This window comes from Lysobacter sp. Root983 (genome assembly GCF_001429345.1).
Lineage (GTDB): Bacteria > Pseudomonadota > Gammaproteobacteria > Xanthomonadales > Xanthomonadaceae > Lysobacter.
In genome coordinates, this window is record NZ_LMJO01000001.1 from 507,403 (window position 1) to 564,402 (window position 57,000).

Annotated in this window: 53 protein-coding genes (1 of these 53 only partly in view); 20 read left to right on the forward strand and 33 right to left on the reverse strand. The window is 64.5% G+C overall.

Annotated features, from left to right (window positions below):
• Nucleotides 1–72: 72 nt before the first annotated feature.
• The 3 genes from ASE43_RS21000 to ASE43_RS02270 form a co-directional block, all read right to left on the reverse strand.
• A complete protein-coding gene (locus ASE43_RS21000) occupies nucleotides 73–1,986 on the reverse strand; it encodes a zinc-binding alcohol dehydrogenase family protein (protein WP_082607048.1) in 1,914 nt (637 codons plus the stop codon).
• A 10-nt stretch (nucleotides 1,987–1,996) separates the two neighbouring features.
• Nucleotides 1,997–2,320: a hypothetical protein gene (locus ASE43_RS02265; RefSeq protein WP_157499621.1), complete on the reverse strand. Its 324-nt coding sequence runs from the start codon at nucleotides 2,318–2,320 to the stop codon at nucleotides 1,997–1,999.
• Between the two features lie 427 nt (nucleotides 2,321–2,747).
• On the reverse strand, nucleotides 2,748–3,395 hold the full coding sequence (locus tag ASE43_RS02270; protein WP_057159318.1) for a BON domain-containing protein: 648 nt from the start codon (nucleotides 3,393–3,395) through the stop codon (nucleotides 2,748–2,750).
• Between the two features lie 413 nt (nucleotides 3,396–3,808).
• Here ASE43_RS02270 and ASE43_RS02275 point away from each other — a divergent pair, with 413 nt between their 5' ends.
• The 4 genes from ASE43_RS02275 (at nucleotide 3,809) to ASE43_RS02290 (ending at nucleotide 8,846) form a co-directional block, all read left to right on the forward strand.
• A complete protein-coding gene (locus ASE43_RS02275) occupies nucleotides 3,809–5,791 on the forward strand; it encodes a PAS domain S-box protein (protein WP_057159319.1) in 1,983 nt (660 codons plus the stop codon).
• A 323-nt stretch (nucleotides 5,792–6,114) separates the two neighbouring features.
• On the forward strand, nucleotides 6,115–6,888 hold the full coding sequence (locus ASE43_RS02280; RefSeq protein ID WP_057159320.1) for a glucose 1-dehydrogenase: 774 nt from the start codon (nucleotides 6,115–6,117) through the stop codon (nucleotides 6,886–6,888).
• A 221-nt stretch (nucleotides 6,889–7,109) separates the two neighbouring features.
• Nucleotides 7,110–8,126, forward strand: coding sequence for a L,D-transpeptidase (locus tag ASE43_RS02285; RefSeq protein ID WP_200956199.1), 1,017 nt, complete (start codon nucleotides 7,110–7,112; stop codon nucleotides 8,124–8,126).
• An 18-nt stretch (nucleotides 8,127–8,144) separates the two neighbouring features.
• The gene (locus ASE43_RS02290) at nucleotides 8,145–8,846 is read left to right on the forward strand and encodes a murein L,D-transpeptidase catalytic domain family protein (protein WP_057159322.1); all 702 of its coding nucleotides are present in this window, start codon (nucleotides 8,145–8,147) and stop codon (nucleotides 8,844–8,846) included.
• A gap of 424 nt (nucleotides 8,847–9,270) precedes the next feature.
• Here the strand turns inward: ASE43_RS02290 and ASE43_RS22790 are convergent, their stop codons facing one another.
• From ASE43_RS22790 to ASE43_RS21005, 4 genes are all read right to left on the reverse strand, one after another.
• Complete coding sequence (locus tag ASE43_RS22790; RefSeq protein ID WP_255356340.1) at nucleotides 9,271–9,402, reverse strand: hypothetical protein; 132 nt, start codon at nucleotides 9,400–9,402, stop codon at nucleotides 9,271–9,273.
• 19 nt (nucleotides 9,403–9,421) lie between these two features.
• A complete protein-coding gene (locus ASE43_RS21500) occupies nucleotides 9,422–9,559 on the reverse strand; it encodes a hypothetical protein (protein ID WP_157499622.1) in 138 nt (45 codons plus the stop codon).
• A 78-nt stretch (nucleotides 9,560–9,637) separates the two neighbouring features.
• Nucleotides 9,638–11,092, reverse strand: coding sequence for an MBL fold metallo-hydrolase (locus ASE43_RS02295; protein WP_082607050.1), 1,455 nt, complete (start codon nucleotides 11,090–11,092; stop codon nucleotides 9,638–9,640).
• A gap of 44 nt (nucleotides 11,093–11,136) precedes the next feature.
• Nucleotides 11,137–11,970, reverse strand: coding sequence for a universal stress protein (locus ASE43_RS21005; RefSeq protein ID WP_162258741.1), 834 nt, complete (start codon nucleotides 11,968–11,970; stop codon nucleotides 11,137–11,139).
• A gap of 291 nt (nucleotides 11,971–12,261) precedes the next feature.
• Between ASE43_RS21005 and ASE43_RS02305 the strand changes: the two genes are divergently transcribed.
• Nucleotides 12,262–14,793, forward strand: a complete 2,532-nt coding sequence (locus tag ASE43_RS02305) for a cation-translocating P-type ATPase (RefSeq protein WP_057159324.1) — start codon at nucleotides 12,262–12,264, stop codon at nucleotides 14,791–14,793.
• A 4-nt stretch (nucleotides 14,794–14,797) separates the two neighbouring features.
• On the opposite strand, the gene ASE43_RS02310 is transcribed toward ASE43_RS02305, so the two are convergent.
• From ASE43_RS02310 to ASE43_RS02335, 6 genes are all read right to left on the reverse strand, one after another.
• Nucleotides 14,798–15,928 (reverse strand): hypothetical protein, encoded by a 1,131-nt coding sequence (locus ASE43_RS02310; RefSeq protein WP_162258742.1) that lies wholly within the window; start codon nucleotides 15,926–15,928, stop codon nucleotides 14,798–14,800.
• Entirely contained in the window at nucleotides 15,921–18,413 is a 2,493-nt protein-coding gene (locus ASE43_RS02315) for a xylulose 5-phosphate 3-epimerase (protein ID WP_082607053.1), read from the reverse strand. The genes ASE43_RS02310 and ASE43_RS02315 overlap by 8 nt, the downstream gene beginning before the upstream one ends.
• A complete protein-coding gene (locus ASE43_RS02320; RefSeq protein ID WP_057159326.1) occupies nucleotides 18,410–19,321 on the reverse strand; it encodes a ribose-phosphate diphosphokinase in 912 nt (303 codons plus the stop codon). Before ASE43_RS02320 ends, ASE43_RS02315 begins: the two co-directional genes overlap by 4 nt.
• Nucleotides 19,318–20,865 (reverse strand): thymidine phosphorylase family protein, encoded by a 1,548-nt coding sequence (locus tag ASE43_RS02325; protein ID WP_057159327.1) that lies wholly within the window; start codon nucleotides 20,863–20,865, stop codon nucleotides 19,318–19,320. Before ASE43_RS02325 ends, ASE43_RS02320 begins: the two co-directional genes overlap by 4 nt.
• 399 nt (nucleotides 20,866–21,264) lie before the next feature.
• The gene (locus ASE43_RS02330; protein WP_057159328.1) at nucleotides 21,265–22,944 is read right to left on the reverse strand and encodes an AarF/UbiB family protein; all 1,680 of its coding nucleotides are present in this window, start codon (nucleotides 22,942–22,944) and stop codon (nucleotides 21,265–21,267) included.
• 75 nt (nucleotides 22,945–23,019) lie between these two features.
• Entirely contained in the window at nucleotides 23,020–23,208 is a 189-nt protein-coding gene (locus tag ASE43_RS02335; RefSeq protein ID WP_057159329.1) for a universal stress protein, read from the reverse strand.
• A gap of 311 nt (nucleotides 23,209–23,519) precedes the next feature.
• Here ASE43_RS02335 and ASE43_RS02340 point away from each other — a divergent pair, with 311 nt between their 5' ends.
• The 3 genes from ASE43_RS02340 (at nucleotide 23,520) to ASE43_RS21510 (ending at nucleotide 26,627) form a co-directional block, all read left to right on the forward strand.
• On the forward strand, nucleotides 23,520–24,353 hold the full coding sequence (locus tag ASE43_RS02340) for a universal stress protein (protein WP_057159330.1): 834 nt from the start codon (nucleotides 23,520–23,522) through the stop codon (nucleotides 24,351–24,353).
• Between the two features lie 607 nt (nucleotides 24,354–24,960).
• Nucleotides 24,961–25,251 (forward strand): hypothetical protein, encoded by a 291-nt coding sequence (locus ASE43_RS21505; RefSeq protein ID WP_157499624.1) that lies wholly within the window; start codon nucleotides 24,961–24,963, stop codon nucleotides 25,249–25,251.
• A gap of 797 nt (nucleotides 25,252–26,048) precedes the next feature.
• Nucleotides 26,049–26,627: a hypothetical protein gene (locus ASE43_RS21510; RefSeq protein ID WP_157499625.1), complete on the forward strand. Its 579-nt coding sequence runs from the start codon at nucleotides 26,049–26,051 to the stop codon at nucleotides 26,625–26,627.
• Between the two features lie 425 nt (nucleotides 26,628–27,052).
• On the opposite strand, the gene ASE43_RS02345 is transcribed toward ASE43_RS21510, so the two are convergent.
• Nucleotides 27,053–28,753 carry a hypothetical protein gene (locus tag ASE43_RS02345; RefSeq protein ID WP_057159331.1) on the reverse strand — a complete coding sequence of 567 codons (1,701 nt, stop codon included), beginning with the start codon at nucleotides 28,751–28,753 and terminating at the stop codon, nucleotides 27,053–27,055.
• 20 nt (nucleotides 28,754–28,773) lie between these two features.
• Nucleotides 28,774–29,553, reverse strand: coding sequence for a hypothetical protein (locus tag ASE43_RS02350; protein WP_157499626.1), 780 nt, complete (start codon nucleotides 29,551–29,553; stop codon nucleotides 28,774–28,776).
• A gap of 338 nt (nucleotides 29,554–29,891) precedes the next feature.
• On the opposite strand from ASE43_RS02350, the gene ASE43_RS02355 reads away from it, so the two are divergent.
• Nucleotides 29,892–30,302, forward strand: coding sequence for an SRPBCC family protein (locus ASE43_RS02355; RefSeq protein ID WP_057159333.1), 411 nt, complete (start codon nucleotides 29,892–29,894; stop codon nucleotides 30,300–30,302).
• Between the two features lie 151 nt (nucleotides 30,303–30,453).
• Here ASE43_RS02355 and ASE43_RS02360 read toward each other — a convergent pair whose 3' ends face one another.
• Nucleotides 30,454–31,185 carry a hypothetical protein gene (locus ASE43_RS02360; RefSeq protein ID WP_157499627.1) on the reverse strand — a complete coding sequence of 244 codons (732 nt, stop codon included), beginning with the start codon at nucleotides 31,183–31,185 and terminating at the stop codon, nucleotides 30,454–30,456.
• A gap of 404 nt (nucleotides 31,186–31,589) precedes the next feature.
• On the opposite strand from ASE43_RS02360, the gene ASE43_RS02365 reads away from it, so the two are divergent.
• The 3 genes from ASE43_RS02365 to ASE43_RS02375 are packed head-to-tail and all read left to right on the forward strand — an operon-like array spanning nucleotide 31,590 to nucleotide 34,304.
• Nucleotides 31,590–32,162, forward strand: a complete 573-nt coding sequence (locus ASE43_RS02365; RefSeq protein WP_235568627.1) for a methyltransferase domain-containing protein — start codon at nucleotides 31,590–31,592, stop codon at nucleotides 32,160–32,162.
• Between the two features lie 49 nt (nucleotides 32,163–32,211).
• Complete coding sequence (locus ASE43_RS02370; protein WP_056174718.1) at nucleotides 32,212–32,886, forward strand: response regulator transcription factor; 675 nt, start codon at nucleotides 32,212–32,214, stop codon at nucleotides 32,884–32,886.
• The gene (locus tag ASE43_RS02375) at nucleotides 32,883–34,304 is read left to right on the forward strand and encodes a HAMP domain-containing sensor histidine kinase (protein WP_057159335.1); all 1,422 of its coding nucleotides are present in this window, start codon (nucleotides 32,883–32,885) and stop codon (nucleotides 34,302–34,304) included. Before ASE43_RS02370 ends, ASE43_RS02375 begins: the two co-directional genes overlap by 4 nt.
• Nucleotides 34,305–34,507: 203 nt before the next feature.
• Here the strand turns inward: ASE43_RS02375 and ASE43_RS02380 are convergent, their stop codons facing one another.
• The 4 genes from ASE43_RS02380 to ASE43_RS02395 form a co-directional block, all read right to left on the reverse strand.
• Nucleotides 34,508–35,644 carry a S41 family peptidase gene (locus tag ASE43_RS02380; protein WP_057159336.1) on the reverse strand — a complete coding sequence of 379 codons (1,137 nt, stop codon included), beginning with the start codon at nucleotides 35,642–35,644 and terminating at the stop codon, nucleotides 34,508–34,510.
• Between the two features lie 138 nt (nucleotides 35,645–35,782).
• Nucleotides 35,783–38,248, reverse strand: a complete 2,466-nt coding sequence (lnt, locus tag ASE43_RS02385) for an apolipoprotein N-acyltransferase (protein WP_057159337.1) — start codon at nucleotides 38,246–38,248, stop codon at nucleotides 35,783–35,785.
• Between the two features lie 24 nt (nucleotides 38,249–38,272).
• On the reverse strand, nucleotides 38,273–38,947 hold the full coding sequence (locus ASE43_RS02390; protein ID WP_200943942.1) for a hypothetical protein: 675 nt from the start codon (nucleotides 38,945–38,947) through the stop codon (nucleotides 38,273–38,275).
• A gap of 24 nt (nucleotides 38,948–38,971) precedes the next feature.
• Entirely contained in the window at nucleotides 38,972–40,060 is a 1,089-nt protein-coding gene (locus tag ASE43_RS02395; protein WP_056174730.1) for a hypothetical protein, read from the reverse strand.
• 360 nt (nucleotides 40,061–40,420) lie between these two features.
• Between ASE43_RS02395 and ASE43_RS02400 the strand changes: the two genes are divergently transcribed.
• Both ASE43_RS02400 and ASE43_RS02405 read left to right on the forward strand, forming a co-directional pair.
• Complete coding sequence (locus tag ASE43_RS02400; RefSeq protein ID WP_057159338.1) at nucleotides 40,421–40,975, forward strand: GNAT family N-acetyltransferase; 555 nt, start codon at nucleotides 40,421–40,423, stop codon at nucleotides 40,973–40,975.
• A gap of 9 nt (nucleotides 40,976–40,984) precedes the next feature.
• The gene (locus ASE43_RS02405) at nucleotides 40,985–41,227 is read left to right on the forward strand and encodes a DUF6868 family protein (RefSeq protein ID WP_057159339.1); all 243 of its coding nucleotides are present in this window, start codon (nucleotides 40,985–40,987) and stop codon (nucleotides 41,225–41,227) included.
• Nucleotides 41,228–41,323: 96 nt separating this feature from the next.
• On the opposite strand, the gene ASE43_RS02410 is transcribed toward ASE43_RS02405, so the two are convergent.
• The 7 genes from ASE43_RS02410 to cydP form a co-directional block, all read right to left on the reverse strand.
• Entirely contained in the window at nucleotides 41,324–41,680 is a 357-nt protein-coding gene (locus tag ASE43_RS02410) for a DUF4377 domain-containing protein (RefSeq protein ID WP_056174736.1), read from the reverse strand.
• 87 nt (nucleotides 41,681–41,767) lie between these two features.
• Nucleotides 41,768–42,232, reverse strand: coding sequence for a universal stress protein (locus ASE43_RS02415; RefSeq protein ID WP_082607054.1), 465 nt, complete (start codon nucleotides 42,230–42,232; stop codon nucleotides 41,768–41,770).
• A gap of 48 nt (nucleotides 42,233–42,280) precedes the next feature.
• Nucleotides 42,281–42,535: a cyd operon YbgE family protein gene (locus ASE43_RS02420; RefSeq protein WP_056174740.1), complete on the reverse strand. Its 255-nt coding sequence runs from the start codon at nucleotides 42,533–42,535 to the stop codon at nucleotides 42,281–42,283.
• A complete protein-coding gene (gene cydX / locus ASE43_RS21010) occupies nucleotides 42,535–42,660 on the reverse strand; it encodes a cytochrome bd-I oxidase subunit CydX (RefSeq protein WP_082576278.1) in 126 nt (41 codons plus the stop codon). Before cydX ends, ASE43_RS02420 begins: the two co-directional genes overlap by 1 nt.
• Nucleotides 42,660–43,793, reverse strand: a complete 1,134-nt coding sequence (cydB, locus tag ASE43_RS02425) for a cytochrome d ubiquinol oxidase subunit II (RefSeq protein WP_056174742.1) — start codon at nucleotides 43,791–43,793, stop codon at nucleotides 42,660–42,662. Before cydB ends, cydX begins: the two co-directional genes overlap by 1 nt.
• A complete protein-coding gene (locus tag ASE43_RS02430; protein ID WP_157499628.1) occupies nucleotides 43,790–45,373 on the reverse strand; it encodes a cytochrome ubiquinol oxidase subunit I in 1,584 nt (527 codons plus the stop codon). The genes cydB and ASE43_RS02430 overlap by 4 nt, the downstream gene beginning before the upstream one ends.
• 6 nt (nucleotides 45,374–45,379) lie before the next feature.
• On the reverse strand, nucleotides 45,380–45,634 hold the full coding sequence (gene cydP / locus ASE43_RS02435; protein ID WP_157499014.1) for a cytochrome oxidase putative small subunit CydP: 255 nt from the start codon (nucleotides 45,632–45,634) through the stop codon (nucleotides 45,380–45,382).
• A gap of 367 nt (nucleotides 45,635–46,001) precedes the next feature.
• On the opposite strand from cydP, the gene ASE43_RS02445 reads away from it, so the two are divergent.
• Together ASE43_RS02445 and ASE43_RS02450 are read left to right on the forward strand one after the other, a co-directional pair.
• Entirely contained in the window at nucleotides 46,002–46,835 is an 834-nt protein-coding gene (locus tag ASE43_RS02445) for a universal stress protein (RefSeq protein WP_057159343.1), read from the forward strand.
• Between the two features lies 1 nt (nucleotide 46,836).
• A complete protein-coding gene (locus ASE43_RS02450; protein WP_057159344.1) occupies nucleotides 46,837–47,259 on the forward strand; it encodes a hypothetical protein in 423 nt (140 codons plus the stop codon).
• A gap of 35 nt (nucleotides 47,260–47,294) precedes the next feature.
• Here the strand turns inward: ASE43_RS02450 and ASE43_RS02455 are convergent, their stop codons facing one another.
• Nucleotides 47,295–48,194, reverse strand: coding sequence for a hypothetical protein (locus ASE43_RS02455; protein ID WP_057159345.1), 900 nt, complete (start codon nucleotides 48,192–48,194; stop codon nucleotides 47,295–47,297).
• Between the two features lie 204 nt (nucleotides 48,195–48,398).
• Here ASE43_RS02455 and ASE43_RS02460 point away from each other — a divergent pair, with 204 nt between their 5' ends.
• The gene (locus tag ASE43_RS02460) at nucleotides 48,399–49,121 is read left to right on the forward strand and encodes a helix-turn-helix domain-containing protein (protein ID WP_056174757.1); all 723 of its coding nucleotides are present in this window, start codon (nucleotides 48,399–48,401) and stop codon (nucleotides 49,119–49,121) included.
• A gap of 13 nt (nucleotides 49,122–49,134) precedes the next feature.
• Here ASE43_RS02460 and ASE43_RS02465 read toward each other — a convergent pair whose 3' ends face one another.
• On the reverse strand, nucleotides 49,135–51,156 hold the full coding sequence (locus ASE43_RS02465; protein WP_057159347.1) for a PAS domain S-box protein: 2,022 nt from the start codon (nucleotides 51,154–51,156) through the stop codon (nucleotides 49,135–49,137).
• Nucleotides 51,153–51,839, reverse strand: coding sequence for a winged helix-turn-helix domain-containing protein (locus ASE43_RS02470; RefSeq protein WP_235568628.1), 687 nt, complete (start codon nucleotides 51,837–51,839; stop codon nucleotides 51,153–51,155). Before ASE43_RS02470 ends, ASE43_RS02465 begins: the two co-directional genes overlap by 4 nt.
• Nucleotides 51,840–52,065: 226 nt before the next feature.
• Here ASE43_RS02470 and adhP point away from each other — a divergent pair, with 226 nt between their 5' ends.
• Complete coding sequence (adhP, locus tag ASE43_RS02475; RefSeq protein WP_057159349.1) at nucleotides 52,066–53,103, forward strand: alcohol dehydrogenase AdhP; 1,038 nt, start codon at nucleotides 52,066–52,068, stop codon at nucleotides 53,101–53,103.
• Between the two features lie 19 nt (nucleotides 53,104–53,122).
• A complete protein-coding gene (locus ASE43_RS02480) occupies nucleotides 53,123–54,016 on the forward strand; it encodes a universal stress protein (protein WP_157499630.1) in 894 nt (297 codons plus the stop codon).
• Nucleotides 54,017–54,082: 66 nt separating this feature from the next.
• Here ASE43_RS02480 and ASE43_RS02485 read toward each other — a convergent pair whose 3' ends face one another.
• The 3 genes from ASE43_RS02485 to ASE43_RS02495 form a co-directional block, all read right to left on the reverse strand.
• Entirely contained in the window at nucleotides 54,083–54,958 is an 876-nt protein-coding gene (locus tag ASE43_RS02485) for a CPBP family intramembrane glutamic endopeptidase (RefSeq protein ID WP_235568629.1), read from the reverse strand.
• Between the two features lie 297 nt (nucleotides 54,959–55,255).
• A complete protein-coding gene (locus ASE43_RS02490) occupies nucleotides 55,256–56,059 on the reverse strand; it encodes an arginase family protein (protein ID WP_057159352.1) in 804 nt (267 codons plus the stop codon).
• 70 nt (nucleotides 56,060–56,129) lie between these two features.
• Nucleotides 56,130–56,546, reverse strand: coding sequence for a DUF4124 domain-containing protein (locus tag ASE43_RS02495; protein WP_157499631.1), 417 nt, complete (start codon nucleotides 56,544–56,546; stop codon nucleotides 56,130–56,132).
• 176 nt (nucleotides 56,547–56,722) lie between these two features.
• On the opposite strand from ASE43_RS02495, the gene ASE43_RS02500 reads away from it, so the two are divergent.
• Nucleotides 56,723–57,000: the 5' portion of a hypothetical protein gene (locus ASE43_RS02500; RefSeq protein WP_057159354.1), read on the forward strand. 223 nt of this gene lie beyond the right edge of the window; the window shows 278 of its 501 coding nt (coding positions 1–278); it begins with the start codon at nucleotides 56,723–56,725; its stop codon lies beyond the right edge, outside the window.

Genomic DNA, 57,000 nt, shown 5'->3' on the forward strand with positions numbered 1-57,000 from the left:
CGCATCCTATCCCACCATGCATCGCTGCGCGGCATGCTGCCTCGGGCCTCCATCGAATGACGGATGAGCAAGTCAGATCTTGCCTTCGCGTGCTGCCCTGAGCCGCGATAAGGCACGTTTGCTGAGGGCGCGCGCCGGAACACCGCCCCAGGTTTCTCCTGCAGCCACGCGCGAACCTGGTAATAGGACCGAGTGCGGCAAGATCGTCGCATCCGCGCCCACTTCGACATCACCCATCACGGTCGCGCCCTGTCCGATTGTCGCGCGAGCCCCGATCGAAACGGGTGCAATTGTTAAGTGACCGCCCCCGCCGAAATGTGCAAATAAATGAACAGCACCTCCGATGACCGTGTCATCGCCGATGCTTATTAGGCACGGATCGGAGATCAGCTCGGTGTTAATGAAGGCACGGCGCCCGATGCGCATTCCCATGGCACGCAGGAACCACGGCCCGAATGGCGTCAGCGTCACGAACGGCAGGAAGCTGTAACGGACGAGGTAGAACAACCCGTTGTGCACGCACCAAGGCAGTGAGGCGATGGTGAAGTAACCGCCACGATACGGGCCCATCCGTGTCGGCAGCAGGAAGTTGTAGATCGGAACCACGACTAGCAGGGTGAAGCCCGCGAGGAAGAATGCCAAGCCATAGCCGAAACCGAGCAAGATCCAGTGCCAGGCGCCGGAGAGTGGGACCATCCGGGCTTGCCAAGCATCGAGGAACCACAGCGCCATGGCGATGGCTAACCCCATCGCAGTCGCGGCCAGAGCGTACAGCGCGAGCACGGCGACGAGGTGCGCAGCGGGGCCGAAGCGACGGATCAAGCTGTCCATCAGCCGAAAGCGCGCTCGGGCCGGCCCGGCCGAGCACTCGGCGTCGCGCGTCTCATCCGGGTCGATCTGGCTATGTTCTTTCGAGGGCGCGCTCATGTCATCGCGCAATTGCGAACCAGTCAGCGCCTCGGGAACTTCAGAGTTCGACATCGTTGGCTCCAGGTCGGCAACGCATAGCACCGCCGCGCCTTCGACGCGGCTTTCGCGCAAATCCCGCATGGCCACGTTGGCGTGCTCAAGCGGATACGCCGTGGCGTGCACCGTGGGCGCATGCTCCTTCAGCACTTCGGAGAACTCGCGCGCGTCCTGGCGCGTGATATTCGCAACCGACAAGAGGCGACGCTCCTCCCACAGCAACCGGTAGGGAAACCCGGGGATGTCGGACATGTGGATGCCGCCGCAGACGACCGTGCCGCCCTTGCGAACGGCCTGGAGCGCCAGCGGCACGAGCGCCCCGTCGGATGCGAAAATGATCGCGGCATCGAGTGGCACGGGCGCGGGTTGCGTGGAGTCGCCGGCCCAGGTAACGCCCAGTGAGCGGGCGAACGACTGCGTCGTGGAATCACCTGGCCGCGTGAAGGCGTAAACGCGACGCCCCTGTTGCATCGCGATCTGTGCCACCAAGTGCCCCGCCGCGCCGAAACCGTACAGTCCGAGCGAATCGCACAGCCCGGCCAGCTTGAGACTGCGCCACCCGATGAGGCCCGCGCACAGCAGCGGTGCCGTGGTCACCGGATCGCAGTCAACAGGCAATGGCACGCAGTAAGCGATACGGGCAATGATGTGGCTCGCGAAACCGCCGGCGCGCGTGTAGCCGGTGAACTCCGGGTGATCACACAGGTTCTCGCGCCCCTCGCGGCAATAGCGGCACTGACCGCATGTGCCGCCCAACCACGGCACACCGGCACAGTCGCCCTCCTTGAAGCCCAAGCCGTCGGTGTCGGTACCGAGGGCTTCGACGATGCCGACGACCTCGTGCCCGGGAACCATGGGCGTATGCTCGTGCGGCAACTCGCCATCGACCACATGCAGGTCGGTGCGGCAGACGCCGCAGGCCAGCACGCGTAGTCTCAGCTCACCCGGCCCTGGTTCGACACGGTCAAACTCTTGCATAACAAGGGGTTTCCCAATCTCGGTGAGCACCATGGCACGCATGCGATTCCTTCTAGCGGCTCGTGGTTCGCCGAGCCGATGGCGCCATCAGCCAGCGAGCGAACCGGTCAGCTGCGGGCGAAGCGACGTGCTCGAGCGCGCCAGGCACCACGAACAGGTGTGCCGCGCCCTGGTGAGTAATCTCCGGGCAATCCGGCGCGCCGATTTTCTTGACATGCACGGTGTCAAGTTCGCAGCCAAGGGGATCGGCAACGACCTTGTCCATCGACATCGTGCCGCGCGGATTCGCGCCGATAACCGGATAGGTGCCGTGGAAGCGATCCGGGGCAAGCACCACCTGTGGCGCGGCTTCGAAGCGGCTTCTGAAAGGCAGCATGACTATGGCGGGATCCTGATCGAAGGCGTATCGGTCTCCAGACTCCCCCCTAGCCCCGACCGGCTCATTGACCTGCATCAATGGACACGCGCGCCTAGCGACGGATAGCCGGCCCCAGGCCCTCCCGGAGGCCTTAGCGCCGAGATAGTCTGCCGACCGCCGCTCCTCACCGCTATCCGCGGCCAGGCCCACCGGCTCGGGTGCAGTCCACGCGACGTCGACCAGCTATGCATTAAACAATCACGCATGTTAGGCCTCCGCGGAGAGGCCTCGAATGAACGCATGAGTCCTATGCGCTTCGCACGCAGACAGATTGATGAGGAGGGATTCGATGCGGTCGTCGTCGAGTCTGACTGGACGCCGGAACCGGGCACCCGACTGTCGAACTCGGCAGGCGGCGTGCACGATTCCGAAACCCCCTTCCACGTCAGGCAATACGCAGATGATCTTCCACCATGTGTACACCGGGGGTCGCCCAAGCGGCGCGCTCCACTGCCCTGCGTTCCTCCCAGTTGTCGACGCTGCCCGTGATGCTAACGCGACCGTTGCTGACTTCCACGTTTATGCGCGCCGCCTCGACATCGGCGTGCCGCTTGAGTGCAGAGGAAATTCGCTCTTTGATGTCGCCCGGAGTGACGATCGGATCGATCTTGATGTCGTTAATGACGCCTTTAACTCCGTTGAGGCGACGAACTGATGACTCGGCGGCGTGGCGCTGGTAGTTCCAATTCGCTTTACCGGTCAAAGTGATGAAGCCGTCCTGGACCCTCACCTGGATCGAGTCCTTCGACACAGGTGCGGACCACTGGAGGATGTTGAGCGCGCGTTGCGCGATCTCGTCGTCATTGGTCTTCTGGGCCATCGCAAGGCGGACCTGGATGTTCTGAGCTATGGCCTTGACACCCTTGACACGCCATGCGGCTCGCTCGACCGCGATCTTCTCCAGGTAGCTACGCACATGACCGTTGAGCGTCACGACGCCGTTCTCCGCCGCTACGCCGATGTCGGCTGAGTCGAAACTCGGATCAAAGTCGAGCTCATCGATAACGCTCTGCCGCAGTTCCTTGTCGTTCATAGTTCACCTCCATTGGGGGAATACCGCGGGAGGATTACGCGACAACACGGATGTTCGAGTATTGACCACGATCAACTAACTTGCTTGATAGCAAGATCGCAGCGAATGACATGATCTATGGCGACGCTCAAAAAAGGGCACTCATTTGAGGTAAAGAGGCGCAAAGCTCTATCTGAACAGGCTAGTTGCGCCCAAAAGATTGGTTCAACGGGATGGACCTTTCCGTGTCATCCGCACAACCAGTAGTTATTCGCTTGATGTAGCTGAACAGCGCGCCGCCCGGCAGTGCATTTTTTCCGTGGAGGATTCTTGTTGTATGTCCCACCCCAGCGGCGCATGATCAGACTCCAATCGAAGCCAATCTGCACGCAGAGATACGGGCTGAGTATTCCTCCGAAAAGGGGGTGGCTTTCATGGAAATATTCCCGCAACTGTTCGAGTCAGTTCCCGACGCGTTAATCATCGTTGACGACGAGGGACGTATCGTCATGGCGAACGGGAACGCCGAGCAATTGTTCGGCTACCCAAGGAATGGCATGAATGAGCTGTTCGTGGAGGACCTCATGCCAATGGGGGCACGCGAACGGCATCGCTTGCATCGCAGCGACTACATGAGGAATCCGCGCGTCCGCCCGATGGGCAGTGGCAACATGACGCTGGTCGGGCAGCGATGCGATGGCCAGCAATTCTCGGTGGAGATCGCATTGAGCGTGTTGATCGAGGATGACGGTCGGCGTTTCCTGGCGTCGGTGCGTGACATCTCCGAGACGCAACGCGCACGGCAGGCACTGTCGCGCGCTCGATACGACGCCGTGGTTGCCACCATCGGACAACTAGCCGTTGCCTCCGAGGGAGCCGACGTCATCGAGCGGCTGCCCGAAATACTGGCCGACGCGCTGGAAGTCCCGCACGTCGCTGTGGTTATGCTACGCAATGGAGATCCGCAGATCTCAGCGAGCACCCCGCACAGTGGCGCGGACGGCACCTCGCCCTGGAAGCACGTCCTTTCGGCCCCACTCCAGTCCGTACTCGGCTCCGCTATGCCGTTGATAGTGCAGCGGCAGGACGATACCGACACCCCTCCCGGCTGGCCAGATTGTGCCGCGAGCGGGGCCATAGTTCCGTTGCCAGATCGAGAACGTCCCATGGGCGCGTTGCTCGCACTCTCGCCGCAAGCCGGACGATTCGACCACGATGCGCTGCAACTTCTGCAGACCGTCGCGAGCCTGGTGGCTTCTATGATCCAGCGTAGACGAACCGAAGAACAGCTTGCGCATTCGCAGAGACTGGATGCGATCGGACAATTGACCGGCGGTATCGCACACGATTTCAACAACTTGCTGACCGTAATGTCGGGGAGCTTGCAGTTGCTCGAGTCGGATTACGACACGCAGCCGAGTGCTCGCAAAGTCATCAACAGCGCTCTGCGATCGGTGACCCGGGGAGCCGAGCTCACTTCGAAGCTGTTGGCCTTTGCACGTCGTCAGCACCTCACACCGAGGGCCATCGATCCTGCCACATTGCTTGGCGATTTGAAGCTGTTGCTGCACAGCACATTGGGTGATGCTATCCGGCTCCACACTAAGTGCCCCTCAGACATGCCGGCGCCATTCGCGGACATATCGCAACTGGAGAGCGCGCTGGTTAATCTCACGCTGAACGCGCGCGACGCCATGCCTGTCGGTGGTGAGATCACCATCAGTGCTAGCGAACAGTGGGTGACTGCAAACTCGGCCGCTCCCGAGCAACGACCAGGACACTATGCCGTGTTCTCCGTAGCCGACAATGGTGGCGGAATGACCCCTGAAGTGCAGACCAGGGCGCTAGAACCATTCTTCACCACCAAAGCCCTTGGCCACGGTAGCGGCCTCGGCTTGAGCATGGTGTACGGCTTCGTCAACCAGAGCGGCGGGCACCTGCGGATTCAGAGTGAGATCGGCCGCGGCACAAAAGTGGAGCTGTATCTGCCCATCGCTGGCATGGAGCCCTACGCCGGCATCGCGCAGGCGTTCGCTGATGACGTCCGTGGCAGCGAGACAGTACTGGTGGTGGAGGACGAGTTCGATGTGCGTCAGATCGCGGAATCGTTTCTCAAGTCGCTCGGTTACACCGTGATTGTGGCAGGCAGCGCCGCCGAGGCATTGGAGAAGATCGCGGGACATTCCGAGGTCGCCCTGATGTTCAGCGACGTCATGCTGGGCGGAGGCATGAACGGTGTGGAGCTAGGGCATGCCGCGATTGTGTTCCGGCCGGACCTCCATGTTCTTCTGACCTCAGGCTACGAAGAGCCATCTGCCATGGCGGCTATGAGCTCCTCCAATCGCTTCGAACTGCTCCGAAAGCCGTACCGCCGAGAGCAGTTGGCGGTGGCCGTGCGCCGTACGCTTCGGGACTGACACTGCCGAGCAGATCGCGGCGCCGACGATTAGGGGCATCTCGCCCATGGCACGTTCTTCGCACCCATACGTCCGCCAACGTCGAGAAAGCTCGCCAAAGACGCCGACGGAAGTTGGCGACCCTTCTTGATGTCAGCGGCCCGTCGTGCTGCATCGTGGCTCCATCCATACATCCCTGAGATGAATCAGCATTTGGTGACGCTAGCGTCCCTTGATGCAGGTCAACACAGAAGCAGGATCTTCGGCGCCCACTGGCGCCACGTCAACCATGCTCGAGATCGAGGACTCGAGTCCGCCAATCGACAAGGAACTGCGAGGAAATCATGAATCGGGTCAAAGGCAAGATCTGTATCATAACCGGGGGCTCGCTCGGCATAGGTCGTGCGTGCGCGCAGCGACTGGCCGAGGAAGGCGCACGAATCGCCATCTTCGACCTCCTGGACGAACCTGGTCACGCGGCGATCGATGCCATCCAGGCACGCGGTGCTCAGGCCCGCTACTGGCATGTCGAAATTGCCGACGAACGCTCCGTCGCTGCCGCCGTTGCTGGCGTGGCAGCCCATTTCGGCGCCATCGACGTACTGGTCAATAACGCCGGCATTGCCGGCGCCAACAAGCCCACGCACGAGATCACCGAGGCTGAGTGGGACCGGGTGCAGGCAGTCAACGTCAAGGGCGTGTTCTTCTGCACTAAGCACGTGATCCCGCACATGAAGCGCGCGCGGGCCGGCAGCATCATCAACCTATCCTCCATCTATGGCTTGGTCGGCGCACCAGATTCCCCCCCGTACCACGCGTCTAAGGGCGCAGTCAGGCTAATGACTAAAACGGACGCGATGTTCTACGCCGCCGACGCTATCCGAGTGAATTCGATCCACCCCGGATTCATCTGGACACCCATGGTGGTCGGCTACCTACGCGCTGGCGGCGCCGTCGACCTCGAGCTCGCGCGAGGGGCCCTGAGCAAGCACCATCCGCTCGGCCACGTCGGCGAGCCGGACGACATAGCCTGGGGCGTGGTCTATCTTGCCTCCGACGAGTCCCGTTTTATTACCGGCTCCGAGTTGATCATCGATGGTGGCTACACGGCGCAGTGATAGGGATAGGGTGAATAGTCGCCTCCGGATCATCCCCCACTGGATATCTGGCTCGTATGGTTACCCGCGCATCGGTTCCTCGATCTACTTTTCACCGATGCGCAGCCCCTCGCCGGCTGTGGAAGTCGATGCGGCCGATTGATCCAAATCAATCCAGGGCGATCTGTTGCGGGGCAGACTTTCCGACAAGACGCTATCTTCTCGCGTCAGGATTACCGATCTTGTCTTCGACTTTCCGCTACTGCCTGGCACTGCTATTCGCGACCGCTTCGACCTACGCGCAGTCTCAAGAATCGTCGGCCCAGTCCTCGCAGCAACTGCCCGCACCGGGCTATGTCTGGATGCCACAATTGTCGCCTGAGGGCCCTACAACGATCGTGGTCAGCCTGCAGGAACAACGCGCTTACGTGTACCGCAATGGCGTGCGTATAGGCATTTCGAAGGTGAGCACCGGCAAGCCGGGCTACGAGACCCCAACCGGCGTATTCACTATCCTGGAGAAGCATCGCGAACATTACTCCAATCGCTACGACAATGCGCCCATGCCGTTCATGCAGCGGCTGACCTGGGATGGCGTAGCGCTGCACGCCGGCAACGTGCCGACGTATCCGGCTTCGCACGGATGCATACGACTGCCTTACGCGTTCTCTGAAATCCTGTTCGGCATCACCGCCCGCGGCATGACAGTGGTCGTGACCGACGCGGCTACCGCCCCGACAGTGGTCTATCCGGGATTGTTCGCTGCCGCCGGCGAGCTGGCGGCGACCTCGGACGTTCCGATCCCAGTTTTCCTCTGGGCGCCACAGCGCTCTCCCGACGGTCCGATTACCATCGTGCTCAGCTCGCACGATCGGGAAATCATGGTTCTGCGCAATGCCGTCGAAATCGGCCGCGCCCACGTCGCGGTGGCCGAGGGCGCTTTACAGGGTACCCGCGTCTACCTGCTGCTCCAGGGCGCCGGCCCGGAGGCCAGCGTCGTCGTTCCGGGACGCCCGGCGCTACGCTGGCTTGCAGTCTCCGACGGGATACCGGGGACGGCTCGGCCTGATCTGCGCCCCCTGGTCGCTACAGGGCAACTACGTATCGATCCGGGCTTTGCCACGCGGGTATACGAAGCCCTGGCGCCCGGCGCCACCCTAGTGGTAACAGACGAGCCGATTAAGGCGGCGGGCGCCACCGATCTCACTATCCTGCAGGGCGCACAAACCGCAGACGAAGTACCCGTCCGTTCACCCTAAGCCGGCTATGCTGGTGACATGTTTCGTATTGCTTGCCTTGTCTTGAGCTCGTTGGCCGCTGCGGCATCCCATGCAGCGCAGCCAGCTGCTCCGGCCGTCTTGGCTTCCGGCGACCTGCTGAGCCGGTTGCAGGTAGCCGCTCCCGGTATCGATCGCACCGCGCTTTCGTTGGCGCTGGATGCACGAGATTGCGCAATTCGGTCCGGCACCGTAACCGCCTCACAACGATTGGGCGTAATCGATTATTCGCGGCCATCGACCGAACGCAGACTGTGGGTGTTCGATCTTTCGCATGCGCGTCTGCTGTATAACGAATTCGTGGCGCATGGCCGCGGCAGTGGCGAGAACTTCGCCACGGCTTTCTCCAACCGCGACGGCAGCCATCAATCGAGCTTGGGCTTGTTCGTCACCGCCGATACCTACGTCGGTGGCAACGGCTATTCATTGCGCATGGAAGGGTTAGAACCTGGCGTCAACGACAAGGCGATGTCTCGAACCATCGTCATGCACGGCGCACCTTATGTGGATCCAGACTTGGCCTCGCAGCAGGGCCGATTGGGCCGCAGCTACGGTTGCCCGGCGCTGCGCCCAGCTGTGGCGCGAGAGATGATCGATACGCTCAAGCAAGGGCAATTGCTGTTCGCGTACTACCCCGATCGCGACTGGATAGCGCATTCGCGCTTCTTCAGCTGCCCCATTCAGGCGGTGACCAGCCGTTGACCCCATCACCGCGGTCGCGCTCCAATTGAGGTTATTGCCGCTCCAGCCCTCCCCACTGGTCTGCTTGCGAGTCCGCTGGCTCTGCAGCCACGCCAGATGTTCCAAGGTGCAGAGCTCGGTAGTTTTTGCTTATGAACGCTCACTGCCGAGGAGAAGGCGGCCATTGTCACCGCTGTGCTCCTACTTGGCTACCGCTGACGTGTCGAGCATGGGGCTGTCGATCCATCGCCGGGCTAACGTCGGCGCATCTGGCCCCGTATCAGGCGTAAGTGCGATGACCTGCTCGACTTTTGTCGGTCAGAAACCAGAGCATATGTGAACGCATTGCTGGGCTACTCGTCGGCCAGCGCCAACAGCAAGGGACGCGGCGGCTTCTCGCAGCCAACCCTGTCGACGCCTCATCCAGCTTGGTATTCCAACCGACTCATGCATTCCAGAACGCGCGTTCGTACAGAATCATCTGCGTGACGGCGATGCTCTCGCCACTGTAGTGGTTCTGGTTGGCGTCCTGGAACACTTGCTGGATCGTGACCGCATTGCCGGGACCCAACACCAAGCGGCATCCGGCGACGGAATCAGGCCATCCGCGCGCAGGCCTTGTAAAACACCTGGAACCTGGCGCTGACGACGGCGCTGGCCAATCGTTGACTGGATTCAACGCCTCCAGCCATGCGCGGCGCCTGTGTCTTCAGTTCTATTTTCTGCAGGTCCACCTGGGCTGTTCCCAACGCGAAATGCCCTTGCCGGGGGTCTCCGTGGTACTGGAAGGGAGCCCCACGCGGTTCACAAGATTACGATGCATTAGGCTTCCCGATGCCCAGGGAAGCGCCAGTCATTGATCCAGCGTCTGCGGCACTGGACATCAGGTCGATTGTCGCGCCGTACTCCGGCACGAAGGCAGCCAAACCCAGCTCGTGCTCGATCCGTACTCGCAACCTGTCTGCCGCATGCGGTTCGCCATGCGTGACGAATACCCCACGCGGGCGAATCGGTGCCGCCCCCAACCAGGTGATGATCTCGGACGCGTCGGCGTGCGCGGATGCCGACGCCAGCTGTTTAACCTGCGCTTTGATTGAAACATCTTGCCCATAGATGCGCACATGGCCCGCCCCGGCGGCCAGTAGCGCTCCCCGTGTGCCGCCGGCCTGAAATCCGCACAGAATGATCGCGTTGAGCGGATCGGGAGCAAATGCAATCATGTGATGAAGAACGCGTCCGCCGGTCACCATTCCACTCGCCGATACGATCACCATCGGCCCCTTGCGTCCATTGAGCTCCTTGGATTCCTCCGGGCTGTTGACGATCCGAGTGTTGCGGCACATCCGCTCCAATGCGGCTTCGTCGAGGCGCAGTTGGCTGGAATACTGGCGATACAGGGAAGTAACATCGGTCGCCATGGGGCTATTCAGATAGACAGGCACAGCGGGCAGCTCTCCCTCCTCCTGCAACTGCGCGATTACATGCAGCAAGGACTGCGCCCGACCTACCGCAAATGCCGGAATTATGGCCACGCCACCTCGCAGCAACACCGGCTTGAGGGCCTCACACAACTCCTGCTTCGTGCTGCCCAGCGGATGCTCCCGGTCGCCATAGGTCGACTCGGTGACGATCCAGTCACTGGCTGCAGGTCGACTCGGTGCTTGCATCACCGGGTCGTTATATCGCCCGATATCGCCGCTGAAAGTCACGCGCACGCCTCGGTAAACCAGGGTGAGGGCCGCTGCGCCGAGAATATGGCCCTGACTTCTGAAGCTGGCGGTCACTCCCGGTACGGGTTCGAACGGCGCATCGAAATCCCAGGTGCGCATCCGCCGTACGGCCTCGTGAGCGCTGACCACGTCGTAAAGCGGCTCTGCCGGATGGTGCTTCGTCGTGCTGGCTCGGTTGGCGTAGCCGGCTTCCTCCTCCAGCAAGTGAGCTGAATCCGGGAGCAAAATTCCGCATAGTTGCCGCGTGGCGGGCGTGCACCAAATGGCGCCTTCAAACCCCGTCCTCACCAACCTGGGAAGGTAACCACTGTGATCCAGGTGCGCATGCGTCAACACCACCGCATCGATCGTGGCGGGACCCACCGGAAACGCCGCCCAATTGCGCAACCGGAGCGCCTTGAATCCTTGGAACAATCCGCAATCTACCAGCAGCCGTTTGTCGTCGGCCTCAATCAGATAGCGAGACCCAGTGACAGTTCCCGCCGCGCCCAAGAACGTCAGACGGAATACCGGCGGCTTCGACGGCGCGATGCCCATGGAGGCACTCCCATATCGTGCATATCGCTGTTATACAGATCATTTTAATGCGAAAAGAACACCGGAACGCTGGTGTTCTCCAATAGGTACTGGGTCACCCCCCCAAACCTCTGCTCCATCAAGTGCGAATGGCTGTATCCGCCGGCGACAACTAGGTTCGCACCGGCCTCACGTACCCGCTCGGCGATGACCTGGCCGACCGATGCGCCGGAACAGGTACGCCGAACGACCTCGACAACCACACCGTGGCGCGCGAGATGCGCCTTGATATCGGCCTCCGAATGATCGGCGCGCGTCTGCTCTTCCAGTCCTTCATCGACTATCAACAACTCAATCGAACCGGCCCAACGAAGCAGTGGCATCGCATCATGCAGCGCGCGCGTGCCTTCACGGGATGCGTTCCAGGCGATCGCGACGTGCAGCGCTGACGCCAGCCCGATTGCCGAGTCGGGCACAAGCAGCACGGGACGCCCTGCGCCTGAAAGCACCTCCGAGAAGAACTTGCGCCTGGAACTCAGGCCGACCTGAGGTTTCTCGATAACGACTAGATCTGCGTAACGCGCGTGACGGATGGCGATTTCCGACACAGTAAGCCAGTCCGCAGAGTTCCTGCGGATGTCCCAGGAAACGCCGGAGGACCTCAGCTCGATTTCGCTCGCGCGAGCCGCCTCGTCGGTCGCCGCCGCGACACTGTCACACATAGACCGATAATCGCCCGTGGGACGGTACTCGCGAGCGTCCGCAATGGTCGAGGCGATGCTGCCGCCTACCAGTGCTGTGACGCGACCACGCGATGGAGCCGCGATAGAACATGCGATGCGCAGGGCGGCGGTTGAGACATCGCCCCACAGTTGGGGAACCAAAACGTCCTTGAGCATGACGGTCTCCGCAATACGCCACCAGATTGCAGCCAGGCCCGGCAATCGATCTTGATCTGGATCAGTTCCCACACCGGAAGACTTGACCTGAATCAATGGAGCGCGGTGCCGCCCGTCTACTCTAGTGCGGCGGCTTGCTGCTGCTCGGATTCTTCGGGATCGCAGTGTTTCACGATCCGATGCAATGGTTTCTACACGGCGGGTTTTCCATGTCGGTATCGGGATTCGGTTTCGACCCACCATGCCGGCACGGATGAACGGATTTCCGTCGACAGATCAAGGGCAATTTATATGGAGTCCAAGCATGGCGACCCAACACTCCTGACCGGCCTTTCCAGCGACGACGCGGCACGGCGCTTGCAAGCCGACGGCCCGAACTTGCTGCCCGAACCGGACCGACGCAATTGGTTGTCGATAGTCGTCGGGGTGTTGCGCGAGCCGATGCTGCTGTTGCTGATTTTCGCCTCGGCTGTCTACCTGCTTCTAGGCGATGCGCACGAGGCTGTGGCGCTCTCCGTCTCGGTTGCGCTTGTGGTCGCACTTACCGTTTACCAGGACTACAGGTCCGAACGCGCGCTACAAGCGCTCCGAGAGATGAGCAGCCCGCAGGCGCGCGTCATCCGCGATGGAGAAATCCGATCGATCCCGTCTTCGAACCTGGTGGTCGGCGATGCGATCATGGTCGCCGAAGGTGATCGTGTTCCTGCCGACGCCCGGGTACTGAACGAAACCGACCTCATGCTCGACGAGTCCATGCTGACCGGCGAGTCGGCGCCGGTGCAGCGAGGCGCGGTGTCAGCCGGCGAACTGGATCGGATTCTCATCCATGCCGGCACTTTAGTGGTTCGCGGTCACGCCATCGCACAGGTTGAGGCCGTGGGTGTCGCCACTCAGGTCGGCCGGATTGGCGAAGCGCTGCATACACTGAGATCGCCGGCCACACCCATGCAACGGGAGATGCGATATGCAGTGCTGGTCTTTGCCGCGCTCGGCCTGAGCGTCAGCGTATTGGTCGCGCTGTGGTATGGCTGGACACGCGGCGACTGGTTGCAAGGAGTGCTCGCCGGAGTCACGCTCGCGATGGCCAATGTCCCCGAGGAGTTCCCTGTCGTGTTGACGGTGTTCCTGGCCTTGGGCAGCTGGCGCATGGCCCAACACAATGCTTTGATACGCCGCTCGCCGGCGATCGAGGCGCTGGGCTCGGTTACCGTCCTGTGCACGGACAAGACCGGCACCCTGACCGCAAACGAGATGACCCTCGCTGAGTTAGCGCTGGGCAGCGAGCGTTCGGCGCCGGCGGCATCTCATTCTCCCGAGCTCGAAGCCTTGCTCAGATGCGCTGATCGCGCCTGTCCGGAGCATTCGTTCGATCCGATGGACAAGGCGATCCGTATAGCGACCGCAGCTTCTTCCGCGGCGCAGGCGCAACCGAGCCCGATCCGGCTTCGCGAGTACCCGCTGTCCAAAGACCTGCTCGCTGTCACCCAGGTCTGGCAGATGCGAGACGAGCCCGTGCTGGAGATCGCCAGCAAGGGTGCTCCGGAAGCCATCGCGGATCTGTGCGATCTAGGCCATGACGAACGCTCTGCGAGCATGCAGTTTGCCGCGGAAATGGCGCACCGGGGTTTGCGCGTTATTGCTGCGGCATCAGCGGTCTGGACCGATACTCCCGGGACGCTACCGATCACTCCACTCAGCTTCCGCTACGAATGGCGCGGACTGCTCGGATTTGCTGACCCGCTGCGCTCGGGTGCTCGGGAAGCCGTCGCCGAGGCGAGGGCCGCCGGCATAAGAGTGATCATGCTCACCGGCGATCATCTGGATACCGCGCGAACGATCGCTGCGCAAGCCGGGTTGGCTCGTCCACAGGCCGCCATGCTTGGCACCGAGCTAGAGACGTTGGATACGGTGACCCTGGCGCAACGAGTACGCGATACCGATGTGTTCGCGCGTGTAAAACCCGAGCACAAACTGCGATTGATCGAGGCATTAAAGCGAAACAACGAGATCGTGGCTATGACTGGCGATGGCGTCAACGACGCTCCCGCGCTGATGGCCGCTCACGTGGGCATCGCAATGGGAGAGCGCGGCACCGATGTCGCGCGCGAGGCGGCATCCATCGTGCTGCTCGACGACAATTTCGTGACTGTGGTCAGAGCCGTGCGTCAAGGACGGGTCATCTACGACAATATATCGCGTGCGGTTCGCTACATTCTGGCCGTCCATGTCCCGATCACAGGTTTGGCCCTGTTGCCGCTCGTCTTGGGCGCCCCATTGATATTAATGCCTTTGCATGTCGTATTCATAGAGCTGATCATCGACCCTGCTTCTGCGCTGGTATTCGAGCGAGAATCCGCTGCTGCAGATGTCATGCATCGGCCTCCGAGGCCACCTTCGCGGCGCCTGCTGGACCTTTCGACCCTGCTGGGCAGTCTGGGCCAGGGCGCGATCGTCTTGGTTGCGGTCGTGGCTGTTTATTTGGCGGGGCTCGGAGCGGCCATACCCACGGAACAGATCGCCGCACTGTCCTTCACTGCGCTGATATCCGGGAATATCGGGCTGATCGTAGTGAACCGCGGTTTCACCCATGCGCACTGGTTCGGCCGAACCAGCAAAGCGTTCTGGGTATTGGTCTTGTCAGCGCTCGGCATGCTGCTTCTGATCACACGATTCGAAGGCCCTGGTTCTTGGTTTCGCTTCTCGCCTGCGCCGATTGATCTCTCCTGCCTGGCCTTGGTGATGCCCTTGGTGGGATTAGGATCCATCGAATTCGTACGTAGGGCGCTAGTAACTAAGCGACGTCAGCGCAGCGAACTGGGATAAATCCTCAAGACCGCATCAGGGCCGTCACCACAGCACAGGCGGATGCGATCTCGGCTTCTTCGTCCACGTCCACGCGCCAAACCCGCGCCCGGCTTCCCGGACTTTCGATCCGGGCATCTCCGCGATCGTTGGCGGACTCGTCGAGCCCGATGCCGAGCCAAGTCAGGTGGTTGGTGATCGCAGCGCGTACTCGCGAGACATTGGCTCCGATTCCGCCGGAAAAAATCAAATGATCGATGCCGCCCAACCGGGTCGCCATGGATGCGATGCCTTGTGCGATACGCAGGGCGAAGATGTCTAAGGCCAAGGCTGCCTCAATGCTGCTTTCGGCGAGCAGCTCTCGCACATCGCCGCTCAGTCCGGAAACTCCGCGCAGACCACACTCGTGATACAGCGCCTCTTCCAGCGCGTCGACGCTGAGCCCGCCGGCCCTCAATAGGTGGAGCACCGCGCCGGGATCGAGACTCCCGCTGCGAGTTGCCATAGGTAGCCCATCGAGCGGCGTGCTAGTCATCGTTGTATCGAGGCTTTGCGAGTCGCGCACGGCGCAAAGGCTGCAACCGCTGCCCAAGTGAGCCAACACTACCCTCTCGCGCCCAAGGCGGGAATCAGCCTCCCGGACTTGGCGCATCGCAGAGGCGAAGGCCAAGCCATGGAAACCGTAGCGTCTGATGCCGAGCGCATCCCATACTTTTGGCACCGCGAGCCGTCGGGTATTCGCGGGGAGCTGGGCATGCCACGACGTATCGAAACTGGCATATTGCCGAGTGCCCGGCCAACGATTCTGCACCGCGCTCACCAGCCTGAGGGCCGCGCGCTGATGTAGCGGCGCGAAGCACGACAGCGCGCCCAATCGCTCGAGCTCCGCGGCATCGAGAACTCGCGCTTGCTCGGCTTCGCCTCCGTGAACAACGCGGTGTCCGACGAACGCAGGCGCGGAGACTAAGCCCAGGGCGTCGACGACCTGGGCCAGCGCGGCGTCCAGTTCCCGACTCGGATTGACCAACGCGATCTCGACCCGCGAGAGGCGGCAGGGCCAGGCGCCCGATAAGCCGCTCTTTTCATATTGTGCCGCCTTGAGAGTAGATGACCCGAGGTTGAGTACCAACAAAGTCCGAGGGCCGGGCTCACTCATCGCATGCGCCTTGCCACAACACCTCCGGTGTGCCCCGGCCCACGGCCGCATCGTACTCTTCGGACGTCAGCCAAGCGCCGGCGCTGCGTTTCAGAAGCGTCGCAGCTGCCAGCAGAAGATGCGCCCAAGTGCAACGATTGGCGAACATCAAACCATCGACATCAAAGGTTCCGCCGCGGTTTCGATAGCCCAAGGCAGCGGTAAGACCGGGGCCGTCGTCTAGCCTGCGCAGCGCTCCCAGGAGCGGCTCCGGACGTGTGTGGGTCAGGAAAACTCTCGGCCTACCTAACGTGAACCAGCACCTTATAGCTTCATCATCGTGTATGTACTCGGCCTCATCCTCATCACGAGGCGTCCTGAACCGCCCAGGCTCCGCGAGATAGATTAGGTTCGCGGCTACACCGCGCGAGCTGAGCCGTCGCCACGCCCTGAGGGCGGCAGCCAACTGGTAGGCTCCGGTAGCCACCACATCGATCTCCGCGTCGACGGCATTCTCCAGGAAAATAGCCCCGTCGTGCTGCAACGTTAGCGCTTGCTTGGCATCCAACAATACCGGCAATTCCCGCTTCGGCACGACCAGGGCGAAGAGCCTGCCTCGATCGGCATAGACCGCCTGCAGGGCGGTGCAAGCGCTGTTTGCGTCCGCAGGAAAGATAATCCGCGCTGAGTCCTGCATTTCTCCCATCAGCGCTTCGACCAGGGTCGGGTCCTGATGCGATTGCTCGTTCTTGGCGTTCTCCCAGGTATGTGAGGTCAGCACGATCGGAACCGACAGCCAGCCGGGCGCCCGCCCGGCGTGACGGAGCTGGCGCGCGAAGGTCAATTCCTGTCGCAGCGCACCAAGCATTTTCACCGCGAACGCCTCGTAGGTGACGACGAGGTTGATCCCGCCCTTGTTAGCCAGGGCCGCGCATAACACCGCCTCTTCGTTGAGGGCGGTGATGACGCTGCCGGCGTGCGATTCGGCCACGCCTGGCTCCGGCGATTGCACCCGATGCTTAAGAAGGTCCAGGGTACGGTCCAGGCGATTGCTGCGCAGCTCATCGGGATTTCCGACGCGCACGCGCAGACCAGGGTTAGCGACCAATGTCGCGACGAAGTATTCGTCAAGGGCCGCCATAGGCGAAACCGACTCACCCACGGCGCGCCACTGGAGGTCAGGAGAGATGGGCGGGTGTACCTGGCGCGTGGCCAGTGCGTGGTCACGCTCCATGGGGCGCCGCTGCTGGCCGTGGGTAGCCAAGGCGGAGATCGCGTCTCGCAACTCCGGTTCGGCTACGTGCAATGTCTTACAGGCGAGGTTGAACTGGTTACGCGAGGCCTCATCGCTTGAGGGATTTCCCGGTAACGGGAGGTTGTGGGCCCTGTTGCTGCCGGCACCGGGGAAACCATAGCCCTTGGGCGCCTGGGCGACCCCATAGCGCAGCGGTGCGCTGGTATCGAAGCCGGCTGAAGCGTACGCGTCGATACGGGTTTGCTCGCGCAGCTCGATCTCGTGGATACCCCAAGCGATGCTGGCCGGGTCGCGGCCGTCGAGCCCGATCGGTTGGAAACCGTTGAGCCTCAAATGGGTATGCAGCCAGCGCTCTCCGCCCTCTTGCGCGATCTGGCTGCGCTGCTCGATCCGGCGCCCGTTGAGTACCATGATCGGCGCCACCAAGCCGCAATCCTGCGGACGCCACCATCGCGACGCCCAGTCACTGCCGCGTTGCTCCTCAAAGGCGCCATCGCTGAGAAAGGCCACCAGGCGCTCTCCCGGGAGCGGCGCGTGCACATAGTGCAGTTCCGCGAACCCGAGATAGCCGCCCTCCTGCAGGCTGCCGGCGGTAAAGGCATTCACGTGCGAACCCAACGGCGAGGTTGGATAGCCGTCGCAGCTCACGCCGTAGGAATAGAAATCGCCGACGAAGTCCGACAAGCGCTTGTCATCCAGCCCGTACCGGCCGGCGTGCTCGGGCGTCATGTTCGCCGTCAGCAGGTTCAGCGCATCCACGGCGGCGACGCAATGCCCTTGGCCCATCAGCCACGCGCGCGTATGTCCGGTCAGCGCATTGATCGCTAGATAGCCGGCATAGGCCGGCACCATATTCAACGAGCCGCCGGTATGCCCTTCGGGATGCCGCTTGAAGTCGTCCGCGTTCAATGCCCGGCCGTCCAGACGAACCGTCTGGGCATAGGTCATGTGAACCACCAGCCACATCGCGGCGCTGGCCACGCGATCGGCCGCCGCCAGGCGGCGATAGCCCGTTGCAGCGTCCGGGAGGATGCCCTGCCCGGCCAGAGCCTCGACCCATGCGTGGATCCGCACCTGGGTAAGCGCATCGTGGACGATCGCACCGTACCCCGCGGCCCAATAAGCGAAATCGGGGTGCTTCGCGCGTCGACCCGCCGCTTCGGCTTCGATTTGGCGGCGCAGCGGGGCGTCCAGTTCTTCGCACGTGCCGCAGGCGAGAACCAGCTCTTCCGGCGTTTCGTCGTAGATCATGGACCTGCTCCTGTCTGAATCCGCGCCAGGTGTCCAGCGACGGCACGTGCTATGGGCTTGGCCAGACCGATGGCGTTGCTAGAATGCAGGATGCTATTGGTGCTTACGATGCGTTCCACCCCGGCCCGCTTCAGCAGCTCATGCGCATTGCCGCTGAATAGCGGATGGATAACCACGCATACCGGAGACGGCAGCTCGAGTCTTCGCAGATGCTCCGCCGCGGCGGCCAGGGTTCGCCCGGTCGAGACGATGTCGTCCACCAGCACCGGAGTGAACCCGCGCAGACGCTCCGGATCGGGTGCGCTCACTTCGACCTCGCGATCGCCGCAGCGTCGCTTATGCAGCAACTCGTAGGGTATCTGTGCCTCCCGGGCGATTTCCGCGACCCATTGCACGCTCTCCTCATCCGGTCCGATCAGGATCGGGTTACTCACCTCGCGTCGTATCCAGTTCGCCAGCTCGGGCGCCGATGCGACGCACGAGACCGGAATCCGATAGAGCTCGTCGAGCCTGGCGACGCGATGCAGATGAGGGTCTACGGTCACCAACCAGTCGAGGCATTGATCGAGGAACCGGGCGAACACACTCGCCGCGATGGCCTCGCCCGGACGAAAGCGAGCGTCCTGGCGCATGTAGGCTAGATACGGGGCCACCAGGCCCACGCTGCGCGCACCGAGCTCTTTCGCGGTCTGAGCGACGAACCGCACAGGCAATGCTTTGCGGTCCGGATCGGCCAAGCTCGCGAAGATGATGACATCCGCGCCTTCGATGCCGTCGTCGATCCGGATCAGCGATTCGCCATCGGGGAAATGCCGCCACTCGAGGAGCCCCATACGGGCGTGTAGTTCCCGGCTCACCGAACCGACAAGCGCGCCGTCGTCGGGAAAGGACAGCGCCACCAGCGTCACGACCGTGACTCCCGCAGGCTCAAGGTGTCCGGGTGCGCCCTCGCGTAATCCAGCGCGTAGGCCAGCTCGCCTTTCGACCCGGCATGCACCAGGAACAACGGCATTCCGCGACGGATCGAATCGCCTTCACGCATGGTGCATACGACGCCGGCCGTCGGGTTGCGGGGCGCGCCGGCGAGCTTGGCTATGCGCGCCAACTGGCGATTGTTGATACAGCCCAATTGCCCGTCGGCCGGCGCGACGAAAGGTTCGACGAAGCGCGCCTTGCCAGGCTCACGGAAGCCGCCCTGGGCCATGCAGATGGCGACGAACTTCCTCATCGCGGCGCCCGATGCGAGCGCGCCCGCAGCCTGGATTCGCCCGCTCCCCGGAGCGATGGCGGGCAACAGTTCGAGAACCGCTCCGGCGACATCGAGCGCTCGCTCGCGCAGATCGCTCGGCGCCTGCGGCGAATTGCGCAAGACCTCGAGTACGTCGTGCGCTTCGAGCGCCGGGCCGATCCCGCGCCCGACCGGCTGACGGCCCTCGGAAATGTGGACGCCTATGCGTAAGCCGACAGCCTCTCCGACGAAAGCCAGGCGCCGGGCGATCGCATCGGCAGCGACCATGGTGCGCACCTTGGCGGTCGCGCCCACCGGGATATCGATCAATACATGGGTGGAACCCGCGGCGGCCTTCTTCGACAGGATGCTCGCGACCATCTGGCCGTCGCCATCCAGATCCAGGGGCCGCTCTACCTGGATCAGGATATCGTCGGCGGGACTCAAGCGCATGCGCCCGCCGGAGGCCATGCAGCCGCCTTCCCGATCCACGACATTACGCAGCACATCGATGTTCAGATCGACCTCAGTCATGGTCGCCATCACATCGGCCGTTCCGGCAGGCGAGGTGATCGCCCGTGACGAGGTTTTCGGAATGCGGTGGCCCAGCGCGGCGACGATCGACACCACGATCGGAGTGGTCCGGTTGCCGGGCAGGCCGCCTACGCAATGCTTGTCGAGCACGGGCCCCGAGCCCCAATCGATCCGGTCCCCGACCGATATCATCGCGCGCGTCAACGCGACCGATTCGTCGAGGTCCAGCCGGTCGCCGGCGCAGACCGTTACGAATGCCGCCAACTCGATATCCGACAATCGCGCGCTAAGGACGTCGCGCAGCACCGCCTCGAACTGGGCCTCGTTCAAGCGCGTTCCGAACACCTTGGCCCGCAGCACGCTGGCCGACCTGGGCGGTTCGGCATGAGCCAGAGTGGCGATGGCGCCGTGCTCCGGCGCGAGCATTTGCCACGCGGCATCGGACAGCGCGGCCTCGTCCTTACCCAGCCAGTCGCCGGTGACGATATTCAGAACGGCAATGACCTGTTGCCTGCCGCATTTGACGCTGACCCGCGTCAGTGCTGCGAACCCCTCGGCACGGGACACCGTGCAATCTCGGTGCAGGTACAAGACCGGCTGCCGATAGGTGTCGATGCCGGCTCGCCGCACGGGCAGCCTGGCGCTCGGCTGCTCGAAGTTACGGCGGTCATCGCGTTGGATCGATCGCATGCCGGGGTCCCGAGAAAGCCCGATCCCACCCTAGGGCGATTGGGCGCCTAGGCATTGATCTCGATCAATACACAACGATGCGGCAACGAACACCAGCCTACATGGCACCCTGCCCAAACCGCGTGACCTGGTTAGTTCCGCGTATGCAGGCGCTGTTCGATCACGCTCTTCAGTATCAGGCGAACGAGCGAGGAATCGCCCGCCGTCCGATGTTCGATGACCTGCAGGGAATAGTCGCTACCGAGCCGAAACAACTTACGAGCCATCAACGCCAATACGAACTCTTAGCGACGATCACAGGCTATCTCCACCGTCATCGGCTAGGACTGGCCAGGATCAAATCGGAGGCATGTGCATGCGGCCTCGCCACCGCCGGCAGGAGCCCAGTCTTTGCAGGAGCTAGCGTCCGCCGCCGCTACGGGATATCGACAGCAAGAGCCAAATGCCGGCGAGCGAAGCTCCGGCGAAACCGACCAATCCGAACAAAGGCAGACCGAACAGCGTGGGGCCGCCTTCGACCGTCATCGCGATGGATGAACCGACGATCAGCGCGGCAATCACCATGCTGCCCGCCAAGCGATTTGCCGAATGCGCCATCTGGCTGCCGAAGTCGCGCAGCTCGTCCATCCCAATATGCAGCCGGACCCCGCCCGTGCGCATCGCACGCAGCGCGCGCCGAAGATCCTGAGGCAACTTCGCCAGCACCTCGATGGTATCCGTCAGCGACTGGACGCCGCGCCGCGCGACCCAGCGGGGGTGGAACCGTGCCGTCATGGCGCGGCGCAGGAAAGGCCGCGCCTGACGCGCCATGTCGAATTGTGGATCGAGTCTGCGCCCCATTCCTTCGAGGGTGAGACAGACCTTGATCAATAGAGCTAGGTCGGAAGGCAAGGCCAAACGATGTGATCGAAGCAGACTCACCACTTCGAGCAGCATCGCTGCTAGGTCTAGCTGCCCCAACGGAACTCCGTGATAGCGCTCGACGAACACATCGATGTCGATGGCCAGCTGCTCTTCGTCAACATCGGTCCGCCCGGTCCAGTCGAGCAACACCTCGGTGACGCGTTCGGGGTCGCGCTCGACCAGCCCGAACAACAAGCTGACTACTTCCGCGCGGCGCACTTGCGACAGCCTACCGACCATGCCGAAATCAATTAGGGCGATGCGCCCGTCGCCTAATACGAACACGTTGCCCGGATGGGGATCGGCATGGAAGAAGCCATCGTCGAGCATCATTTTCAACACGATCTGCGCGCCGGTGCGTGCCACCCGAGCACGATCCAGTCCGGCGACATCCTGTGCAACCAGGTCGATCACGGAAATACCGTCGACGAAGTCCTGCACGTTCATGCGTTCGCTGGTACAGGGCCAATGCACGATCGGAACCACTAGGCGTTGATCGCGGGAGAGATTGGCAGCAATACGTTCAGCATTTCGGCATTCGGCGGCGAGATCGAGCTCGCCCAGCAGCGAGGCGTGGAACTGCCGCACCATGCCAACTGGATGGTAGCGGCGCACATCCGGGAATTTCGCTTCGATCTTGCTTGCCGCGTATTGCAACAGCCGCAGATCGGCTTCGATGAGAGGACGGATGCCGGGACGCCGGACCTTGACGACGACCTCTCGACCGTCCGGTAAGCGTGCTCGGTGCACCTGGGCGATCGACGCCGCCGCCAACGGCGAGGGATCGAGCCACGAAAATTTCGACTCGGGGGATTGGCCTAGCGCCGCGGACATCTCTGAGCGGATCGCCTCGAAAGGCACCGGCGGAACGGCATTCTGCAGACGACTGAGCTCGGTGATCCATTGGGGCGGAAACAGGTCCACCCGCGTCGCCAAGACTTGACCTAGCTTGACGAAGGTCGGTCCCATTTCCTCCAGCGCGCAGCGCACCCGCACATGCGGCGGAAGCGCCACCAGTTCCCCAAGGTGTGCGAGCGGCAGGACCTTGCCCGCGCGCGCGAGCACCTTCACGAGGCCTAACCGGCGAACCAGATCGCCGAACCCGTATCGCACCAGGATAGCGACCAAGCTGTGCAAGCGGCCGAGGTCCTGGCTGGCGGTCAGCATCTCCCACATGCGCGATGACTCCCGTAATGTCGCTTTAGCGCAAGCTTGGTGGTAGGCCGGTCAGCACGCGATAGTAAGCGGGACCTAGCAACCGACCAGTACTTTGCCGGTCACGAAGCCGAGCAACAGACTCTTCAGAGCCGAGCGACCGTGCGACCTCATGATTACCAGGTCGCACCGGTTCGCCTTGGTGAACTTGAGAATGGTGGCCGCGCAGTCGCCGACGACGACATGCTCCCCGCAACCGGCCTTGACCCCCTCGAACATGGCCATGGCTTTCTGGGTTGCCACTTTTGCCGTTATCGGCGTGGTAGCGGGCGGTCCCTTGCATCCAGACGCTCAGCGCAACGCTGCGCATACCGGCTCGTCGGCATACAGTCGAAGCGCATACGGCTGTCGAACGGATCGTCATGGCGAGCTCCTGGGCGGATGTCGACTCGCAGCCTAAGCGCTCGCATGCTGCGTCTCTTGATCCATATCAAACTCGGGCGCCGCTATCGGTGCGCGTTCTTGATCGGCGTCAATACTGCCGCCGACGCGGGCGCCAATATCTATCCACAAGACCAGATAACGAGGGCGACATCGTGTTTCAGGACATCCTCGTTCCCCTGCTTATGGGCGACATACCGTCCGCTGCGCTGCGCGCCAGCTGCGCCCTCGCCCGGATTAGCGGCGGGCGTGTCACCGCGCTCGTGGGCGTGAGCCAGACCGCACCCATCGCCGAAGCCTGGGCGTACTATCCCGCAGGCGTCTACGAGAATATGCGCGAATGTGCGGCGGCAACCACACAGGCAATGGCAAATGCGGTCGAGGAATGCCTCAGATCCGAATCGGTGCCGTACCAGATCCGTCAGTCACGAGATTTCTGGTCGACGCCGGCCGAGATATGCATCGGGCCGGCGCGGCAGTGCGATTTGGTCGTTGTTGGTACCATCGACGGCGACGAACGCGAGGCCCGCGAGCGCCTTGTTTCGGGCGTACTGGTGGCCTCGGGCCGCCCTATGCTGATGGTCCCAACGTCGCACCACTCTGCCCCCGGTTTCGGCAAGGCGGTAATCGCATGGAAGTCGTCCCGCGAGTCGGCGCGTGCCTTGCACGATGCAATGCCCTGGCTGCAGCGCATGCGCTCGGTCGACCTGCTTATCGTCAACGAGGACGCCCGATCGTCTTACGCAGAATCGCTGGATTCCCTATTGATCGGACATCTGGAGCGGAATCATGTCTATGCGCGCCTGGTAAAACGCTCAGCCTCTACCGCTCAGGCCGGGCTGATCATCGATATCCATGCACAAGAAGTCGAGGCAGACCTGTTGGTCGCAGGGGGCTACAGCCATTCGCGATTGCGGGAACAGGTGCTGGGAGGCGTAACCCGCTTCCTTATGGAGCACGCTTCGGTTCCGACCCTACTTGCTCATTGAGGGGGCGCCGACAACTATACGATCAGCTACGGGCCAACGGGCCGATGCGCTTTGGAATGCGCCAGTAACCCGACGACCGCGAGGAAGTCAGCTGCTCCAGCCAACCGTTTCGGCTGATCCGACAGATGAACGGGGCTCGCCTCGCGCCGCCGTGAGCTGGTGCCGCTGGTCGAGGAAATCATCCACATCGGCGTCGCCATGATTGGACTCATCAATACCATCTACAGCTTGGCCATGACCGATAGGAGACCATCAACACGGGACCGGTCAGATGCTGACGCATCTGAACATACCGCGCGACGTCGCAGCCAGGGCCAAGCTGAATCTGGACAACCTATGGATGGCGCCGGAGCTCTGTGTGAGTTGCGCCCAGATAGAGAATTCGTCTTATGGTTGATTGGGGCTCTTGTCTTTACCGCAGCCGTCCTCGCCTTAGTCCAATTCGCCTACCCAAAGGCAAAGCTAGCGTTTAAGAAGGGAGCTCAAGTAGCATCCGTAGCGGGTGCTTAGGACGCGCCATCATATGATTATTATGTCGCACCGCTCCGCTTTTTGCGGACGACAGACCTGGCAAGTCCCGATGAATATTGGTTGACTCGGAAATGGAGTGGCCAATATTATCTTGAATATATACGCAGAATGGCAGGGTTCGAATATGGCAAGCCATACTCACCAATCAATCCTTGATCGCCTGCATGCGCTCGACTTGCTTGTTTATAGAAGGAAAGAATGTCTTGATGACACGTCGTTCCGGAGAGAATTTGAAGAGGTAGCTGCCCGGCTTATCACGGATGCTGCTAGCGTCGATCCTCATACGCTTGAGGAAGCATTGCTCATGATCGACATGATCATTGAGCGCTCGGGACGCCAATCCTTATATAACCCTACAAAGCACTGAAGCATCGCCCTTTAGCTAAGAAAGACGATGGCTATCCATGTGCTGATAACGAATTTTTGAGGGCGTAAGCTTAGCCGCGCAGTCGACACGGCGTTACATGAATACACAGCGCCCTCTCATATCGGCGTTGCCGCCCAGCCAGATCGCCTGTTGCAAGACCTTTCCGGTGTGTCGTAGTCACCTAACCAGCGTCCAGATTCGTCGTAGACGGTGCAGGTGTGCACGTCCGGAGTACGGCCACTGCCATCAGAATGCCGGTGACCCCAGGAATGGTCGATAACACACGCTCACACAACGCGTTGTACGAGTATTGGCGCACGAACGTGCCACCCTTGTGTTCGTTCTACCAGGTGATGCTGTGACTTTTTCCATGCTGATTCCGCTGAGTGAATGTCACAATTCTTCCTGTACACGCGGAAAATGTCACAAGTCCACCTGCCTAGAAAAACAAGAGATTTCGTTACAAAAAATAGCTTCAGGAATGTAACTAACTGATTCACAAAGAAGGCCGAAGTAACACCACCTCCTATCCCGCCAGCTGAACGATGCGCCCACCTGGTTGGCCTGAAGGCCACCCCTGTTCGAACACATGCGCAGGGGATCTACACCGGCGCATCGTGGACAATCACGTAGACCTAACCGGGCCTTGGGCCGGGTAAGCGCATGCGCGGCCTGATGTTTCGTCAACGCTCCGAGGAACGGCTGGTCGTCGTAGTGGACCTAGGCAAATACCTTCAGAACGGCCTTGCAGCATCGTAGGATGTTGGTGAGCAACCAAGGACCAGGGCACCCCTCATATGGACAAGGCTTGGTGTCGCGAAGCTGGAACCAAAACCTATGTGGAGACTGGGCACCTTCTACGTCGTCTGCGCGCTGTAGAGCTGGAGATCACCCAGCACATGCCTCCCGACCGTCACAGGCGACTGCAAACACGAGAGACATTGGGATTAAAGGAACTTCGTGATGCCGCCCTGCTCTGCCATGGACTAGCAGAGCGAAGAGGCGAAAAAATTGGCGTCACCCATTGGGAAAATCATGACCACGATGCGGTAGCTCGAATTCAGAAGAGCGGTGAGAATCAATTTTTCCCATTGCAGCTAAAACAGCTGCCCCCGGATGACATCAATGCGAAAGTTACCTTGCAAAAGATCATAGACTTGCTTCCCAGCAAGTACCCGAAATCTCCTCTCTTAACCGTGGGGATATCGCTCAACAGGGATACACGAATTTCTTTCGACAAGCTCAATATTCCTAGCATGAACATCGGCGGATTGTTCTTTTTCGGAGCGGTAAAGCCCGACCAATCAGAATGGTTGCTTTGGGGCGATGCCCTCTCACACGGTGCGCATGCAACCATTTTCAAGTATCCGGACTAGACAGTCCTCAGCGGTAGGTCTGAAGGATCACTCACATCGGCCGCATCAACGAATCGAGTGGCGCCGGCTACAGCGCTTGGTGAAGGAGCGGGCGCCTGCGCGCCCATAGCCGCAGGCCCCCCCTGCACCCCGGTCGACCTGTCCCCTACCCGCTCCTTGTACGGGTTGTAGACGGCGCCGCGGCGAGCGATCGCACGCCACTCCCCGGCGGGTAGGTCGTACCGGGTGCCCTGCTCCGTCAGGCACGTGCAGCTGCGTTCCTGACGAGCTCCGTCCGCGTCAGCGCCGGCGTTCCAAGGCACCGACGTGAACCGCGACAGGTGCGCGACGGCATAGTCCGATGCGGTTTTCCACTTAAGCCATCGTCCCGGCTCACCGAGAGCGACCCACCCGCGCCTGACCGCGTGGCGTCATCGTCGCGACCATCAGGTGTGCCACACCTCGATCCTGAGCGACAGCTTCCGCGCGGTCGGCTCCGCTGGTCCGACGGTCGCTTTCAACAGGCCGTTGAGTTCCCGGTTCAAGAACTGCGTGACCACGGACGGCACCTCGGGCGCGACGGCCGCCGAGGTGCTGGGCAGATAGGCGTAGTCCAGCGCCAGATCGTAGCTCGACAATATTTTCCATATCGGATCGGGCAGCCAGGACCCGCTCGGATGCTGCAAATCCGGAGGGACGTACTGGCCCATCGGCTGCGGCCGCCGCAAGCGCAGGCGCAGGCTGATCGGGTCGCCGAGGTTGAGGATGCGGATGGCGAGAATATTGTCCCGCCGTGTGTCCGCCGCGAGCGCGCTGTTGGGGCCGATGGCTTGTTCCAGATTGATGGGTGCACTGCCCTCGCCCAATTCGCCGTCCAGCCGCAGCACGGATTGGGTGACGTGCGTCGAATGGGCGCGCCTGCGCATCCGGGCCTCGGCTTGGACCAAGTAGCTACCCAGCGTGTCCAGCGAAATCCAGATACCGTCGTCGAAGGACTCCTGTACGTCCGCGCCCGGCGCGCTTTGCGTTTGCGTGCTCGCCGGTTCCAGGATGTAGCGATTGCGAAGGTCCAGCCTTTCGGCGTCGAAGCCTTCGATGGTCATGCCCAGGATTTCCGTCTGGCCGAACTCGATCGCGTGCAGCGCGACACGTAGCTGGCCGAAGATCTCCGAATACAGCATCAGCGAGTCGCGCAAGCGGCGATTGAGACCCAGGCCGGAGTTGGCCTCGAACTGCACCACCTTGCGGCGCCACTTCTCGTCGCGTATCGCATTGCGATTCTTCGCCAAGTCGTGCTCGTAAACGGCGATTTTCTTGGCCGCCGAGATCTGGGCGATCTGGCTGTCGATCGCGGACTTCTCGTTCTGCAGACGCAGGGTTTCGTTGCGCTGGTTGGCGGTCTCGAACTTTACGCTGCGCTTGGCATCGGAGGACATCGCCGCCCAGACGATGTCGAAGACGGAACCGGAGAACAGGGCGCTGTAGGGCGCATTCGACACTTTCACCAATTCCGGCGTGCCATTACCCGGCGTCGACGTGGAATGGATCACCGGCCAATAGGACTGGATCAGCATCCGATCGACTCGATGCTCGGACGTGTGCCCGGGAGCGTCCGCACCATGGCTGGCCATGGCCTCGGCCCAGTTCGCGATCACGGTCGCGAAGGCGGTTTGCTCCTTACGCTTGGCAGCCAGCAAGCCGTCGTGCAGTTGCACTTCGTCGGCAAGGCGGGCCAGCTCGGCGTCCCGCAGCTTCTTGGTCTCCTCGAACTCGTAGGACTCCTGTGCGTAGTTGAACAGGTCGAGCTGCAGCGCCTCGATGCGCCGGCGCAGCTCCAGGCAATCCGACAGCAGCGAGCGGGCGACGCCGATGTTCTCGAGCACGAGAAACGGATTCAGGCCCGGCTCGAGCAGGGTATCCAGCACGGTGATCCGGATCTTGCCGCCCTGTTGCACGATCCCCGACAAGGGAATGTCCTTGGCCTTGTCCCGGATCAGCAGGCGCAGCTGAAGGTCCTTGTCGCGCTTCAGGAAGTCCAGCAGTTCGTCGGAATCGGTCGGAATCGGGTCCGGGTCGAACCGCAATCGCTGGATCAGCTCGTCGGGCGACTGCACCTTGGAAAACAGCGAATCCGAAGACGACGACATACGCGCACCCCCTGTGCGTTTCAGCGTTGACTACCGCCGTTTGCTCCGGGTACCGGCAGCTCCAGCGAACGAATGATCGCGCGGCCGATCTCGTCGGCCATGACGTCGAACCCGCGGCCCAGCGAAACGCCGACGTCGGCCTTGTAGGTGATGTTGCCCGTCTTGAGCTTCGCGCCGGCGTCGAAACAAGGGCCGGAATCCGGGCAAACCGTATAGGCGTAGACCTGCGCGCCGCCCAAGGATGCCCTGCCGAGCTTGGGACCCAGCCCCAACTCCAGGCCGATGGTCTGCGATCCGTCCATGCCGACGCCGAAGTTCAAGGACGTACCGGCCAGCGGCAGCGGTATCGGCGTCTCGAAGGAGCTGCCCTCCTTCAGGGACTTGGCGTCCAGGAGCATGCTCGGGGATGGGACGTAGTCGATGCTGAGGCTGGGGCCAACCTCGAAGGAACCCTTCACCGTCAACTCGAAAAAAGGGAGCCCCTGATACTCCAGCAGCGTTATCCCCAACGTCGAGGATTTGCCCTCCGCGCCCCCGAGGGAATGCAAGCTGATGGCATCGGAGGGGATTCGGATCTGCGAGTCCGGCGATTCGCCGGCGTCGCCTTGCGCGGGATCTTCGGAGTCCCCGCGAGCGTCTCGTCCTCTGCGATCCAGATCGGCATCGTCGCGCTCCGCCCGCTGCGGCGGCGAGACATCCATATCCGGTTGGGCGACCTGACCACGAGGGTACATGGGCATCCTTGCCTTGCCGTACGGTGCGGACCGGATCATCGCAGCATCGCCGCCGGACAAAGTCAAGCGCACACCAGGCACGAATCGAACGGGTGCCGAAGGCTGAGGGCGTCGCGACGCCCCTCGCGATGCCGCCGCATCGTTCGAGCCGGATCCGGACCGGATGCGCCTGCCCTGCCCTGGCCGAAGACAGGCTCAAAGCAACAAAAAGGCGCAACTGCCGACCATGTTGTCCTGAGCCGAGCCCTGCCCCGCCGTGACGCGCCTGGACGGGGCCGCGCGACATCCCGGTTCGGCGACATCGGCGCGGCGATCTGAAAAAATCTTCGCGAGCCTGTCGATTCGGCGCCCCTCCGTTCGACGCTGCTAATGAACGCCCATTCCGGGCCGCACTGGAGCACAACATGAAGATCACCATCGAAACCCTGGTATGCGCCGACCTGGACCAAGTCTGGAAGGCCTGGAACACCCCGGAGGACATCAAGCAGTGGAACGCCGCCAGCGACGACTGGCACACCACCCGCAGCACGGTCGATCTGCGCGAGGGCGGCAAGTTCCTTTCGCGCATGGAGGCCAAGGACGGCAGCTTCGGTTTCGACTTCGAGGGCACCTACACCCGCGTGGTCCCGCAGCAGACGATCGAGTATCGGATGGAGGACGGCCGCGAAGTCCAGTCCGAGTTCGTCGCTCAGGCCGACGGCGTCCTGATCAAATCCACCTTCGACGCCGAGTCGGAGAACTCGCCGGAAATGCAGCGCGCCGGCTGGCAGGCGATCCTCGACAACTTCGCCCGCCACGTCGAAGCGAAGGCCTGACATCCAGCGCGCATCGCGGCGCCGTGCCTGCGGCGCCGCGGTCCGCTCCGGGCCGCAGGCGGCTAGCGGCGATTGGACAGCAGACGCCGGGCCGGCGCGCCGAGGTAGCTCACCGGAACCCCGCCCCGTTCGACGACGGCGATCGCGGTATTTACGACTTCGTACCGATGCAAGCCCGCAGCTTGTCGCGCGCCGCGAGGCCGCCGGTCCATTCGAGTATGTAGAACACCTCGCGCTGCTTGCTGTCGAAGACCTCGAACCGATGCTGGTCCAGCATGCCGTCCAGCAGCGCGTCCGCATTCGGGACCGCCATCAGCAGCATGCCGTCTCCGCCGGTGCCCGCCATGGCCAGGTTGAAGACCTCGACGGTTTGGGGTGCTTCTCCGGTCTGATGGAGCCGGACGGTCAGCTTTCTGGGCGACTTGGGCACCGGTACGCCACGTCCGTACAGCGCCAGGTAGGCGTACGGAGAATCGCCGCCCGGGCCGAGAACGATCATGCTGCTGCCTTCGCGATAGAAACGCGCGGCGCAGTACTGTCCCGGCGCGTTGTCCTGGGCGGGCCTGAAGTTCCAGAAGCCGTCGAAGAAAGACCGATACTCCGGATCGCGCGCCATGCGTTCTTGATGCCGGCGCAGGCTGTCCGCCTCTTCTCTGCGCGAGCGATCCAGCATCTCCTGCAATTCCGCGGCCGAGAAGTTGGGCTCGTAACCTTCCCAGCCGTCGTTGTCGTCGTCGTCGCCGCCGTTGCAACACGGAGGCGTCGCGGCGATATCGTTCATCGCTCGCGCATGCGCGGCCATTTCCGCTTGATTGGCTTGAGCGGAACCGATTACGCACGCGAATACCAGTGCGAAAAACCGAATCGTAGCGATTTTGCGCATGAAGGCTTGCTCTCCGGACAACCGATTCGGCTGAGAACCAATTCCATGGGGTGCCCCCTGAGTTCAAGGGAAAGCCACTGCAACGGAGCCGCTTCCAATCCGTTCGCCGCCCGAAGACCAAACTAGCATGCGACACCCGCACCGCTCCCCTGTTGCCGCTGGGACCAACAGCACTAAGGCATGGACAACCGTCATGCCCGCACCGCCCATTCGCCCGCGCCCCAATCGGAACCCAAGTCCGGGCGCAGGGGGAGCACGCAATGTTGGCGCAACCTTCCTTCCTAAGATCGGACTCTCGCCTGCCCTGTGGAGTTCGAATGAGTCCAGCATCGCTACCTCAAACCCCGCACGAATCCGCGCCGCTGGACTCTTCCGCGGCCGCCTACCCCGGATGGCGCGACCTCTTGTCGTTCCTGCGTACCTGGCGGCGCTCGCCTGGACGCGTCGGAGCGATCGCGCCGTCCAGCGCCGCGCTGGCCCGCTTGATTACCAGCGAGGTAGCGGCAGCCCCCGGCCGGGTATTGGAATTGGGGCCCGGCACCGGCGTGTTCACCCGCGCCTTGCTCGAACGAGGGGTTCGCGAGGAGGATCTGGTTCTGGTCGAGGCGGCACCGGAGTTCGCCGCACTGCTGGAGCGGCGCTTTCCGGCGGCGCAGGTCCTGCGCGCCGACGCCCGCTACCTTCCGCACCCGCTCTCGCGGGTCGGCAGCCCAGTCTCCGCCGTGGTCAGCGGCCTGCCCTTGCGCAACCTGTCGCGACGGCATCGGCTCGCCGTGCTGCTCGGCGCATTCGGCCACCTTGCCGTCGACGGCGCGTTCTACCAGTTCACTTATGGCGCACGCTTCCCGTTGCCGCGCTCGTGGACGGACCGTCATGGCTTCAAGGTGCAAAGGCTGGGTCGCGTCTACGGCAATCTGCCTCCCGCGACGGTGTATCGGGTAACACGGCGGGCGGCCTCGCGCTGGATCGGAGCATGAGCCTGCGATGGCGGTGGCAGAATGCAGCCTACGCGACAGGGTCGGACCCATGCGCATCTTGCTGATCGAAGACGAGCTCGAGTTCGCCGTGGCCCTGACGCAGGCCCTGAAGCGCTACGACATGGTCGCCGACCACGTCCCCACCCTGGGCGAAGGGCAAGCGGCCGCGATGGGCGATGTCCACGACGCGATCGTGCTCGATAGAAGCCTGCCCGACGGCGATGGGGTCGCCTTGATACCGCGTTTGCGCGCAATGGGCCTGCGCACGCCGGTCATCGTGCTGACCGCGCGCGGAGATCTGACCGATCGCGTCGTCGGCCTGGACGCCGGCGCCGACGATTATCTGGTCAAGCCCTTCGCGATCGAGGAACTGCTTGCGCGGCTGCGCGCTGTGTTGCGCCGGCCGGCGCGGATGGCATCCGACACGATACGCGTGGGCCTGCTTGCGTTCGACCTGGTGGAGCGGCTGGCGGAGGTCGCGGGACGACCGCTGGAACTGCCGCGCCGCGAACTGTTGCTGCTCGAAGCCCTGCTGCGACGCCGCGGCCGCACCGTGATGCGCAGCGTGATCGAAGAGTCCGTCTATGGATTCGACGACGACATACAGTCGAACACACTCGATTCCCACGTTTCCCGCTTGCGCCGCAAGTTGGCCGAAGCCGGCGCCGGCGTGGAGATCCACAGCATCCGCGGCATCGGTTACCTGCTGCGGGAGGCGGCATGATCCGATCGCGCCCGCACTCGCTGAAGCAGCGCCTGCTGTGGAGACTGCTGGCACTGCAAGGCGCCCTCCTGGCGGTCTTCGGATTGCTGATCGTATTGGCGCTGTACAGCAGCAACGTCGCCAAGGACGCCGACAATGCGGTCGAGATTCTGCAGGAGGCATTGACGCTGGACGACCGCGGCCGGATGAGCTTGCGCGAAACGCCGGACCTTATGGAACTGCGCCGGGAAATTCCGGCCCTGTGGTACGTCATCCGCGATCGGCGAGGCCGCGAACTGCGCCATGGTCCGATTCCGCCGGAGTTCGCCTCTATCGGCGGCGCGTTGGACCAAGTCAGTCAGGCCCGGCTGGGATACCTGATAGACGACGACAAGGCGACCGGCGCGCGCCTCAAGCGGGTCGACACTCCATATGGCAGGGTCCAGATACTGACGACCGAAGAAGGCCGGGTGATGGCGCCCGGCCGCGCGAGCTGGCTGATTCTGTCGGTCTTGGTCACCGTCCTGCTGCCGTTACTGGTCCTGATGACCTTGGTCACCCTGATCGCCACCCCCAAGGTCGTGCGTTGGTCCTTGAAGAGCCTGGAGCCCGTCGTCGACACCGCGCGCAAGCTCGATGTCGAACAGCGCGGAGCGCGGCTGCCCGAAGCCGGCGTGCCCGAGGAAGTGCTTCCCTTGGTGTCGGCGGTTAACGACGCCCTGGGGCGCTACGACGAAGGCCACGAAAGACGCCGACGCTTTCTGGTGGACGCCGCGCACGAGCTGCGCACTCCCGTCGCGATACTCAACGCCCGCCTGGAGTCGATGCCCCCCTCCCCCGATCGGGCACGACTCCTGCAGGACGTCGCGCGATTGTCAGTGCTGGCCGAGCACCTGCTGAACCTGCAGCGCCTGGATCGAAGCAACCCGAATTTCCAACCGATCGACCTGGTCGACCTGGGCCGGCAAACCGCCGCCAACCTGGCGCCGCTGGCGATTTCCGCCGGTTACGAGCTCGCATTCGAAACCGTTACCGACGCGGCCCGGGTCGCGGGCGATGCGCTGGCGTTGGAACGCGTCCTGGTGAATCTGGTTCAGAACGCCATCGAGCACGGCGGCAACAGCGGCGCGATCACGATCTTCGTCGGTCGCGATAGCGGCCACGGCATTATCGAAGTATCCGACCAAGGCCCCGGCATTCGTCCCGAGTATCGCGAGAAAGTGTTCGAACGCTTCTATCGCGTCCGGGGCAACCAACGCGGCAGCGGGCTGGGATTGAATCTGGTCCGCGACATCGTGCGACTGCACCGGGGCTCCATCGAGATCGTGGACGCGCCGCGGCAAGGCGCTTGTTTCAGATTGGCCTTGCCCTTGGCGCGTTCGCAGCATGCGAAGCTCGGCACGGACCGCGACGTAACCGCGGTGCAGGACGGCGCTTGAACCGGCACGCCAAGTCTATGCCTACCTGCGCGCGGCGCAGGCTTGCGCAAGGCCAGTCGGCGTAGGGATTGTCGACGAAGAATCGGCAGTTGCCGGCGTCGTTGATGGCATTGACAGGGTTGTTCGTCGCGGGATGTCGCGCATCCGTCGTTCCGTCGCCATCTCCCACTCGCCTGCCTGCCCGTTCCGAAGCGCGCACTCTTTCAAGCGCCGGCCAGCGTCAAGGCTTTGGCCAAAGCTTCGTCGGCCGGAACTTCGATATCGGGAACGATGCCGACGCCCTCCCAATCCTTGCCGGTGTCCGGATCATAGGTGCGTCCTACCGGGATGAACGCGGCTAGGCCCGCACCGATGGGCTCGATGCCGCCGAAGTGATTGGCGCCCGCGGTACGCTCGCCGATCAACGTGCCTCGGTGGGTGCGCTGCAAGGCGAGAGCGAAATGTTCGCCCGCCGAACGCGTGCGTTTGGAGGTCAGGTAGAACACCTTGGCCTGGCGCAGGCGGCGTTCGGCCGGGTCGGGAATGGCCACATGCTGGCGTACCAGCTGGTTCGCGGCACCCGGGACGGTACGCAGCGTCGGGGTTGCGAACGGCACCGGACCTCGCCCTGGCCTCTCGTTCTTTGCCACCGACATTTCCACCAGCACCGTTTCTTGCGCGAACAAGAAAGGAAACAAGGCGTCCATCTCCGCCAGTCCGCCGCCCCGCGCCAAGCTGCGCGTGTCGATGATGACGGCCTTGGCGTTCGCATGGTCTTGTACGAAGGCCCGGATCGCCGCCACGGACGCAGGTTCGCCAGCGAACTGGTTGAAGCGTATGTAGGCCACACCGTCCGCGATCCACTTGGTCTCGGCGACGCTGGGCAGGTCGATCGGAGCCAGTGCGGATACCCGACTCGGCGCTCCGCTCGCCGCCGGCGCGCGTTGCGGCGATGCTCCCGCACTTCCGGTACCCGTCGGCGCGGGGCTAACGACTCGCCGCGGACCGTTGGACACGGGCCCGGCGCCCGCGCCGAGGTCCGGCGCCAGATCGACGCGCAGATGACCATCGGCCGCGACCGCTTGCAGGTCCAGGGTCAGGCGCTGCGCCAGGTCCTTGGCGTCGTCGATGTCCGCGTACTCGCCCGCGCTTAGCTTGCTACGCAGCATGTCCGCGTAACGCCGGCCCACGGCCGGATCGACGAAGCGCGTCGCCAATTTGTCCGCCAGGGTCTCGATCGCCGCCGGATAGGGGTCGTCCGGGTCCGCGGCGAAGGCCGGCGAAACGATCGCGAGCAGTGCGGACAGGCCGCTGGCTAGCAGGCCCGGGCGTATGCCGGAGTTGGTCTTATGGTGGCGCATGGCGGATCCTCGCGGGCTAAGCCAGATCCCAGTACGGATGCCGGCCGTGGCCGATTGGTCGCAAGCGGACTCTGCCTGCCCTGGCCTGCCCGGCTCCGTACCCCGGAACGCCACCCCCGAAGTCGGACGAAAGACCGCTTATCCCGTGGAGATCAGACGAAACGCCAGCCAAGCCGGAACGCCCAGATAGAACGCCAGACGGCCCAGCCATTCCAAGGCGTCGCGCAGCGCGGCCAGGTGCGCGGAACGCAGCGCTATCGCCAACGCCACCGCCGTTTCGATCGCGATCCGCAGCGCGGCGGCGAACATCATCAGGCCGATCGACCAGGATGCCCACCAGATCAGCAACCCCGTCAGGTAGGCCGCCAGCCCGTAACTGTAGTACTCGCCGAAGCTGCCGCCGAAGGCGATGACCTGGTGCAGACGAAACGCCACCAGCGCCAGCAGCAAAGGGAATAGCGCGAACTTCACCAATGCGTGATCCAGCCGCGGCCGGCGTGCGTCCGCACGCGTTTGGGCCAGATCGGCCAACGCGTTCGCCACGCGCCCTCCCCCGTCCACCGCTGTGCCGGTCGCGGCCAACAGGCGCCGCAAGGCATGCGGCCGAGACAGCGCCAGAGCGCGCGTCCAGTAAGGCCCTTCGGCCAAGCGCAGGTCGACGCCGCTGCGCGGCAGCGGCAGCCGCCAGGGACGCAAGGCGGCGATCGAGGCCAGGGGCATCTCGATCCGTTGCCGGCGTTGGTCCAGCACCAGCAACGGCCCTTCCACGCGCGCCTGCGCGAGGAACGCGCGCTCGATCGCCCAGGCCGCCAGCGCCGGCGCCACCACCGCGGCGGCGAAGATCTTCAGCTGCGACAAGGATTGGATCTGCAGGCCGATGCGCGACAGCATGTCGTAGGCCAGCCACAACAAGCCCGCGCCCGCGCACAACCTCAACGCGCCGGCCGCCGTGCGCCACAATGGCGTGAGCGCGACGACCGCTACCGTCGATTCGTCTTTCGGCACGGCGCCGGCACGGCGGTAGCGGACGCGCCAGACGCTCAATGCGGCCAACGCGAGCAGGAACACCGCGCCCGCACGCCCCACCCAGTCGCCCCAGCGCACCATCAAGGTCGGCGCCGGATCGCGGGCGCTGACGAAGGCGGTGAGCACAGCCTGGTCGCCCATCGACGTACTCGCCAGCACTTCGCCGGTGTCGTCGATAATGGCGCTGAGTCCGTTGGTGGTGACGCGCACCTGCGGCAGCCGCGTCTCGATGCTGCGGAAGGCCGCGACCGCCAGATGCAATCGGGCGCCGACCGGATAGGCGGTGAACCAGGAGTCGTTGGACATGCCGATGATGGCCTGCGCCCCCAAGCGTGCGCCATCGATGGCCAGGTCGGTATGCACGTCGTCCAGACAGATCAGCGGCACCACGTTGACTTCGCGCCCGTCCGCGCTGCGCAAGGGCAGCACGCGCGCGCCCTCGCCCGGGCGCCAGCCGCCGGCCCACGGCAGCAAGCCGCGCAACCAGGGGCCGTCCAGCCAACGCGGCACGTACTCGGTCAGCGGAAACGGATAGGTCTTGCGATAGGCGCCGAGCAGGCCCTTGCCGGGTTCGAGGAACGCAGCCGCGTTGTACTCGCCCTGCTCGTCGCGGTCGTAGGTGCCGAACACCAGCGGCACCCCGGCGGCATCGACGAAGCCTTGGATCTCCCGATCCAGGGCCGCGCCGTCCTCGCTGCGCGGGCTACCGAAACTGGTGGGATACACGGTTTCCGACCACAGCAACACGTCCGCGTCGTGGTCGCGGATCGCCGACCAGGACAAGGCGTAATGGGTATCAAGCACGTGGCGGACCACGGCGTAGGCGCCCATTTCCTCGCGCAGCCGCTCGTAGTCGGTAATGCTGGCCTGGACCATGGCCACGCGCAGCGTCGCCGCATCGGCTATCGCGGGCGCCTGCAAGGCAGCGCGTCGCAGCAGGCCGTAGCCGGCCATGCAGGCCACGATCAGCGCCGCCAGCGCCAACGGCCGCAGCGCCGCGCGCAGGCCGCGTTCGCGTTGGCGGATGGCGAAGGCCAGCGCCTCGTTGACCAGCAGCAGCACCAGGGTGATCCCCGCGGCGCCGCCGAGGTCGGCCATCTGGCGCAGGACCGCGGACGGAAACAGGCCGTGCCCCAGGGTGTCGCCCAACAGCTTGGGCAGCAGCCATTCGCAGGCCACCCAGGCCGAGGCCGCGGCCAACGCGCGCAGCAGCGGCCCGTAGCGGCGTCCGGTCAGTTGGCGGACCAGCGCGTAGGCGATGAACTGCGGCTGCAGCAACGGCGCCAATAGCAGCAGCGCCACCGTCGCCGTCGCCGCGCCCACGCCGGTGTAGGCGCCGATCGCCGCACCGAACCAATGAAACGCCGCGGCCACGAAGGCGACGCTCATCAGCGCGCCTATCGCCAGCACGCGCGGCAAGCTGCGATCGGTATCGAGCGCCAGCAGCCAAGGCACCAAGGCGACGAAGCCCAGCCCCCAGGCGGGGCCGCCGCGAGCGTATAGGCCGAGCAACAAGGCGGTGGCGAGGATGCCGGCGAGGCTGCGCCAGCGGGACGTAGACAACCGTTCCTTGGTCAAGTCGAAGAACTCCGTGTAGCGGTCTTAGCGCGGAGGAATGCGGACCTGCCGCAACGGCATGCCCGGTGGCGCGAGCGCGGGCGGAACGACGCGATCGGACGGCATCTGAATCGGCCGGCCTTGCGGATCGTAGAGCGTGAAGTCGGGCGCGAACATCAGGATCGGCTCGATCGCGACGCCTTCGTCGGTGACCTGGTGATGGCGCACATAGCCTTCGGGCAGGTCGTAGCCCTCCGGCACGGCCAGTCCCGCCAACGGCGGACTGGTGCCGGGCGGATTGAACGCGCCCAGACCGGTGCGCACGCCGGCCTGCTGCAAGGCCTCGATCACTTGCGCGCCGCTGGGTTCCGGATCGCCGGGTTGGAAGTAAGCGGCCAGATCGTCGGGATCCTGGCTGGGCATGGCCTCGGGCTCCTCCAGCGATGCGGCTTGCAGCTTCGGGCGCGCGTACGGCGGCCGGCCCTCGATCGGGCCGGCCGTCGCATCGTGTTGCGCGCCGGCCTGTGCGGCGAGCGCGTTGTTGCGATCAGCGGATTCTGGCTTGAGCACCCACCAGGCCGACGCCGCGACCAGCGCGACGACCATGCAAACCGCCCACGGCAGCCATCTGCCGCGGGCGGTGGGCGGCTTCGCGATCACACGCATGCCCTCGCCGTCCGCTCGGGACGACGGGGTACGCGGCTGGCTGCGCTTGGCCACGAGGCGGGTTTCCTAACCCATCCCTCAGGGCGTGGCCGGCTGATACACCGACAGCGCCCAGCCCATGCGCTCGTGCCCGTACTGGTTCCAGATCGGGCTGCGGCCGTTGCTGAAGCTGGAGTAGCGCGGTGCGCCGCTGCCCGTGCTGCCACCCCAGAGCCCGGCCGACACGGTACCGCCGGTGTAGGTCGGATGGGTGTCGTCGGACTGGATGTAGTCGAACGAGCTGGAGGACGAGACGAACTTGGTATTGGCGTCGCGCAAGGTCGCACGCAGGGTGACCGCGGTGCGGTTGATGTAGCTGGCCTCGCTTTCGCCGGACACGTAGCGCAGCGCGTCGGCATCGATCTGGCCGTCGCCGTTGCTGTCGTAGTCCGCGCCCATGTACTGGGCGAAGCTGTCCGCGCACTGGAAGCCCTTCTGGCGGGCGTACTCGCACATCCAGTAGTTCATCTTGGCGATCGCGGGCAGGAAGCGATCGCGCATGTTCACCGTCTGGCCGGTACTGGCGTCGCGGCAGGAACTCTGCACGTTGTCGGCGTTGTAGCCCGGGTAGTACAGGTTGGAGATCACCTTGAGACGGGTGTTGGCGTGCGCATTGGTATTGATGTAGTCCATCGCCGCCGACACGTAGGTCTTGCAGGAGTTGACCGCCGCGTCCAGGCCGCTGTAATCGCAGGTTCCGGTCTGCGACTTGAAGGCGGAGCGCGCCTGCAGGCCGTCGTTGCCGCACATTTCGAAGCTCACCACGCGGGTGGTCGCGGCCTGCATGTAGGAACGCTCGGCCACGATCTTGTTCTCGTAGACGTCGCGCGCGACGGCGCCGGACTTGGCGCGGCGGATGCTTTCGATGTCGGCGTTCCAACGCGCCGACAGGTATTCGGCGTCCACCGTCGGCGCCGAGTAGCGCGCCGCGTTGCTGATCGAGCCGTTGTAGCCGGCGAAGATCGAATCGCCGTACGCGACGACGCGGTACTTGGTGCTGGTCCCGGCCCGGTCGATGGTCCACGACACGTTCTGGTTGAGCGTGCTGGCCATGGCCGGAGCCGCGAGCGCAAGCAGCGCAGCAGCCGACAGCCACCGCCCCGCCCTGGTGCGGAACAGAGTCTTCATCCTTAATTCCCCTTCGAAATGATGTGCGCCACGGACACCGGTTGGTGCCCGCTGAGAAAACGCCGAACCCGATCACGATGAGGACGCCCGCAGTTTTCCGGGCGTCTCTCCCCCTACCATCGCCCCCAGACGCTAGCGTACGGTCCCCGGGCGCGCAATGTGCGCTGCAACAGCGGCGAGGGACGGCATCACGTTTTCGTACATGGGCGGCGAGCCGAGTACGGGATGGCGATCGACAGGGCCGCATGCTCCGCACTCAAGTTTGCGCCGCCTTTCACAGTCGCAACGGTTGACCTGGATCAATGGAGGCTAAGGCCGCTGACCTACTCTGCATGTGAGCCCCATACGGGAGTACGCAGCATGGCCACGAAATCCTCGTCGACCTCCACCAGCCCCGCCCCTGGCACCGCGCATTGGCCGGAAACCTTGCGCGACGGCAGCCGACTCACCATCCGTCCCATCGCGGCCGAGGACGCCGCCGCCGAGCGCGCGTTCATCGAAGGCTTGTCGGACCAGTCGCGACGCTTTCGTTTTCTCGGCCAGACCCGGCATCCCAGCGCGGACCTGATCCGTCAGCTGACCGACATCGACTACGTCCACGATTACGCGCTGATCGCCACGACGGGCGGCGACGACGGCGACGAAATCGTCGGCGTCAGCCGATACGGGACCAGCCCGGACGGATCGCGTTGCGAATGCGCGATCGCCGTGGCCGACGAATGGCAGAACAAGGGCCTGGGCACCACGCTCATGAGCCGCTTGATCCGGATTGCGCGCGAACGCGGCATTCGCTCGATGTACTCGATCGATTCGGCCGAGAATCGGCGTATGCGCGACCTGGCCGGCGACCTGGGCTTCCGCACTCGCAGCGATCCGGACGATGCCAGCCAGGTCATACACGAACTGAACCTGTGAGACGACCCTATGAACACCGCATTCTGGCCGAACTTCCTGCTCTGGTGCGCCGTTCTCAACTACGGCCTTTTGCTGCTGGGGTTTGCGGCCTACGCGAAGTTTCGCGAGCCGATCCAGCGGCTGCACGGCCGCTGGTTCGCGCTGTCGCCGTCCGCGTTCGACGCCAGCGCCTATCTGATCTTCGGCTTGTACAAGATCGCGATCTGGATGTTCCTGATCGTCCCCTACATCGTTTTGTGCTGCCTGCGCTGAGATCCCTTGCCGTGTCAGACGGCGCTTGCGCCTGCGAGGCTGCAGCCGACGCAGGCGCCGGCGAAGCCCGCGGTGGCTCGATCGGCGCGCTTCCGGCTATTCGTGTATGTGCGGATAAGCCCCGATCACCTGCTTGAGCACCAGGCGTCCCAGGGACGAATGCTGGGCGGCCGGATACTCGATGATTTCCAGTACATAGTCCTGGCCTTGCGTGTAGGCGAAGCCTTCCACGCGCGCGCACCTTGGCCGCCAGCCGTCGCCGCCATGCTCGAGCACCTGGTAGCGCAGCGCGGGCAGCTGGCCCGCGCAAGCTTCGCTGGCCACCGCACGTATCCGCTTCGCCACCGCATCGCCGGCGATATTCGGAGTCCCGGCGGGGCTGCCGTCCAGGAGTATTTGCGACATGCAGCCGCTGAGCAGCAGCGCTGCGGCCGCGACGATGAGCCGAGTCATGATCGATACTCCTTCATCACTGCTCCGGATCCGGGACAAGACCACGGCGCGCCAGGATCGGCCGCGCAAACAGGCTCTGCCCCTCCTTCAACGCACGACCGTAAGGGGCACCATCGTGCTTCCCAGCACCTTGCTGGCGACCGAGCCCAGGAACAGACTCTTGAGCGCCGATCGCCCGTGCGAGCCCATGACGATCAGATCGCAGCGGTTGGCCTTGACGAACTTCAAAATGGTGGGTGCCGGCTCGCCTACCAGCACATGCTCCTCGCAGGCGGCTTTCGCGCGTTTGAGCATGGCCCTGGCCTTCTGCGTCGCCATCCTGCCGTTCTCGGCGTGATAACGGCGGGTGCCTTCCAGCCCCAGACTCATCGCGACGCTGCGCAGCAGCGGCTCGTCGGCATACAGCAGGTGCAACTCCGGCGCCAGCTTCAGCTCCCCAGCCAGTCGTATCGCATAACGGACCGCGCGCAAGGCGGCCTCGCTGCCGTCGACCGCAATCAGGATACGCATGCTCTTCTCCTCGACACTCGTGCGTTCATTGACCGCGAGCATGGCCCGGGCCCGGCCGGAGCGCCTTGACCCAGATCAAGGCCTGCGCGCTCAGAAGCTGCGCGCCCACGACAGCGCCAGGACCAACATCGCCGGCCAGAGCAGGGCCGGATGCAACGCGGCGCGCAGCCACGAATGCAAGGGGCGGTAGCCCACCCCGTGAACGAAGCCGGCGCAGATAGCGAGCATCAAGGGCGTCAACAGACCGTGCCCGGCCGCCGTCATGCCGCCGCCGCGCATCGCCGGCAGGAACAGCAGGCCCAGGCTCAAGCACGAAGCCAGCAGCAGCGAAACCGCACGCGCCATCACACGTCCTCCTGCACCTCGCGTCTGCTGCGCTCTTCGTCGCTGCGCAGTTCGTACCACATCGCGTTGAGCACGCCGAAGCAGCACGCCAGGGCCAGGCCCAGGATCCAGGCGAAGTACCACATCAGTAACCTCCTTCGGAATCGTGCTGCGACTCCACGTAGGCGCGGGTCACGGTGCCGCGCATGACTCGGAAGGCCCAGCCCGTGTAGGCCAGGATCAGGGGTAGGAATATCGCCGCGGCGACCAGCATGATTCCGAGCGTGCGCCTGCTAGAGGACGCGTCCCAGATCGTCAGGCCGTGGCCCGGAAGCGTGGAGGACGGCATCAGGAACGGGAACATCGCCAATCCCGCGGTCAATATGATGCCAGCGACCGCGCCGCCGCTGGCCAGGAAGGCGAGCCCGTGCGAGCGCACCGTCGCCACCGCGATCAACAGGGCGACGACCGCGACCGGCACGGCCATCATCCATGGCGTCAATGCGTAATTGGCGAACCAGCCGCCGTCGATCATCAGCACGTGTTTGGTCAGCGGATCCGAGGAGCCGTCGGCATGCAGGCCGCTGACGATCGCCGGCGCCGGGATGGAGCGCAGCCAGATGCCCGCCACGAGGAAGGCCGTCGCGGTCGTGGCGGCGGCGATGCGGGCGATGCGCCGCGCACGGCGGCCGACAGGGTCCTCGATGCGCATAGCGGCGAATGCGGCGCCGTGCATCACCAGCATGGACAGACTGACCACCCCGGCGAGCAGGGCGAAGGGCCTGAACAAGCCGATGAAGCTGCCGTCGTAGACCGGAAGAAGCTCCGGTGTGAAATGGAATGGCACGCCCAGCAGCAGGTTTCCGAACGCCACGCCGAAGACCAACGCGGGCACCGCGCCGGCGACGGTCAGGGCCCAATCCCAGGCGCCGCGCCAGCGCGCATGCGGCAGACGGTTGCGGAAGGCGAAGCCGACCGGCCGCAAGATCAGCGCCACCAACAGCAGGAACATGGCGAAGTAGAAGGACGAGAACGACGCGGCGTACAACAGCGGCCAAGCCGCGAACACGGCGCCGCCGCCGAGGATGAACCAGACCTGGTTGCCCTCCCAATTGGGCTCGATCGACTCGATCACCATGCGCCGTTCGACGTCGTCGCGTCCGACCAGGCGCAAGATGGCGCCCAGTCCGAGGTCGTAGCCATCGGTCACCGCGAAGCCGATCAGCAGCACGCCCAGCAGAACCCACCAGATGATGCGCAGCAGCGAATAGTCGATCATCGGTCGGTCCTCGCGTTCGGCGGGCTTATCGCGCCATGAAGGGGATGGGACGCCGGCCAGAACTTCAGCCGGTCCGGCCCCGAGCGAATCGCTCGCAGCATCAGCACCACATCGACCACCGCCAGCCCGGTGTAGAGCACGACGAAGCCGATCAGGCTGGCGAGCACCTGGCCGGAGCTGGTCGAGGACACGCCCAGGAAGGTCGGCAGGATGCCGTCGATCGCCCACGGCTGGCGCCCGTATTCCGCGACGATCCAGCCCAGCTCGGCGGCGACCCACGGCAGCGGCAGGCTCCACAGCGTGATGCGCAGGAACCAGGGCCGATGCAGTCGCCCCCGTGTGGCCAGATAGAACGCCCAGCCGAATAGCAGGATGAAGAAGCAGCCCAGACCGACCATGATCCGGAACGACCAGAACAGCACCGGCACGTTCGGGACGGTGCTCCAGGCGGCGCGATCGATGACCGCTTCGTCGGCCGTGGCCGGGTCGGCGACGTAGCGCAGGGTCAGAAGCCCGAATCCCAGATCCTCGCGCAGGGCCAGAAACGCCGCGATCTTGTCGGGATCCTCGCGATCGGCGCGCAACTCGCGCAGCGCCGTATGGGCGGCGATCCCGCGGCGGATGCGCGCGCGGTTGTGCTCGACCAGCTCATGGATGCCCGCAACCTCTTTGTCCAGCGATCGCGTGGCCACCAGGCCCAGCGCCCAGGGAATGCGCACGGCGTGCGCGGTTTCGCGCCGCTCCATGTCCGGCATGCCAAACACCGTGAACGACGCCGGAGCCGGATGGGTGCGCCATTCGGCCTCGATCGCGGCGACTTTCATCTTCTGGTTCTCGGACGCGGTGTAGCCGCTTTCGTCGCCCAGCACCGCCACCGATAACGCCGACGCCAGGCCGAAGCTCGCCGCCACCACCATGGACCGCCGCGCGATCTCCAGGTTGCGTCCGCGCAGCAGGTACCAGGCGCTGATCGAAAGCACGAACATGGCACCGGTCACGTATCCGGCGCTGACGGTATGCACGAATTTGGCTTGCGCCACCGGATTGAATACCACCGAGGCGAAATCGGTGATCTCCATGCGCATGGTCTGGAAGTTGAACTCCGCGCCGACCGGGTTCTGCATCCAGCCGTTGGCGATCAGAATCCACAGCGCCGACAGGTTCGCGCCGATGGCCGTCAGCCAGGTGACCGTCAGGTGCTGGAGCTTGCTCAGTCGCTCCCAACCGAAGAAGAACAGGCCGACGAAGGTGCTTTCCAGGAAGAACGCCATCAGGCCTTCGATAGCCAGAGGCGCACCGAAGATGTCGCCGACGTAATGCGAGTAGTACGCCCAATTGGTTCCGAATTGGAACTCCATGGTGATGCCGGTCGCCACGCCCATGGCGAAGTTGATGCCGAACAGCACGCCCCAGAAGCGGATCATCTGCTTCCAGATCGGGCGTCCCGTCATCACGTACACGCTCTCCATGATCGCCATGATCACGGCCAGCCCGATGGTCAGCGGAACGAACAGGAAGTGGTACAGCGCGGTGAGCGCGAACTGCAGTCTCGATAGGTCTACGACGTGTAGATCGGGCATGGCGATTCACCTGGTAGGCAGAAGGAGCCGATCGACTTTCGCGTCGTCTATGCGCGGTCGGTGCGATGGCGAAAAGAACAGCAGGTACAGCACCGTCAGCAGCGCCAGCTTGGCGACGACGGCGACGACGATGCGCCGACGCAGCAAGCGGCGGAATCCGGGCGGCATGCCCGCCTCATCGGCGGATTCGCCCGGCGCGCGCGCGGCGTTCACCGGATGCGAGCCCGGTTCTCCACCGCTTTCGCGCTGGCGACCCGCCAAGCGGCGTTCTCCGCCGCCTTGTGGGATTGGCGGTCTTCGACCGGGTCTCTCGAGGTGACCTGCCCGTCCCCGTCCGCGTCGACTCGGATGTTCGGGGATTGCGCGATCGCCCGCGGGTCGACGGCCCGTTCATCCAGTACGCATTTGCGCAAACGCTCGCTGCCCATGGTCGCGTCCGTATGAAGACCCGCGCCATTACCTCAGCCGCCGCCCATCGCCGTCTTGATCCAGATCAATCGACGCGCTTGCGTGGTCACACCCGCGCACGGACTGGCGGATCGGTACGCGTTTGACGCAGATCAGTGCCCCGCCTCGCCGACGGGGGTGCAATGGATGCCGCGGCCGCACCCGGCCGGGGAGAACACTTATGTACAAGGATCTGATGATCCCGATGACGGGCACCGGCGCGGACGAGGATGCTCTGGCCTTGGCGATAGCGCTGGCGAAGTCGCATGGCGCACATTTGACGGTTCTGGAGATGGTCGACCTGCCGATGCCGCTGACGCATCCCTGGGGATTGATGCCGGACGCGACGATGTACGAAGCCCATGCGATCCTGCGCGAGCGCGGGGCGAAGAACCTGGCGCGACTCCAAGCGCGGCTCGCGGTCGAGTCCGTCTCGTCCGAAGCCCGGCTGATCGAAGCCTTGTACTCGGAAGCGTCCAGATCCGCGGCCAGGCACGCCTACGACGCCGATCTGACGATCGTCGCCGGCGCGGTCGGCGACAACGCGGATTCCGTCATACCGCACGCCTATTTCGTCGACCTGCTGCTCGAGTCAGGACGGCCGGTACTGGTGGTTCCTCCGCGTTCGGCACCCGCACCCATGCGGCGCTTCGCGATCGCTTGGCAACCCACCCGCCAGACCAGCCGCGCCGTACACGATGCCCTGCCCTTGCTGGAGCAGGCCGAACGCGTGGATGTGCTGACGATCGACGAGGACGGCTCGCCGGACCCTCAGCAGTCCGGCGAGCGCATCGTGCGACATCTCATCCGCCATGGCATCGATGCCCACCGCATCGTGCGCCCCTGTCTGGATCAGAGCGTGGCCACTTCGATTTTGCGGTACGCGCACGAGGCCGGCTCGCAGGCCCTGATCGCGGGCGGCTACGGACATTCCCGCCTGCGCGAGTGGGTGCTGGGCGGCACGACCCGGGAATTGCTGATAGGCGCCGACCTTCCCGTCTTCTTCGGACACTGACATGGCGCGCCATATCGTGTATCCGATGGACCATCCTCTGATGGGAGATCCGACGCGGCTGCGCGGGCACGCCCGTTGCGCGCTGGCCCGCGCCTCGGCCAGCATCGAGTCCCTGCGCCATCAGGCCATTTCGGGCGAAGGGCCGATGCTGCGGCAGCAGCGTGCACTCATGCATGAGGTCGTGCGCGAGCTCGATCTGCGCTTCGGCGATCTACAGGCGCGCTACGTCGAGCTGGGGTCCGAAGCCTGCACCGACCCCGGAGCGGCGTGGCAACGGTTCTTCGATCGCTACGACCGTTTTCTCGAGGCATTGCGGCTGCGCCGTTGCGAGATCGCCACGACGCTAGCGCACTGCGGTGTCGATGACGGCGCGGCCATGATCCATTTGGGCGCATCCGCCGGACCTCTAAGCAACGTCGGATGAGCGATGGCGCACGGTGCGTGCGCCTGCGGGGTCGATCAGACCTCGCTGCGGACCGAGGCGTACGGCGCTGCCGGGTCTAGCAGGCTGTCCACCCAGGGTTGGACGGCGTTGCGGATCATGCGTCGTGCCGCATCCACGCTCAGCGTCCGCTCGTCGACAGACGATATCGGCACGCCCACCTTCGGTTCCAGCGCATCGCTCGCTCCATTGGCCAGACGAGCGAGTTCGGGCTGTCTGCCGATGCGGGTCAGGCAGGCATGGCGATGATTGTGCGGCACCGCATCGGCCATCGATCCCGACAGCGCCCGATGCTTCCACAGCGCGGACAAACCGTAGTCGCCCTCGTCGCGCCCACCTCCACGTTCGTCCGCCAGGATCAACGAGCCCTGCAGGCAGCCCATGGCCAGGCTCTGCGCTATGCCCCCCGCCACCGCGGGCGAGCGGCTCGAGCCGTAGACCACACCCAGGGCATCGAGCGCATCGCCCAATCCGACCATGCCCACGCCCAGACGCATGGGCAGCGCATCTTCCACGCCGAATTCCATCACCGCATCGTCCAGCATGCGTACCGCGACCGCCGCGGCCGCGCTGAAACGCGGGTGATCGAAGCGCGCCGAGTCGGTATGCGGATCGGATACGAAGACGCCCGCATTCACCACGGCGACAGGATCGAGCAATAGCGGTACCGGCTCATCGGTTCCCGCGTTGCGCAGAAGGCGGGGGTCCGGGAGTATCTGCCACTTCCCGAACGCGAACGCGTAGCGGCTGCGCCAGTACACCCGCTCCTCGCCCTTCGACTCGGTCAGAGCGCCAGCGATGCGCTGCCAGGTCGCATCGATGGTACGGTCGCGAAGCTGGCCGCCGCTGCGCCAGCGGAAGCGGGCATCCCATAGGTCGACGGCGCTCGGGTCGCTGAATCGCGTTGTACGGCTCACGGTATTTCCTAGCGGCAGCCACCGCGCTGTATTCACGCCACTGTGCCGGGCGCCAGGGGACCGGCATTGACGCGGATCAACCCGACGCCAGCGCCCATCGCGGGGAACGCCTGTTACAAACCGTTACCGACGGTTACCGCTTTCGAATCATCCGCCGCTTCCACAGGCCTAGGCTCAGTCTCAACTCGTCGCCGGAGCGCCGCCATGTTGCTCGATCACGTCTCCCCTAGCGGGCTCGTTCCCGCCCCGTCCGAGCATCTGTTCACGCCGACCCGTACCGATGAAACCTGCAGCCTCGAGCAGTTGTTGCAGGCCTGGCCGCTCCAGCGTCGCTGCGTTCACGCCAAGCAACACGTGTTCCGCGCCGGTCAGGCGCGGCATGCTCTGTACCTGATTCACTCGGGAATCTTCAAGACCGCGGTGATCAGCGAGGACGGGCGCGAGAAGATCACCGGCTTCCGCATGCGCGGCGACCTGCTCGGCCTGGATTCGCTGGACATGCCGACTCACGCTTGCGATGCGACGGCCTTGGACACGGGCGAGATCTGGGAGCTTCCGTACGCGCAGCTGCGCGACCGGATGCCGCAGTTCCAGGAGCGCATCACCGCGCTGCTGGCGGGCGAAATACGCCGCGACTGGAACTGGATGCTGGTACTGGGCACGCTAGGGGCCGACCAGCGCGTGATCACCTTCCTGTTCGATCTGGCCTCGCGCCTGGAACGCCAGGGCTTCAGCCCCAATCATCTGCAACTGCGGATGACGCGGGCCGAATTGGGCAATTTCCTTTCTCTGACGCTGGAAACCGTTACCCGCGTGCTCTCGCGCCTGCAAGCGCGCGGACTGATCGCCGTGGCCGGTCGCGAAATACACATGCTGGACCGCAAGGGATTGCGGAGCATCCTGAGTGAAAGCGTCGCCTATCATTAAATCGCCGCGACGCTTATCCCGGCCGGTACAAGGCACGCGCAACCGCAGCCGTCAGGTCCTCGCGCCGGTAGGGCTTGCGCAGCAACTCGAAAGTCTCCGCCGCCTCGTCCTGGCCGGCATCGGCAAAGGTCTCATAGCCGGACGTCAGCAGCACCGGAATAGCTGGCGACATGCGTCGCACGACCGTCGCCAGCTCCTTGCCGTTCATGCCCTCGCCCAACATCACGTCGCTGAAGAGCAAGGCGATCGGCCCGCTATCGGCCAATCGCAGCAAGGCCTCCTCGGCCGATCCCACCGCGATCACCTGGTACCCCGATGAGCGCAGGAAAGCGACCGTGATATTGCGCACGGCCGCATCGTCCTCGACCACCAGCACGGTTTCGCCGCCCCCTTCCTGGCGCTTGCCGTCGACCTGGGCGGGCGCGGGCGCGCGGGTCTGCGAGGCAGGCAGGAACAGCTCCACCTGTGTGCCATAGCCCAGCGTGCTGTCGATACGCAGATGGCCACCGCTTTGTTTGGCGAAACCGTAGACCATGCTCAGGCCCAGACCACTGCCCCGCCCGGCTTCCTTCGTCGTGAAAAACGGTTCCATCGCCCGGGCCAGCGTCTCGGGCGCCATGCCGCGGCCGGTATCGGCCACGCCGATGCGAACGTAGGGACCGGCCATGAGATCGCCCGCGCGCGTCGGATCGCCCGCCCGATGCGAACGTGCCTCGATGGTGATTTCGCCTCCATTGGGCATCGCGTCGCGGGCGTTGAGCGCCAGGTTGAGTAGCGCCGCATCCAACTGGGTGGGGTCGACATAGGCCGGCGGCAGTGCGTCGTCGCATAGCACCTGCAGGCGAATGCTATCGCCGAGCGTTCGCTTCAGCATCGATTCGACGTCGCGCAGCAACGCTGGCGTATCGACCGGTCGCGGCAGCAGGCGCTGTCGGCGCGCGAACGCCAGCAGCTTGCCGGTCAACTCGGCGCCGCGGCTCACCGAGCGCAAGGCGCTGGCGATGAGCTCGCTGGCCTCTGGCTTGTCCTGGCACTCCATTTCCAACAGCTGCAGACTGCCGGACATGACGGTCAGCAAATTGTTGAAGTCATGTGCGATACCGCCCGTCAACTGGCCGATCGCATCTAGCCGCTGGGAATGGGCCAGTTGCTCCTCGGTCCGGCGCCGCTGCACGAACGCCGCGATCAGGTCGGCCACCGACTGCAGCAGGTGCAAGGCGTCGTGATCGAAGTGCCGCGCCTTCGCCGACACGACCAAGAGCGCCCCCATGGGCCTGCCGCGATCCGACAACGGCAGCAGCACGCCGCTTCCCGACCGCGGCGCGCTCACCGGGAATCCCTCGGCCGGGCTGGAATCGCACGCCAAGTCGTCGACGACCAGGGTGTCGCCCGTCTCTATGCGGGCCAATAGCGCCGCTTCGTCCAGCCCGGCGGGCGATTGCGAACCGGCGATCGAGAAGTCCAGGCCGACCGAGGCGCGGGTCTCCACGTTCTGCCGATCGCTGGACACGAACACGATGGCGACGACAGGCGCATCCAAAGCCGCGGCCAGCAAGCCTGGCACGTGGTCGACCACGCCCGATTCGTCCTGCGCCTCGAGCGCGAGTTGGCCGATCCGCGCAGCCAAGGCGTCGTAGCGTGCGCGAACCAGGGCCTGGCGCGCTCGCTGCGATTCGGAAATGTCGCGCACCGAGGCCAGATAGCGCGGCCCCTGATCGCCCTCGATCGGGCTCAGGGCGATCTCGACCGGAAACCGGCGCCCATCCAGGCGTTGACCGATCAGGCTTTGTCCGGACACCCCCATTGGACGCACGTGCGGTCGATCCATGTAGTGCGCGCGGTGACTGCGGTGCCGCTCGCGGGCCGATTCGGGAATGAGCTGTTCGATGGAGATCTGATTCAGCCCACCCGGCGGGTAGCCGAACAGGCGTTCGGCCTGGCCATTGGCCTGCACGATCCGCCCGCTGCGATCCACCACCACCAGCGCGTCCGGCACCGCCTCGAACAGTCCGGGAAACGTGCTATCGCCGTTCATGCGCCACGCACCTCCGCCGCGAACAGATAACCGGCACCCCTGACCGACTTGATCAGCTTCGGCTCGCTGGGGTCGCGCTCTATCTTGCGCCGCAGCCTGCCGATGCCCACGTCGATGGTCCGATCGAACGGACCGGCCTGGCGGCCGTGCACGCTGGTCATCAATTGATCGCGGCTGAGGACCTCGCGCGGATGCTCCAGCAGGGCCTTGAGGAGTTCGAACTCGCCGGTGGTCAGGGGCACTTCCTCGCCGGTGGCATCCACCAGACGGCGCGCCAGCAGGTCGAGCTTGAAGCCCTCGAAGGCCAGACCGTTGGTCGCGGGCGCCGGCAGGGAGGCCACGGCCCGGCGCATCACCGAGCGCGTTCGTGCCAGCAGTTCGCGCAAGTCGAAGGGTTTGGTCACATAGTCGTCGGCGCCGAGTTCCAGCCCGACGACGCGTTCCACCGCCTCGCCGCGCCCGCTGACGACGATGATCGGCCCGCGCCACTGCGTCTGCAGGTGGCGCAGCAAGGAGAGGCCGTCCTCGTCGGGCAAACCCAGATCCAACAGGACCAGATCGATGACTTGCGAGCGGATCAACGCGCGCGCTTGCGCGGCGCTCGCGGCGCCGACCACCTTGTAGCCGTTCGCGCCGAAATAACGCGACAGCAACGCGACGATGTCGGCGTCGTCGTCGATCACCAGCAGGCTTGGAGCTGGCCGCGTCGAAGACCTCGCGTCGGTGGCTTCGGGTGGCATAGAGATCGCAACTTTCGCGGAAACCGATGCCGGGAGCATGGTCCGATCCCGGCCCGCTCGCAAGCGCCGGTTGCGCCTGCCCGCGAGGCTCGATCGACTTGATCTGGATCAAGGTGCGTGCGCGCGCCCGGCTTAGAGTCTAGGGCCGTTCTCCATCCAGGATCCCGTCATGAAGGGCAGCATGAGAGCGGCAGTGGCGCAGCGCTCGGGCGAGCCGCTGGTCATCGAGCGCCGGCCGATTCCCGCTCCGGGTCCTGGCGAGGTGCTGGTCAAGATACACGCCAGCGGCATCTGCCACACCGATCTGCACGCGATGGACGGGGACTGGCCGATCAAGCCCGCGCTGCCGTTCATTCCCGGCCACGAGGGTACCGGCGTGGTCGCCGAGCTCGGCTTCGGCGTGAGTCAGCTGCAAGTCGGCGACGCGGTCGGTATCGCCTGGCTGCACGACGCTTGCGGCCACTGCGAGTACTGCATCACCGGCTGGGAGACCCTGTGCGAGCGACAGCACAACAGCGGCTACGGCGTCGACGGAACCTTCGCCGAATACACGATCGCCAATGCGGCCTACGTCGTCCGGCTGCCGCACGATTGCGATTTCTTCGCGCTCGCGCCGATCCTTTGCGCTGGCGTCACCAGCTACAAGGGCATCCGCGAAACCGAGGTACGGGCCGGCGAATGGATCGCCATCTCCGGCATCGGCGGACTGGGCCATCTGGCGATCCAATACGCCCATGCCATGGGTTTGCGCGTGGCGGCCATCGACGTGAGCGACGCCAAACTGGAGCTGGCGCGTTCGCTGGGCGCGGAGATCGTGGTCAACGCCAACGACGGCCGCGCGCTGGAGGACATACGCCTGGGCACCGGCGGTGGCGCGCACGGGGTTTTGGTCACCGCGGTGTCGCCGGCCGCGTTCGCTCAGGCCCTGGGCATGGTTCGGCGCAAGGGCACGGTCTGCCTGGTGGGTCTGCCTCCCGGGGATTTTCCGACGCCCATCTTCGAGGTCGTCCTCAAGCGCATCACCCTGCGCGGCTCCATCGTCGGTAATCGCCAGGATCTGAGCGAAGCGATGGCGATGGCCGCCAACGGCAAAGTCCGGGCGATGACCGAGCCTTACTCCCTGGACCAGATCAATGCGGCGCTGGACCGGCTACGCAGGGGCGAGGTGGAAGGCCGCGCCGTGCTCGACATGACCTTGCTGGCGTGAGCGCTGGCGTGGACTTGGCTTGATCCGGGTCAATACCCCCGATCCGCTTCCTGCCAGGCTCACGACATGGCCCTTGCGAGCACCCGCCATGTACAAAGACTTTCTCCTTCCCCTGCTGATGGGCGACCTGGCTTCGCCGGTGCTGAAAGCGACCTGCGCGATCGCCAAGGCCTGGCAGGGCCGGGTCATCGCCCTGGTCGGCGTCAGCCAGATCGCGCCCGTCGCGCAAGCCTGGGACTACTACCCCGCTGGCGTCTACGAAAGCATGCGCGATTACGCACTGGCCACCACGCAACGCATGGCCGAAGCCGCCGACCTATGCCTGCGCGATGAAGGCGTGCCCTACGATATCCGCCTGTCCGAGGATTACTGGTCCACCCCCGCAGAAATCGCGACCGCGCATGCCCGCTACGCCGACCTTACCGTGCTGGGCATGGGCGACTCCGAGACGGAGACGCGCCATCGCGTGTTCGCCGCGGTCGCAGCGGGTGCGGGGCGCCCCGTGCTGAGCGTACAGGCCTCCACGCCCGCCACCGTCGGGTTCGGCCACGCGGTGGTGGCATGGAAGGCGTCGAAGGAGTCCGCGCGTGCTTTGAGCGACGCCCTGCCCTGGCTGGGTCGCATGGCCACGGTGGATTTGCTTACCGTCGAGGAAGCTTCTTCCAAGGCGAACCCCTTGGACGCGCTGCTGTCGAATCATCTGGACCGGCATGGCGTGCGGACCCGGTGGGTTCGTCGTTCGGCCGCGCACGCCAGCGCGGGCGCCGAAATCGTCCATCACGCCGCCGAAAGCCGCGCGGACCTGATCGTCGCGGGTGCGTACAGCCATTCGAGACTGGTCGAGCAGGTCCTGGGCGGTACGACCCGGCATCTTCTGAGCAATGCGCCCTGTCCGGTGCTGTTCGCGCACTGAGCCCGATCGCGGCCGAACGTCGCGGCACGCGATACGAACTCAATCGGACGGCGTGCCGTCGGCGGCCTACGCCGCGTCGCCCAGCGTCGTGGAGCGGGCCGATGCGGCCGAGCCTTTCCACCGCCACAGCAACACGATCAGCAGGACATCGACCACGACCGCGAAGATGCTGGCTTCGGGGCCGAAGCTGCCGCCGGTGACCCACTGCGGCCGGTCCAGCAGTTGCGGATGGAACCAGCCCGCGTGCGCGAAGCCGCTGACGTCGAAGCCCAACAGATAACCCTGCGCCCAGTTCCAACCCAGGTGGATGCCGACGGGCATGGCCAGGCTGCGCGTGCGCAGATAGGCCAGGCCCAGCAGGACCGCGCCCAGGAACAGTTCGATCGTCGCCCAGACCAGGGTGCCGCCCTGCATGTCCGGGTTGCCCCAGTGACTGCTCGCGAACAGCAGGCCCAAGGCCAATTGCGCGACCCACACGCCGGCGCCGGCGATCAGTCGCTGGAATACGAAGCCTCGGAACAGGGTTTCCTCGAACAAGGCCACGAACAAGAAGATGTAGAGGCCATAGGCCAGCAGGCCGAAGCTGCGCGCCGGGTCCAGTTCCAGCCGCACGCCGCCGACCGCCCAGATCATCGCGACCGCAAGCACGGCCGTCGTCAAGCCAAGCAAGGAACCCACGCCCAGCTCCCTGGCCCAGCGCGCATTCAACACGAAACCGATGCTGGACAGCGGCTCCTTGCGCAGACGCACGCAGATCCAGGTGACCAGCAGCAGGAAGACGAAGCGCAGCGGTTCCAGGGCCTCCTGCGGCGCGCCCCAGCCCTGCAGCACCCGGCTCACCGGGGTGTAGACGAAACGGCTGGCGAACATCAGCGCGGCGAAGATCAGGATCCACCAGCCGTTGCGCACGCGTCCGTTCGAGTCGAGAAATAGGCGTTTCAAGGTGACCTCGGGGCGATGTCGGGTGACGACAGGCATGTGCTCGTCGGTTGCCGACGGTCAGGATCGTGTCGACGAATATATCTTCACATGAAGATACTCGATGTAAACACTATCCGGCTGAGCCCGCAACTGACGGCGGTCATGGCGCAGGCAAGGGTGCCGTGCCTGCGCTCCAAGGCAGTCGCGTCCGCATTAGCCCGCGGAAGTCTCCATAAAGGCGTCGGCGCTTGGCTGCGGGGCGGGCCGGGAACGGACGCGCCGCGGTCGATACGACCGGTTCGGTGCGCGGTTAGGGCCTCAACGGCGCAGGGCCGCCTCGCACAGGCGCGCGATCACCCTGCTGCCCTGCTCCGCTTCCAGCGCGTCGGCGGGCGAGAACTCGGTCAGGGTAAGTCCGACCAGATCCGACGCCTCGGCGATGCGACGCACCAGGGCGACCGCGTCGTCCACGCGCAGATCGCCATCGGTATAGGCCAGGTAGGGAAACTCGCTGGGTTCGAGCACGTCGAGGTCGAAGTGGATGTGCACAGGCCCGTTGGGAAGCTGCGTAGGGTCCAGGGTCTGCAGGTCCAGTTCGCGCCGCAGCGCCCAGTCGCCGTCGTCTCCGACGTGGATGCCGAAGTAACGCAAGCGCCCGGGATCGAGCGGCGCGCTCATTAGCGACCGCATCGGCGCGGGTGCGAGACCAAGGACGGCCGCGACCGGCATGCCATGGAAGCTGCCGCTGGGCGAGGTTTCGGGCGTGTTCGCATCGAGGTGGGCATCGATCCAGATCACGGTGAGCTGCGGATGGATGCGATGCAGATGATCGATCACCGCGATATCGACGGCGCAGTCGCCACCGGCGGTCAGCACGCGTTCGGCGCCCGAGCGCGCGAGGATGTTCTGGGCGTCGCGGAACTGCTCGAGGATCGCATTCCAGCGCCGCACGCCGTGGGCGTCGCCCTCGGCGGCGCTTACCGGCACCCGCTCCAGGGGCGCGAAGCGCGCGCAGACCGCGGCGGCGGCTGCGGCACCGCGAGCCAGGTTGCGATGGCGTCCGGAGCCCTGCCATTGCGGGTACGCCAGAACCAGGTCGAACGCGTTGGAATTCGGTGGCATCGGTTCATTCTCTCCAAGACGCTGCGCGCGGTGCCGGCCGGATCGCTTCGCCGCGCGCTCCCCCATCAGCCTACTTGCAGGCGTCGTACACCCTATCGTTCAAGGCCCGGCGCGCGTCGTAGCCTACGTCGTCGTTGTGCTGACGCAGGATGACCTCGCGTCGGGCCTTGGCCGCCGCGCAGGCGTCGGTTGCGGCCGGCGACGGTGCGTAGGCGGCGCTGGCCCGCGAACCGTCGGTGCCGGCCAGGCGCGATAAGTACCGCGAATCCGCCTCGCCTTGTTTACGCCGATAGTGGCGCCGCCACAATTCGTCGTTGCTGGGCGGCGGCGCCGGCGTTGCGTCCCAGGACTTCACCGCCTTCTGCGCGGGCGCGCAGGGCTCGCTTTGATAGCTGACCGCGGCGCCCTTGCCGACGCACTTGTGCACGCTTTGGCCCTGGACCGTGCCAGCGAACGCCAGCAACAGGCATGCGAGTCCGATTCGCATCCATCACCCCCCGGTTGATAAGCGCAGGCTAGCAGACCTGAGCCGCGGCGCCCTGGCCCCCGCAACGCACGGTCACGAACCGCCGCCTGAACGCTGCGCCGCTCGCTGCGGGACTGGCTGGCCGATCGCTCTGGCGCGACGCGATACTGTGGGCCGATGCCCTATTCGGAATCCCTATGCGTAGCCTTCTGCTGACGGCCCTGTTGCTGCCGTGGTGCGCTTGCGCTGCCGAGGCCACGCCGGAGCAAGCCGTGTCGACGTTGTGGCGCGCCTCGTCCAATGAAGCCGGAGGCAGCGCGGATCTGACCGCGCTGGAACGGCTATTCCATGCCGATGCGGTGGTCTTCGGCGGCCGCTACAAGGACGGCGCGCCGGTGGTTCGGCGCTGGTCCGCCGCCGATTTCCTGAAAAACTTCCAGGGCGTGCGCAAGCAAGGCTTCCACGAATGCGAAGT

What these genes read in the sequence shown, in the direction of transcription:
- ASE43_RS21000 (WP_082607048.1), bottom strand. Translation starts at nt 1,986, where the DNA reads ATGCGTGCCATGGTGCTCACCGAGATTGGGAAACCCCTTGTTATGCAA.
- cydX (WP_082576278.1), bottom strand. Translation starts at nt 42,660, where the DNA reads ATGTGGTACTTCGCCTGGATCCTGGGCCTGGCCCTGGCGTGCTGCTTC.
- ASE43_RS02415 (WP_082607054.1), bottom strand. Translation starts at nt 42,232, where the DNA reads ATGCTCGCGGTCAATGAACGCACGAGTGTCGAGGAGAAGAGCATGCGT.
- ASE43_RS02460 (WP_056174757.1), top strand. Translation starts at nt 48,399, where the DNA reads ATGTTGCTCGATCACGTCTCCCCTAGCGGGCTCGTTCCCGCCCCGTCC.
- ASE43_RS02270 (WP_057159318.1), bottom strand. Translation starts at nt 3,395, where the DNA reads ATGAACGACAAGGAACTGCGGCAGAGCGTTATCGATGAGCTCGACTTT.
- ASE43_RS02495 (WP_157499631.1), bottom strand. Translation starts at nt 56,546, where the DNA reads ATGCGAATCGGACTCGCATGCCTGTTGCTGGCGTTCGCTGGCACGGTC.
- ASE43_RS02280 (WP_057159320.1), top strand. Translation starts at nt 6,115, where the DNA reads ATGAATCGGGTCAAAGGCAAGATCTGTATCATAACCGGGGGCTCGCTC.
- ASE43_RS02405 (WP_057159339.1), top strand. Translation starts at nt 40,985, where the DNA reads ATGAACACCGCATTCTGGCCGAACTTCCTGCTCTGGTGCGCCGTTCTC.
- ASE43_RS02335 (WP_057159329.1), bottom strand. Translation starts at nt 23,208, where the DNA reads ATGGCCATGTTCGAGGGGGTCAAGGCCGGTTGCGGGGAGCATGTCGTC.
- ASE43_RS02400 (WP_057159338.1), top strand. Translation starts at nt 40,421, where the DNA reads ATGGCCACGAAATCCTCGTCGACCTCCACCAGCCCCGCCCCTGGCACC.
- ASE43_RS02325 (WP_057159327.1), bottom strand. Translation starts at nt 20,865, where the DNA reads ATGCGATCGATCCAACGCGATGACCGCCGTAACTTCGAGCAGCCGAGC.
- ASE43_RS02375 (WP_057159335.1), top strand. Translation starts at nt 32,883, where the DNA reads ATGATCCGATCGCGCCCGCACTCGCTGAAGCAGCGCCTGCTGTGGAGA.
- ASE43_RS02355 (WP_057159333.1), top strand. Translation starts at nt 29,892, where the DNA reads ATGAAGATCACCATCGAAACCCTGGTATGCGCCGACCTGGACCAAGTC.
- ASE43_RS21005 (WP_162258741.1), bottom strand. Translation starts at nt 11,970, where the DNA reads ATGCTCAAGGACGTTTTGGTTCCCCAACTGTGGGGCGATGTCTCAACC.
- ASE43_RS02430 (WP_157499628.1), bottom strand. Translation starts at nt 45,373, where the DNA reads ATGCCCGATCTACACGTCGTAGACCTATCGAGACTGCAGTTCGCGCTC.
- ASE43_RS02265 (WP_157499621.1), bottom strand. Translation starts at nt 2,320, where the DNA reads ATGCTGCCTTTCAGAAGCCGCTTCGAAGCCGCGCCACAGGTGGTGCTT.
- ASE43_RS02465 (WP_057159347.1), bottom strand. Translation starts at nt 51,156, where the DNA reads ATGAACGGCGATAGCACGTTTCCCGGACTGTTCGAGGCGGTGCCGGAC.
- ASE43_RS02445 (WP_057159343.1), top strand. Translation starts at nt 46,002, where the DNA reads ATGTACAAGGATCTGATGATCCCGATGACGGGCACCGGCGCGGACGAG.
- ASE43_RS02490 (WP_057159352.1), bottom strand. Translation starts at nt 56,059, where the DNA reads ATGCCACCGAATTCCAACGCGTTCGACCTGGTTCTGGCGTACCCGCAA.
- ASE43_RS02360 (WP_157499627.1), bottom strand. Translation starts at nt 31,185, where the DNA reads ATGCGCAAAATCGCTACGATTCGGTTTTTCGCACTGGTATTCGCGTGC.
- ASE43_RS02305 (WP_057159324.1), top strand. Translation starts at nt 12,262, where the DNA reads ATGGAGTCCAAGCATGGCGACCCAACACTCCTGACCGGCCTTTCCAGC.
- ASE43_RS02295 (WP_082607050.1), bottom strand. Translation starts at nt 11,092, where the DNA reads ATGGGCATCGCGCCGTCGAAGCCGCCGGTATTCCGTCTGACGTTCTTG.
- ASE43_RS02410 (WP_056174736.1), bottom strand. Translation starts at nt 41,680, where the DNA reads ATGACTCGGCTCATCGTCGCGGCCGCAGCGCTGCTGCTCAGCGGCTGC.
- ASE43_RS02420 (WP_056174740.1), bottom strand. Translation starts at nt 42,535, where the DNA reads ATGGCGCGTGCGGTTTCGCTGCTGCTGGCTTCGTGCTTGAGCCTGGGC.
- ASE43_RS02310 (WP_162258742.1), bottom strand. Translation starts at nt 15,928, where the DNA reads ATGAGTGAGCCCGGCCCTCGGACTTTGTTGGTACTCAACCTCGGGTCA.
- adhP (WP_057159349.1), top strand. Translation starts at nt 52,066, where the DNA reads ATGAAGGGCAGCATGAGAGCGGCAGTGGCGCAGCGCTCGGGCGAGCCG.
- ASE43_RS02315 (WP_082607053.1), bottom strand. Translation starts at nt 18,413, where the DNA reads ATGATCTACGACGAAACGCCGGAAGAGCTGGTTCTCGCCTGCGGCACG.
- ASE43_RS02370 (WP_056174718.1), top strand. Translation starts at nt 32,212, where the DNA reads ATGCGCATCTTGCTGATCGAAGACGAGCTCGAGTTCGCCGTGGCCCTG.
- ASE43_RS02380 (WP_057159336.1), bottom strand. Translation starts at nt 35,644, where the DNA reads ATGCGCCACCATAAGACCAACTCCGGCATACGCCCGGGCCTGCTAGCC.
- ASE43_RS02395 (WP_056174730.1), bottom strand. Translation starts at nt 40,060, where the DNA reads ATGAAGACTCTGTTCCGCACCAGGGCGGGGCGGTGGCTGTCGGCTGCT.
- ASE43_RS02330 (WP_057159328.1), bottom strand. Translation starts at nt 22,944, where the DNA reads ATGTGGGAGATGCTGACCGCCAGCCAGGACCTCGGCCGCTTGCACAGC.
- ASE43_RS02290 (WP_057159322.1), top strand. Translation starts at nt 8,145, where the DNA reads ATGTTTCGTATTGCTTGCCTTGTCTTGAGCTCGTTGGCCGCTGCGGCA.
- ASE43_RS02275 (WP_057159319.1), top strand. Translation starts at nt 3,809, where the DNA reads ATGGAAATATTCCCGCAACTGTTCGAGTCAGTTCCCGACGCGTTAATC.
- ASE43_RS02450 (WP_057159344.1), top strand. Translation starts at nt 46,837, where the DNA reads ATGGCGCGCCATATCGTGTATCCGATGGACCATCCTCTGATGGGAGAT.
- ASE43_RS21510 (WP_157499625.1), top strand. Translation starts at nt 26,049, where the DNA reads ATGGACAAGGCTTGGTGTCGCGAAGCTGGAACCAAAACCTATGTGGAG.
- cydB (WP_056174742.1), bottom strand. Translation starts at nt 43,793, where the DNA reads ATGATCGACTATTCGCTGCTGCGCATCATCTGGTGGGTTCTGCTGGGC.
- ASE43_RS02345 (WP_057159331.1), bottom strand. Translation starts at nt 28,753, where the DNA reads ATGTCGTCGTCTTCGGATTCGCTGTTTTCCAAGGTGCAGTCGCCCGAC.